Origin of the sequence: Limnochorda sp. (genome assembly GCF_047459355.1) — a bacterium.
GTDB lineage: Bacteria > Bacillota > Limnochordia > Limnochordales > Limnochordaceae > Limnochorda.
Genome location: NZ_VSCV01000002.1, coordinates 56,543 through 112,900, shown reverse-complemented (window position 1 = coordinate 112,900; position 56,358 = coordinate 56,543). Strand labels below are relative to the sequence as shown.

At 70.4% G+C, this 56,358-nt stretch carries 58 protein-coding genes and 1 tRNA gene (2 of these 59 only partly in view); 50 read left to right on the top strand and 9 right to left on the bottom strand.

The features are described from left to right. The 5 genes from FWJ67_RS01755 to FWJ67_RS01735 form a co-directional block, all read left to right on the top strand. Positions 1-44, top strand: the 3' portion of a protein-coding gene (locus FWJ67_RS01755; RefSeq protein WP_414481759.1) for a ParA family protein. It extends 721 nt beyond the left edge of the window; the window shows 44 of its 765 coding nt (coding positions 722-765); its start codon lies beyond the left edge, outside the window; the stop codon is at positions 42-44. Next, a complete protein-coding gene (locus tag FWJ67_RS01750; protein ID WP_414481758.1) occupies positions 41-883 on the top strand; it encodes a ParB/RepB/Spo0J family partition protein in 843 nt (280 codons plus the stop codon). Before FWJ67_RS01755 ends, FWJ67_RS01750 begins: the two co-directional genes overlap by 4 nt. 83 nt (positions 884-966) lie before the next feature. Beyond that, positions 967-2,100 carry a P-loop NTPase gene (locus FWJ67_RS01745; RefSeq protein WP_304174836.1) on the top strand — a complete coding sequence of 378 codons (1,134 nt, stop codon included), beginning with the start codon at positions 967-969 and terminating at the stop codon, positions 2,098-2,100. Positions 2,101-2,174: 74 nt separating this feature from the next. Continuing rightward, a complete protein-coding gene (locus FWJ67_RS01740) occupies positions 2,175-3,167 on the top strand; it encodes a M23 family metallopeptidase (protein WP_414481757.1) in 993 nt (330 codons plus the stop codon). A gap of 109 nt (positions 3,168-3,276) precedes the next feature. Next, entirely contained in the window at positions 3,277-3,666 is a 390-nt protein-coding gene (locus tag FWJ67_RS01735; protein WP_414481756.1) for a bactofilin family protein, read from the top strand. A gap of 9 nt (positions 3,667-3,675) precedes the next feature. Here the strand turns inward: FWJ67_RS01735 and yyaC are convergent, their stop codons facing one another. After that, positions 3,676-4,416: a spore protease YyaC gene (yyaC, locus tag FWJ67_RS01730; protein WP_414481755.1), complete on the bottom strand. Its 741-nt coding sequence runs from the start codon at positions 4,414-4,416 to the stop codon at positions 3,676-3,678. A 284-nt stretch (positions 4,417-4,700) separates the two neighbouring features. Here yyaC and FWJ67_RS01725 point away from each other — a divergent pair, with 284 nt between their 5' ends. The 9 genes from FWJ67_RS01725 to pheA all read left to right on the top strand — a co-directional run bounded on the left by FWJ67_RS01725 (position 4,701) and on the right by pheA (position 14,933). Further along, positions 4,701-5,252 carry a tetratricopeptide repeat protein gene (locus FWJ67_RS01725; RefSeq protein ID WP_304174827.1) on the top strand — a complete coding sequence of 184 codons (552 nt, stop codon included), beginning with the start codon at positions 4,701-4,703 and terminating at the stop codon, positions 5,250-5,252. Positions 5,253-5,349: 97 nt separating this feature from the next. Further along, on the top strand, positions 5,350-6,501 hold the full coding sequence (gene sucC, locus FWJ67_RS01720) for an ADP-forming succinate--CoA ligase subunit beta (protein ID WP_304174824.1): 1,152 nt from the start codon (positions 5,350-5,352) through the stop codon (positions 6,499-6,501). After that, positions 6,498-7,361 carry a succinate--CoA ligase subunit alpha gene (gene sucD, locus FWJ67_RS01715; protein ID WP_304174823.1) on the top strand — a complete coding sequence of 288 codons (864 nt, stop codon included), beginning with the start codon at positions 6,498-6,500 and terminating at the stop codon, positions 7,359-7,361. Before sucC ends, sucD begins: the two co-directional genes overlap by 4 nt. A 269-nt stretch (positions 7,362-7,630) precedes the next feature. After that, the gene (gene gcvT, locus FWJ67_RS01710; protein ID WP_414481754.1) at positions 7,631-8,758 is read left to right on the top strand and encodes a glycine cleavage system aminomethyltransferase GcvT; all 1,128 of its coding nucleotides are present in this window, start codon (positions 7,631-7,633) and stop codon (positions 8,756-8,758) included. 17 nt (positions 8,759-8,775) lie between these two features. Next, positions 8,776-9,159, top strand: a complete 384-nt coding sequence (gcvH, locus tag FWJ67_RS01705) for a glycine cleavage system protein GcvH (RefSeq protein WP_304174819.1) — start codon at positions 8,776-8,778, stop codon at positions 9,157-9,159. Positions 9,160-9,185: 26 nt separating this feature from the next. Further along, a complete protein-coding gene (gene gcvPA, locus FWJ67_RS01700; protein WP_414481753.1) occupies positions 9,186-10,532 on the top strand; it encodes an aminomethyl-transferring glycine dehydrogenase subunit GcvPA in 1,347 nt (448 codons plus the stop codon). Positions 10,533-10,547: 15 nt separating this feature from the next. Continuing rightward, entirely contained in the window at positions 10,548-12,065 is a 1,518-nt protein-coding gene (gene gcvPB / locus FWJ67_RS01695) for an aminomethyl-transferring glycine dehydrogenase subunit GcvPB (protein ID WP_304174814.1), read from the top strand. After that, positions 12,062-12,940 (top strand): biotin/lipoate A/B protein ligase family protein, encoded by an 879-nt coding sequence (locus FWJ67_RS01690; RefSeq protein ID WP_304174812.1) that lies wholly within the window; start codon positions 12,062-12,064, stop codon positions 12,938-12,940. The genes gcvPB and FWJ67_RS01690 overlap by 4 nt, the downstream gene beginning before the upstream one ends. After that, positions 12,933-14,933 (top strand): prephenate dehydratase, encoded by a 2,001-nt coding sequence (gene pheA, locus FWJ67_RS01685; RefSeq protein ID WP_414481752.1) that lies wholly within the window; start codon positions 12,933-12,935, stop codon positions 14,931-14,933. Before FWJ67_RS01690 ends, pheA begins: the two co-directional genes overlap by 8 nt. On the opposite strand, the gene FWJ67_RS01680 is transcribed toward pheA, so the two are convergent. The 3 genes from FWJ67_RS01680 to FWJ67_RS01670 all read right to left on the bottom strand — a co-directional run bounded on the left by FWJ67_RS01680 (position 14,930) and on the right by FWJ67_RS01670 (position 19,891). Then, complete coding sequence (locus tag FWJ67_RS01680) at positions 14,930-16,603, bottom strand: formate--tetrahydrofolate ligase (RefSeq protein WP_304174808.1); 1,674 nt, start codon at positions 16,601-16,603, stop codon at positions 14,930-14,932. The genes pheA and FWJ67_RS01680 overlap by 4 nt on opposite strands. A 53-nt stretch (positions 16,604-16,656) precedes the next feature. Further along, complete coding sequence (locus FWJ67_RS01675; protein WP_414481751.1) at positions 16,657-18,768, bottom strand: hypothetical protein; 2,112 nt, start codon at positions 18,766-18,768, stop codon at positions 16,657-16,659. A gap of 85 nt (positions 18,769-18,853) precedes the next feature. Then, a complete protein-coding gene (locus FWJ67_RS01670; RefSeq protein WP_304174804.1) occupies positions 18,854-19,891 on the bottom strand; it encodes a peptidyl-prolyl cis-trans isomerase in 1,038 nt (345 codons plus the stop codon). A 209-nt stretch (positions 19,892-20,100) separates the two neighbouring features. Between FWJ67_RS01670 and FWJ67_RS01665 the strand changes: the two genes are divergently transcribed. The 17 genes from FWJ67_RS01665 to FWJ67_RS01585 all read left to right on the top strand — a co-directional run bounded on the left by FWJ67_RS01665 (position 20,101) and on the right by FWJ67_RS01585 (position 32,816). Continuing rightward, on the top strand, positions 20,101-20,319 hold the full coding sequence (locus FWJ67_RS01665; RefSeq protein ID WP_304174802.1) for a DUF951 domain-containing protein: 219 nt from the start codon (positions 20,101-20,103) through the stop codon (positions 20,317-20,319). A gap of 135 nt (positions 20,320-20,454) precedes the next feature. Continuing rightward, positions 20,455-20,787, top strand: coding sequence for a 30S ribosomal protein S6 (gene rpsF, locus FWJ67_RS01660; protein ID WP_304174800.1), 333 nt, complete (start codon positions 20,455-20,457; stop codon positions 20,785-20,787). Positions 20,788-20,862: 75 nt separating this feature from the next. Then, positions 20,863-21,258, top strand: a complete 396-nt coding sequence (locus FWJ67_RS01655) for a single-stranded DNA-binding protein (RefSeq protein WP_304174798.1) — start codon at positions 20,863-20,865, stop codon at positions 21,256-21,258. Positions 21,259-21,303: 45 nt separating this feature from the next. Beyond that, a complete protein-coding gene (gene rpsR, locus FWJ67_RS01650) occupies positions 21,304-21,528 on the top strand; it encodes a 30S ribosomal protein S18 (RefSeq protein WP_304174796.1) in 225 nt (74 codons plus the stop codon). 154 nt (positions 21,529-21,682) lie between these two features. Then, on the top strand, positions 21,683-21,964 hold the full coding sequence (locus FWJ67_RS01645; protein WP_304174794.1) for a MazG-like family protein: 282 nt from the start codon (positions 21,683-21,685) through the stop codon (positions 21,962-21,964). Next, entirely contained in the window at positions 21,961-22,968 is a 1,008-nt protein-coding gene (locus FWJ67_RS01640; protein WP_304174792.1) for a DUF2232 domain-containing protein, read from the top strand. Before FWJ67_RS01645 ends, FWJ67_RS01640 begins: the two co-directional genes overlap by 4 nt. 28 nt (positions 22,969-22,996) lie before the next feature. Further along, positions 22,997-23,545 carry a 50S ribosomal protein L9 gene (gene rplI, locus FWJ67_RS01635; RefSeq protein ID WP_414481749.1) on the top strand — a complete coding sequence of 183 codons (549 nt, stop codon included), beginning with the start codon at positions 22,997-22,999 and terminating at the stop codon, positions 23,543-23,545. Between the two features lie 3 nt (positions 23,546-23,548). Continuing rightward, positions 23,549-24,463 carry a shikimate dehydrogenase gene (gene aroE, locus FWJ67_RS01630; protein WP_304174787.1) on the top strand — a complete coding sequence of 305 codons (915 nt, stop codon included), beginning with the start codon at positions 23,549-23,551 and terminating at the stop codon, positions 24,461-24,463. Positions 24,464-24,592: 129 nt separating this feature from the next. Beyond that, positions 24,593-26,233: a tetratricopeptide repeat protein gene (locus FWJ67_RS01625; protein ID WP_304174785.1), complete on the top strand. Its 1,641-nt coding sequence runs from the start codon at positions 24,593-24,595 to the stop codon at positions 26,231-26,233. After that, entirely contained in the window at positions 26,233-27,381 is a 1,149-nt protein-coding gene (locus tag FWJ67_RS01620) for a sensor domain-containing diguanylate cyclase (protein ID WP_304174964.1), read from the top strand. Before FWJ67_RS01625 ends, FWJ67_RS01620 begins: the two co-directional genes overlap by 1 nt. A gap of 50 nt (positions 27,382-27,431) precedes the next feature. After that, entirely contained in the window at positions 27,432-28,235 is an 804-nt protein-coding gene (locus FWJ67_RS01615; RefSeq protein WP_304174783.1) for a DnaD domain protein, read from the top strand. Continuing rightward, complete coding sequence (locus FWJ67_RS01610) at positions 28,225-29,631, top strand: replicative DNA helicase (RefSeq protein ID WP_304174780.1); 1,407 nt, start codon at positions 28,225-28,227, stop codon at positions 29,629-29,631. Before FWJ67_RS01615 ends, FWJ67_RS01610 begins: the two co-directional genes overlap by 11 nt. Further along, positions 29,628-29,840, top strand: coding sequence for a hypothetical protein (locus FWJ67_RS01605; protein ID WP_414481747.1), 213 nt, complete (start codon positions 29,628-29,630; stop codon positions 29,838-29,840). The genes FWJ67_RS01610 and FWJ67_RS01605 overlap by 4 nt, the downstream gene beginning before the upstream one ends. After that, positions 29,837-30,883, top strand: a complete 1,047-nt coding sequence (locus tag FWJ67_RS01600) for a ubiquitin-like domain-containing protein (protein WP_414481746.1) — start codon at positions 29,837-29,839, stop codon at positions 30,881-30,883. The genes FWJ67_RS01605 and FWJ67_RS01600 overlap by 4 nt, the downstream gene beginning before the upstream one ends. A gap of 23 nt (positions 30,884-30,906) precedes the next feature. After that, positions 30,907-31,818, top strand: a complete 912-nt coding sequence (rsmA, locus tag FWJ67_RS01595; RefSeq protein ID WP_414482544.1) for a 16S rRNA (adenine(1518)-N(6)/adenine(1519)-N(6))-dimethyltransferase RsmA — start codon at positions 30,907-30,909, stop codon at positions 31,816-31,818. A gap of 97 nt (positions 31,819-31,915) precedes the next feature. Then, positions 31,916-32,389, top strand: coding sequence for a ribonuclease H-like YkuK family protein (locus FWJ67_RS01590; RefSeq protein WP_369686598.1), 474 nt, complete (start codon positions 31,916-31,918; stop codon positions 32,387-32,389). 157 nt (positions 32,390-32,546) lie between these two features. Beyond that, positions 32,547-32,816 (top strand): Veg family protein, encoded by a 270-nt coding sequence (locus tag FWJ67_RS01585; RefSeq protein WP_304174769.1) that lies wholly within the window; start codon positions 32,547-32,549, stop codon positions 32,814-32,816. Between the two features lie 90 nt (positions 32,817-32,906). Here the strand turns inward: FWJ67_RS01585 and FWJ67_RS01580 are convergent, their stop codons facing one another. From FWJ67_RS01580 to FWJ67_RS01570, 3 genes are read right to left on the bottom strand one after another with little or no spacing between them, the layout of a single operon-like run. After that, positions 32,907-33,515 carry a hypothetical protein gene (locus FWJ67_RS01580; RefSeq protein ID WP_414482543.1) on the bottom strand — a complete coding sequence of 203 codons (609 nt, stop codon included), beginning with the start codon at positions 33,513-33,515 and terminating at the stop codon, positions 32,907-32,909. 18 nt (positions 33,516-33,533) lie between these two features. Continuing rightward, entirely contained in the window at positions 33,534-34,544 is a 1,011-nt protein-coding gene (locus FWJ67_RS01575; protein WP_414481743.1) for a hypothetical protein, read from the bottom strand. Further along, complete coding sequence (locus FWJ67_RS01570; RefSeq protein WP_304174762.1) at positions 34,537-34,941, bottom strand: LysM peptidoglycan-binding domain-containing protein; 405 nt, start codon at positions 34,939-34,941, stop codon at positions 34,537-34,539. The genes FWJ67_RS01575 and FWJ67_RS01570 overlap by 8 nt, the downstream gene beginning before the upstream one ends. A gap of 143 nt (positions 34,942-35,084) precedes the next feature. Between FWJ67_RS01570 and FWJ67_RS01565 the strand changes: the two genes are divergently transcribed. From FWJ67_RS01565 to spoVT, 16 genes are all read left to right on the top strand, one after another. Then, complete coding sequence (locus FWJ67_RS01565) at positions 35,085-36,038, top strand: hypothetical protein (RefSeq protein ID WP_414482550.1); 954 nt, start codon at positions 35,085-35,087, stop codon at positions 36,036-36,038. Between the two features lie 65 nt (positions 36,039-36,103). Next, positions 36,104-37,417: a peptidoglycan-binding protein gene (locus tag FWJ67_RS01560; RefSeq protein WP_414481742.1), complete on the top strand. Its 1,314-nt coding sequence runs from the start codon at positions 36,104-36,106 to the stop codon at positions 37,415-37,417. Positions 37,418-37,496: 79 nt separating this feature from the next. Beyond that, positions 37,497-39,170 (top strand): DUF3794 and LysM peptidoglycan-binding domain-containing protein, encoded by a 1,674-nt coding sequence (locus tag FWJ67_RS01555; RefSeq protein WP_304174755.1) that lies wholly within the window; start codon positions 37,497-37,499, stop codon positions 39,168-39,170. A gap of 109 nt (positions 39,171-39,279) precedes the next feature. Next, positions 39,280-40,458, top strand: coding sequence for a pyridoxal-phosphate-dependent aminotransferase family protein (locus tag FWJ67_RS01550; RefSeq protein ID WP_304174753.1), 1,179 nt, complete (start codon positions 39,280-39,282; stop codon positions 40,456-40,458). After that, positions 40,455-41,693 (top strand): D-alanyl-D-alanine carboxypeptidase family protein, encoded by a 1,239-nt coding sequence (locus tag FWJ67_RS01545; protein WP_304174751.1) that lies wholly within the window; start codon positions 40,455-40,457, stop codon positions 41,691-41,693. The genes FWJ67_RS01550 and FWJ67_RS01545 overlap by 4 nt, the downstream gene beginning before the upstream one ends. Before the next feature lie 5 nt (positions 41,694-41,698). After that, the gene (ispE, locus tag FWJ67_RS01540) at positions 41,699-42,595 is read left to right on the top strand and encodes a 4-(cytidine 5'-diphospho)-2-C-methyl-D-erythritol kinase (RefSeq protein WP_414481741.1); all 897 of its coding nucleotides are present in this window, start codon (positions 41,699-41,701) and stop codon (positions 42,593-42,595) included. Between the two features lie 61 nt (positions 42,596-42,656). Then, positions 42,657-43,388 carry a GntR family transcriptional regulator gene (locus FWJ67_RS01535; protein ID WP_304174747.1) on the top strand — a complete coding sequence of 244 codons (732 nt, stop codon included), beginning with the start codon at positions 42,657-42,659 and terminating at the stop codon, positions 43,386-43,388. Positions 43,389-43,415: 27 nt separating this feature from the next. Continuing rightward, positions 43,416-44,201, top strand: coding sequence for a nucleotidyltransferase family protein (locus tag FWJ67_RS01530; protein ID WP_304174962.1), 786 nt, complete (start codon positions 43,416-43,418; stop codon positions 44,199-44,201). Positions 44,202-44,203: 2 nt separating this feature from the next. Then, a complete protein-coding gene (purR, locus tag FWJ67_RS01525) occupies positions 44,204-45,082 on the top strand; it encodes a pur operon repressor (protein ID WP_304174745.1) in 879 nt (292 codons plus the stop codon). 37 nt (positions 45,083-45,119) lie between these two features. Continuing rightward, a tRNA-Gln gene (locus FWJ67_RS01520) sits at positions 45,120-45,194 on the top strand. A 297-nt stretch (positions 45,195-45,491) separates the two neighbouring features. Then, on the top strand, positions 45,492-46,901 hold the full coding sequence (glmU, locus tag FWJ67_RS01515) for a bifunctional UDP-N-acetylglucosamine diphosphorylase/glucosamine-1-phosphate N-acetyltransferase GlmU (RefSeq protein ID WP_414481740.1): 1,410 nt from the start codon (positions 45,492-45,494) through the stop codon (positions 46,899-46,901). Continuing rightward, on the top strand, positions 46,898-47,851 hold the full coding sequence (locus tag FWJ67_RS01510) for a ribose-phosphate diphosphokinase (RefSeq protein ID WP_369686597.1): 954 nt from the start codon (positions 46,898-46,900) through the stop codon (positions 47,849-47,851). The genes glmU and FWJ67_RS01510 overlap by 4 nt, the downstream gene beginning before the upstream one ends. Before the next feature lie 112 nt (positions 47,852-47,963). Continuing rightward, the gene (locus FWJ67_RS01505) at positions 47,964-48,596 is read left to right on the top strand and encodes a 50S ribosomal protein L25 (RefSeq protein WP_414481739.1); all 633 of its coding nucleotides are present in this window, start codon (positions 47,964-47,966) and stop codon (positions 48,594-48,596) included. 15 nt (positions 48,597-48,611) lie between these two features. Further along, positions 48,612-49,199 (top strand): aminoacyl-tRNA hydrolase, encoded by a 588-nt coding sequence (gene pth / locus FWJ67_RS01500; RefSeq protein WP_414481738.1) that lies wholly within the window; start codon positions 48,612-48,614, stop codon positions 49,197-49,199. A 233-nt stretch (positions 49,200-49,432) separates the two neighbouring features. Beyond that, complete coding sequence (gene mfd, locus FWJ67_RS01495) at positions 49,433-52,939, top strand: transcription-repair coupling factor (RefSeq protein ID WP_414481737.1); 3,507 nt, start codon at positions 49,433-49,435, stop codon at positions 52,937-52,939. A 31-nt stretch (positions 52,940-52,970) separates the two neighbouring features. After that, positions 52,971-53,513: a stage V sporulation protein T gene (gene spoVT / locus FWJ67_RS01490; RefSeq protein ID WP_304174735.1), complete on the top strand. Its 543-nt coding sequence runs from the start codon at positions 52,971-52,973 to the stop codon at positions 53,511-53,513. 8 nt (positions 53,514-53,521) lie between these two features. Here the strand turns inward: spoVT and mazG are convergent, their stop codons facing one another. Both mazG and FWJ67_RS01480 read right to left on the bottom strand, forming a co-directional pair. Then, positions 53,522-54,310 (bottom strand): nucleoside triphosphate pyrophosphohydrolase, encoded by a 789-nt coding sequence (mazG, locus tag FWJ67_RS01485; RefSeq protein ID WP_414482542.1) that lies wholly within the window; start codon positions 54,308-54,310, stop codon positions 53,522-53,524. A 147-nt stretch (positions 54,311-54,457) separates the two neighbouring features. Next, a complete protein-coding gene (locus tag FWJ67_RS01480; protein ID WP_304174731.1) occupies positions 54,458-54,736 on the bottom strand; it encodes an HU family DNA-binding protein in 279 nt (92 codons plus the stop codon). A gap of 186 nt (positions 54,737-54,922) precedes the next feature. On the opposite strand from FWJ67_RS01480, the gene FWJ67_RS01475 reads away from it, so the two are divergent. The 3 genes from FWJ67_RS01475 to yabQ all read left to right on the top strand — a co-directional run. Beyond that, entirely contained in the window at positions 54,923-55,867 is a 945-nt protein-coding gene (locus tag FWJ67_RS01475; RefSeq protein ID WP_414481735.1) for a SpoIID/LytB domain-containing protein, read from the top strand. A 59-nt stretch (positions 55,868-55,926) separates the two neighbouring features. Further along, a complete protein-coding gene (gene yabP / locus FWJ67_RS01470; protein WP_304174727.1) occupies positions 55,927-56,220 on the top strand; it encodes a sporulation protein YabP in 294 nt (97 codons plus the stop codon). A 122-nt stretch (positions 56,221-56,342) separates the two neighbouring features. Beyond that, positions 56,343-56,358: the 5' portion of a spore cortex biosynthesis protein YabQ gene (gene yabQ / locus FWJ67_RS01465; RefSeq protein ID WP_304174725.1), read on the top strand. The gene runs 440 nt beyond the window's last position; the window shows 16 of its 456 coding nt (coding positions 1-16); it begins with the start codon at positions 56,343-56,345; its stop codon lies beyond the right edge, outside the window.

Below are 56,358 nucleotides of genomic sequence, written 5' to 3'. Positions count from 1 at the left end.
CCGTCGCCTATCGGAATCTCGCGCAGGAGGTGATGGCTGGGTGACGCGGCAGGCGCTGGGGCGGGGTTTGCGGGCGCTGATCCCCGAGGCCGGCGAGGGGACCATGGAGATCCGGGAGCTTCCCGTGGACCGGATCCAGGTGAACCCGTACCAGCCCCGGCAACAGATGGATCCTGAAGGGCTGGAGGAGCTGGCCGAGTCCATCCGGACCCAAGGGGTGATCCAGCCGCTGGTGGTCCGTCCCGTCGGGGACGGGTACCAGCTGGTGGTGGGGGAGCGGCGCTGGCGGGCCGCTCAGATGGCAGGGCTGGAGAAGGTCCCCGTCGTGGTCCGGTCCCTCAGCGACCGGGAGGCGGCCGCGCTCGCCCTGGTGGAGAACCTGCAGCGGGAAGGGTTGAACCCCATCGAGGAGGCCATGGGGTACCGCCGGCTGATGCTGGAGTTCGGGTGGACCCAGGAAGAGGTGGCCTCCCAGGTGGGGCGAAGCCGGTCTGGCGTCGCCAACGCCTTGCGGCTCCTGCAACTGGCCCCGGAGGTCCAAGACCTGATCATGAGCGGCCAGCTTTCGGCGGGGCACGGCAAGGTCCTGGCGGCGGTTGAGAAGGTGCCTGAGCAGCTTCGGCTGGCCCAGCAGGCGGTGAAAGAAGGCTGGAGTGTCCGCCATCTGGAGCAGGTGGTGGCGGCTTTGAAGCGGCCCCGGACGCGCCAGCGGCAGCGGCAGCCGCTGACCCCGGAGGCGGCGGAACTCCAGTCCCATCTCGCGGAACGGTTGGGGACCCGGGTGACCGTCCGGTCCAGCGGTAAGCGGGGTAAGATCGAGATCGAGTTCTTCGGGTTGGAGGATCTGGAGCGGATCGTCCGGCTTCTGTTGGGTGAGGAGTAGTCTCGAGCCGCTTCGAAAAATGTTCCACGTGGAACATCAGCGTGCCGGCGCGGCGAGGGGGCGCGGGAGGAGGGACGCCAGAGATGCCGCGCATGGCACCGCCCCTGCGGGGGCGACGGGGTGGGCTGAGGCCAGGGGATGAAGTGCTCCTACGGACGGACGTGCCCGTCCGGGCCGGCGTCTACCGGTGCCGGGTCCTGGATGTGGGGAGCGCTCAGATCCGCCTCTCCATGCCTATGTTGGACGGGCGGGTGGTCTTGGTGCCCATCGGCGCCGCTGCCGAGCTGGAGACGGCCGACGGGGCCCGTCTCCGCTCCCGGGTGGTCGACCGGGTGACCGGGCCCGGCCGGTCCTTGGTCCTTGAACAGCCGGTCCCGCTTGCCGGCGGCGGGAGCGGACGGGCGTGCCCCTTGGTGGTCATCAGCAGCGGCAAGGGTGGGGTGGGCAAGAGCTGCCTGGCCGTCAACCTGGCCATCTTGCACGCCCGTGCGGGCTCCCACGTGCTCCTGATGGATCTGGATTTCGGGGCTGGGAATGTCGATCTGTTGCTGGGGATGGGGAGCGCTCCGGATCTGAGCCGGGTGGTCCGGGGTGAGCGGGCGTTGCGGGAGGTCGTGGTCGAACCGATCCCATCCCTCCGCGTCCTCCTCGCGGGATCGGGGACCCGGGAAGTCGTCGAGATGACCGGCCTCCAGTACGAGTGGCTGGCCAGTGAGCTTCAGGAGCTGGGCCGAGAGGCCGATCTGATGATAGGAGACGTGAGCAGCGGGGTGAGCCAGCGTGTGACGTCGACGCTGGCCGCCGCCAGCCACCCGGTGGTGGTGACGACGCCCGAACCCCACGCCATCACCGATGCCTACGCGCTGCTCAAAGTCTTCCGGGAGCGCCACGGAACCCGGCCCTTCCATCTGGTGGTCAACATGGCCCGGAATCGACGGGAAGGGGAACGGGTGGCGGCCAAAATGCAGTTCGCAGCCGAGCGGTTCTTGGGTCTGGAGCTCCAGCTGGCTGGGGTCCTCCCGTGGGATCCGGCCATGGCCGAAGCGGTCCGGCGCCAGCAGCCCCTGGCGGCTTGGCGGCCCCACGCTCCGGTGGTCCACGCTCTGGACCAGGTGGCGCGGACCCTCCTGGGGGGCCGAGCCGAGACCGCTCCCAGCCCTCGCTGGTCGGAGCGGATCGCGGCGTTCATGACCAGGAGGCCCCAGCGGAGCCTCTAGCCGGCCCTTGACCGGGAGGACGGCCGCTCACCAGGGCGCCCCGCGGAACTGGCCATGAGCAGGGGGAGACTTCGATGCAACCGGCCCATACCATACCTCCCTTACCTCAACCCTCCCGAGCCCGACGGCCCCGGGGTTACCAGATCCTCATCCTGAGCGATCCCGCCCGTCCGGCCCGCCGGCGCTATCTCTCCACCACCTTCGTCTACGCCCTCCTCTTTGGCGGCCTTCTTCTCCTGACGGCCCTGGGTGGCTTGGGCCTGGCCGTCACCTACCAGAGCCACCGGGCGACCGCCTGGCAGGCCGAGGTCCTTGCCCTGCAAGACGAGCGGGACCAGCTCACGGAGCTTCTGGCCCGGCAGGAAGAGACGGTGAAGGAGCTGGCCCTGGAGGCCCGGACCCTGGCCGAGCGCCTTGAGGCGCTGGAGCGCTTTGCGTCCCAGATGGAGGCCATCGTGGCGGCCAACCCCGAGGTTCTGCCCGAGGGCTGGTCGGCGGTCGTGGCCCTGGCCCGCCCCGAGCTGGAGGCGGCCGGCGCGGCCGGCGGCGCCCTGCCCACCCACGAGCTCCTGGATTGGACGGCCTCCACCCTGAGCCAGGCCCGGGAGACGGCCACCCTTCAGGATCGGAAGCTCTCCCACCTGCGGTCGAGCTTGGACAAGAAGGTCCACCGCCTGCAGCACACCCCCTCCATCTGGCCCGTGGAGGGGTGGGTCAGTTCGGGGTTCGGGTACCGCCTTCACCCGATTACGGGCCGGCGGGACCATCACGATGGCATCGACATTGCCGCGCCCCGCGGCAGCACTGTGGTGGCGACGGCGGCGGGCACCGTCATCCGGGCGGGTTGGGTCCAAGGGTACGGGTACATGGTGGAGATCGATCACGGCTACGGACTGCGAACCCTCTACGCCCATGGCGACCGGGTTCTGGTCAAGCGGGGCCAGAAGGTGACCCGGGGTGAGCCCATCCTCTTGGTCGGGAGCACGGGGACCAGCACCGGCCCCCACCTGCACTACGAGGTCCGGCTGAACGGCCAGCCGGTCTCCCCCTGGTCGTACTTGCCGTAACCGATGACCATGCCGGGGCGGGTGGCCGGCGGAGGCCGACCCTGCCCCAGACCGAAGACAGGGGAGAGTCGGGATGTTCAACAGCGGTGGTTCAAAGGAGCGGAGCGGCGTGGCAGTGGAGACGCTGATCGGGGCGAGCACCCATGTGGAAGGGAGCCTGCGGGTTCAGGGCAGCCTCCGGGTGGACGGCCGGGTGACGGGCCAGCTGTCCGTCGACGGCCGCTGCGAGGTTGGGGCCGACGGCTACGTGGAGGCGACGGTCTCGGCCACGGAGTTGATCGTCGCCGGCCGGATCGCGGGCGACGTGGAGGTGACGGGGAGGCTCCACATCCTCTCCACGGGCTCCATCGTCGGCGATGTCCGGACCCGGGTGCTGGTGGTGGAAGAGGGCGGCACCCTCGATGGACGCTGCTTGATGGCCAAAGAGGGGGGCTCCGCCCGCCAGGAGAAGGAGAAAAACGCCGCACCCAAGGATGCGGCGGCCTCCCAGCCAGCGTGACGGGGTTTGTCAGGGGTGTTGGGGCTCCCGGGACCGCCGGGACCGGGGAGGTGGGGGTGGCCCGCCGTCCGCGACCCGGGTGACCGCCGCGCCACTCAAGGACTCGGGAAGGACGGGGTTTGAGCGGCGGTCCCTGGGGCTGCGGAAGGGAAGGGGCCAGGCGCCCAGCAGGCCTGGCGGCCGCTGCAAGGTGAACCCCTCTTCGGCCGCCAGCCAGCTGATGGCGTGCCAGGTGGCGACGCTGACCACTTCCACCATCCGCATCACGGCGCTCAAGCGGGTGTTCTGCAGGACGAAGTACTCCATGAAGCCGCCCACGTTGACCACGCCCAGCACCTGCAGATCGCCGACGGGCGGGAGGGTCTTGTTCACCCCCGTGCCGGGGAGCAGGGGGCCCGGTCGCACCGTAAGGCAGCCGACGTTCTCCGCCCGGCCCAAACAGGCGTCAATGGCCACCACATAGGGCCGCTTGGGAGCCTCCCGAAGGGTCCGGACCACCTCGTGGAGATTGGAGGCGTGGACCGGGGCGTCGAGGGTGCCCTGAACCCGGACGCGGCCCCCGGTGGCCCCCTCCAAGGCGGCCAGCTGGCTTCCCGCGAGCGGGCCCAGAGCGTCGCCGGTGGACCGGTCGGTACCGATGCAGAGGAAGAGAATCTCCTGCTTCTGGCGCCAGGGCTCGGCCAAGCAGTCACGGAGCACCCGCCCCAGCCGGAGCTCGGCCTCCTCCTCATCGACGTGGATCCGCGGCACGGGACCTTGGCCCCTGGAGCCTTCCCATCCCACCAGCGAGCGCAGTGGGGACCACACTCGGACATTCCTCCGTTTCCCGGCAAAGTGGAGCGCTCGTGACCGGAGGGCTTCTGGCCCGAGTCTTCAGCAGTGGAGTATATGTCCCCGGACGAGAGGCTTATACCGTTGGAGGCTGAGCGGGGACCAGCGCCTAACGCTCGAGAAGACACCCCGTCGGGTCCGGTGCTATAATACTCCCCAGCCTGGGCGGGGTGCATCCAGCGGGTCTTGGGAGGCATGAACGGGTGAACCACGAGACGGAAAAGCCCCATCAGTCGCCGGGAGGGGCCGACAGCCAGGCCCTCCACGAAGAAGGGGAGCGATGGCTGGCCAGCGGCCACCTGGACGAGGCGGTGCGGGCCTTTGAGCTGGCCCTCCAGCAGGAGGAGCGGGCCGCCACCCACAACCGCTTGGGCGTGGCCCTGGCCCGCTTGGGGCGGACGGAAGAGGCCCTCGCGGCCTTCCAACGGGCCGTGGCGTTGGACGCCAACCAACCCTCCGCCTGGACCAACCTGGGGAACGCCTACCAGGAGCTGGGCCGCCTGGATGAGGCTCGGGAGGCCTATGAGCGGGCGTTGGCCCTCGATCCAGACCATCCCTTGGCCCACCACAACCTGGGCGCCCTCCTGCGGAAGCTGGGCCGCTATGACCAGGCGGTCCGCCACCTGAAGCAGGCGCACCGGCTGGAACGCCTCCGCCTCCGGGAAGAGGCCCGCCGGCAGGGGGCGGGGCGGAATTGGAGCTTGCTCCTGATCCTCCTCATCCTGCTCCTGCTCATCCTCCTCCGGCCCAACTGACCCCCTGGTTTGGGACGGCAAGGAATCTCATTACCGAGGGCGAAGAACAGGGACGCACAGGCCCTTGGGACCACCACGGGGGGTGGGATGGAGCACCATGCGGTTCTACGAGTATCAGGCGAAGGCGCTCTTTCGCGCGGCGGGGATCCCCGTCCCTGAGGGCCGACTGGTCCGCACACCCGAGGAGGCCCGGGAAGCGGCCACGGCCTTAGGCGGCAAGGTGGCGGTGAAGGTCCAGATCCCCATTGGCGGCCGGGGGAAGGCCGGGGGCGTCAGGCTGGCCCCCTCACCCGAAGGGGCCGAGGCCGCCGCCCGCGAGCTTTTGGCCAAGGAGATTCGAGGGTATCGGGTAGACCGGCTCCTGGTGGAGGAGGCGGTCCCCATCCGCCAAGAGTTCTACCTCAGCCTCACCCTGGACCGGGCGCGCCAGACCTCCGTGCTCATCGCCTCGGCTGAGGGCGGAGTGGACATCGAGGAGTTGGCGGCCACCAGGCCCGATCGGATCGGCCGGGTGTGGATCGATCCCCTCCTGGGCCTGCGTTCTTTCCACGCGGCCGATGTCGCGGCCCAGGCGGGCATCCCGTCGGAACTTCTGGGCCCCTTCGTGGAGCGAGTTCTCCAGATCGGCCAGATCCAGGCCCAGCACGACGCGCTCCTGGTGGAGATCAATCCCCTGGCCCTCCTGGAGGATGGCCGCCTCATCGCCCTGGACGCCAAGCTGGAAACCGACGACAACGCTGCCTTCCGGCATCCGGAGTGGGAGGCGGAGGAGTCCGCCGCCGGCGAACACCCCTTGGAGCGGCGGGCCCGGGAGGAAGGGCTGGCCTACGTCAAGCTCTCGGGGAACGTGGGCGTCATCGGCAATGGGGCAGGCCTGGTGATGACCACCCTGGACATGATCCAGCGCCAGGGCGGCCGCCCGGCCAACTTCCTCGACATCGGCGGCGGTGCCCAAGCTGACGTGGTCCGGCGGGCCCTGCGCCTGGTCTTGGATGATCCCGACGTGACTGCGGTGCTGATCAACGTCTTTGGCGGCATCACCCGGTGTGACGAGGTGGCCCGGGGCCTCCTCCAGGCCCTGGACGGCGTGGAGGTCCGGGTGCCTCTGGTGGTCCGGCTGGCTGGGACGCGGGAGGCGGAGGGCCGGGCCCTGCTGGAGGGAACGCCTCTGGAGCCGGCCGCCACCTTCCTGGAAGCGGCCCGGCTCGTGGTCCAGCGGGCCTCGGAGGGAAGGGGGGACCGTCCATGAGCATCCTTGTCAACCGGGAGACCAGGGTTCTGGTCCAGGGGATCACCGGGCGGGAAGGCCGGTTCCACACGGCCCAGATGAAAGCCTACGGCACCCAGGTGGTGGGCGGGGTCCGGGCGGGGAAGGGCGGGCAGGAAGTGGAAGGCGTCCCCGTCTTCGATTCGGTTCGCCAAGCCCGGGCCGAAACGGGGGCCAACGCTTCGGTCATCTTCGTGCCTCCCGCGGGGGCGGCCGACGCCATCTGCGAGGCGGCCGACGCGGGCATCGAGCTCATCGTCTGCATCACCGAAGGGATCCCGGTGCGGGAGATGGTGCAGGCGGCCGCCTACGTCCGGGCCCGGGGCAGCCGCCTGATCGGGCCCAACTGCCCGGGACTGATCACCCCGGGGGAGGCCCTGCTGGGGATCCTGCCGGGCGCCATCTTCCGGCGCGGCCCGGTGGGGGTCGTCTCCAGGAGCGGCACCCTCACCTACCAGGTGGTGGCCGAGCTGGGCGAGCGGGGCCTGGGGCAGTCGACCTGCATCGGCGTCGGGGGGGACCCCATCATCGGCACCCGCTTCGTCGATGTCCTCGCTCTCTTTGAAGAGGACCCCGAGACGGAGATCGTGGTCCTCATTGGTGAGATCGGCGGCTCGGATGAAGAGGACGCGGCCCGCTTCATCACCCAGATGACCAAGCCCGTCGTCAGCTTCATCTCCGGCCGCAGCGCGCCCGAGGGGAAGCGGATGGGCCACGCGGGGGCCATCATCTCCGGTGGAACTGGCACGGCTCAATCCAAGATCGAGGCCCTCACTGCGGCCGGGGTTCCCGTGGCCGAAACCATCACGGAGATCGTCGACCTGGTGGCGGCGCGCCTTTAGGCGTGAGGGCGGCCGGGGGTGGGGTTCACCGCCCCTGGCCGCCCCGCTTCCGGCTCCAGACGACCAGGACCGTCTTCTTCCTGCGGCGCAGGATCGGGCTCAGGACCCGCTCCAACCAGGTGGTCCACACGGAGCTAGCCTCCTTCCCGCCCTCGCCCGAGGCGATCGGTGCATTATATCAATGGTCCAGCAGGGGTGTGCGACCTGGTGGCGGCGGCAGGATTCAACCGCAACGCCGGTAACTTACTCAGAAGAGGGAGGCGACCCGGATGGTGGCCGGGCTGAAGAGCACGCCCCTGCGCGCGGCGCACGAGCTTCTCGGTGCCCGCCTGATCGACTTCGCGGGTTGGGCCATGCCGGTCCAGTACGCCAACGGCATCTTGGCGGAGGCCGCCCACGTGCGGCGCGAGGCCGGTCTCTTCGATCTCTGCCACATGGGCGAGATCTGGGTGACCGGGCCCCAGGCCGAGGCGTTCCTGCAAGGGATGCTGACCAATGACCTGACCCGGCTGCCGGTGGGCCGGGCCCAGTACACCCTCCTCCTCAACCCGGCCGGGGGGATCCTGGACGATCTGGTGGTCTACCGCCTGGCCGGCGGGTTCCTGCTGGTGGTCAACGCGGCGACCCGGGCCAAGGACCTGGCCTGGCTGGAGGAGCACCGCCCCGCCGGCGTGACGGTGGAGGACCGGTCCCAAGCCACGGGCCTCATCGCCCTCCAGGGCCCGGCGGCCGAGGCGATTCTGGCCCGCCTCGCCCAGCCCTCACCGGCCAGCCTCCCCTTCTACGGTGCCCAGGAGGCACGGATCGCGGGGCGGCAGGTGCTGGTCAGCCGGACGGGCTACACGGGGGAGGACGGCTTCGAGCTCTTTGTCGCCTGGGAGGAGACGCCGGCGGTCTGGGAAGCGCTTCTGGCCGAGGGAGGGGTCCAGCCCGCGGGCCTGGGTGCCCGGGACCTGCTCCGGTTGGAGATGGGCTACCCCCTCTACGGCGCGGACATCCACGAGGGGACCTCGCCCCTGGAGGCGGGCCTGGGTTGGGTGGTCAAGCCGGACAAAGGGCCTTTTGTGGGGCGGGAGGCCTTCCTCCAGCAGAAGGAGGCGGGGCCGGAGCGCCGGCGGGTCACCTTCACCCAGGAGAGCGGCCCTGTGCCCCGGGCCGGGTATCCGCTGATCGATGAGGCGGGGCAGGTGGTGGGCCAGGTGACCAGCGGCGGCTTCTCCCCTCACGTGGAGGCGCCCATCGGTATGGGGTACGTCCAGGCGGCCCTGGCCAGGGCAGGTCAGGCCCTGGCCGTGGAGGCCAGGGGGCGGCGGCTGGGCATCCGGCTGGCCCGCGGGGCTCTGGTCCTCGCGCGGACCAAGGGGACTACCCCCGGCGGATCAACCAAGGTGCGGTAGGGAAGGGAGGCCCTCGGGTGAACGTCCCTGAGGATTTGAAGTACACGGTGGAACACGAGTGGATCCGGCTGGAAGGGAACCGGGCGACCATCGGGATCACCGACTACGCCCAGGACCAGCTGGGTGACGTGGTCTTCGTCGACCTGCCGGCCGTCGGCCAAGAGGTCCAGGCGGGTGGGAACCTGGCGGTGGTGGAGTCGGTCAAGTCCGTCTCCGACGTCTACGCGCCCCTCTCGGGCCGGGTGGTGGCGGTCAACGAGCTCCTGAAGGACGCGCCCGAGACCCTGAACCAAGATCCTTACGGTGAGGGCTGGATCGCGGTGCTGGAGCTGACCCAACCCGACGAGGTCCAGGGCCTGCTCGATGCGGCGGCCTACATCCAGCACCTCAGCGGGGCCTAGGCGTCCGGGAAAGGAGGCGAGCCGGGGTGCGCTACCTGCCCCTGACCGACGGCGACCGCCGGAAGATGATGGACCGGATCGGGATCTCGTCCATCGACGAGCTCTTCCAAGCCATCCCTCCGGCGGCCCGCCTCCACCGGCCCCTGAACCTGCCGGGCCCCCTCTCCGAGCTCGAGCTGACGGCCCACATGCGCCGTCTGGCCGCCGCCAACCGGCACGTGGACGAGCTGGTCTCCTTCCTGGGCGGGGGCGCCTACGACCGGTTCGTCCCCGCGGTGGTCCGGCACGTGGTGGCCCGGTCGGAGTTCTACACGGCGTACACGCCCTACCAGCCTGAAGTGAGCCAGGGCGTCCTCCAGGTGATCTACGAGTTCCAGACCATGATCTGCCGCCTCACGGGGATGGAGGCGGCCAACGCCTCCATGTACGACGCGTCCACCGCCCTGGCGGAGGCGGCCGCCATGAGCTGTGGGGCCACCGGCCGCTCCCGGGTGCTGGTGGCCGGTTCGGTCCATCCCGAGTACCGGCGGGTGACGGCCACCTACCTGGCCCATCAGGACCGGGAGGTGGTGACCGTTCCCCTTCGGGACGGGCGGCTGGATCGGGAGCGCCTGGAGGCGCTCTTGGACGAGAAGGTGGCGGCCGTCCTCATCCAACAGCCCAACTTCTTCGGCATCCTCGAGGAGGTGGACGGCCTCGCCGACAGGGTCCACCAAGCCGGGGCCCTCTTGGTGGTGGCGGCCGATCCCGTCTCCCTGGGGATCCTCAAGCCCCCGGCCGCCTACGGGGCCGACGTGGCCGTGGGGGACGTCCAGCCCCTGGGCAACGCCCTCAGCTTTGGCGGGCCCTACGCCGGCTACTTCGCCGTGCGGCAGACCCTTCTCCGGCGCATGCCCGGCCGCCTGGCCGGGATGACCACCGACCGGGACGGCCGGCGGGGCTTCGTTCTCACCCTTCAGGCCCGGGAGCAGCACATCCGCCGGGAGCGGGCCACCTCCAACATCTGCACCAACAACGCCCTCAACGCCCTGGCGGCCACCGTCTACCTGGCCACCGCTGGTCCCCATGGCCTGGCCGAGGTGGCGACCCGCTCCACCCAGCTGGCGCATGTGGCCCAAGAGCGGCTCTGCCAAATCCCGGGCGTGCGCCTGGCCTGGGAGCAGCCCTTCCTCTTCGAGTTTGCCCTGGAGCTGCCCAAGCCGGCCCACGCTGTGGTCCGGGCCTTGCTGGACGACGGGTTCCTGGCTGGGCTCCCATTGGGCCGGTTCGCGCCCCAATGGGAGCGGTTGCTCCTGGTGGCCGTCACCGAGACCCGAACCCTGGCCGAGATCGAGCAGTTGGCCCACGCTTTGGAACGGGCCTTGCAGGCCTGAAGGAGGAGGCTCGCCATGGACGGGAAGACCCAGTCTCCCCCAGCCATCCCCCATCGCCCCGAACCCCTGATCTTCGAGCGGGGAGCGCCGGGCCGGCGAGCCCTCGATCTTCCCGCTCCGGACGGTCCCCTGCCCGAGTTGGACCGCCTGGTGCCCGCCTCCCTCCGGCGGGAAGCACCCCCTGCCTTGCCCGAAGTCTCGGAGCCCGAGGTGGTCCGCCACTACACCCGTCTCTCCCAGCGGAACTTCTCGGTGGACACGGGCTTCTACCCCCTGGGCTCCTGCACCATGAAGTACAACCCCAAGGTCCACGAGGAGTTCGTCAGCCTGCCGGGCTTCAGCCGCCTCCACCCCTACCAGCCGGCGGAGACGGTCCAGGGGGCCTTGCGCCTCATGTGGGAGCTGGAGCAGTGGCTCTGTGAGATCTCCGGCCTCCACCGGGCCACCTTCCAACCGGCCGCGGGCGCCCACGGCGAGCTGACGGGTCTGATGCTCATCAAGGCGTACCACGCCGCCCATGCCCAGCCAGGGGCGCCGCCCCGGGACGAGATCCTCATCCCGGACTCGGCCCACGGAACCAACCCGGCCAGCGCCAGCATGGCCGGCTACCGGGTGGTGGAGATCCCCTCCGATGCGCGAGGGGGTATGGACCTGGACGTCCTCCGCCGCTCGGTGGGCCCCCGCACCGCCGGGCTCATGTTGACCAACCCCAACACCCTGGGCCTCTACGACGAGAACATCCTGGAGATCGCCGCCCTGGTCCACGAGGCGGGGGGCCTTCTCTATTACGACGGGGCCAACGCCAACGCCATTCTGGGCATCTCCCGCCCGGGCGACATGGGCTTTGACATTGTCCACTTCAACCTGCACAAGACCTTCTCCACCCCCCACGGCGGGGGCGGCCCGGGGGCGGGCCCCATCGTGGTCACGGAGAAGCTGGCGCCGTTTCTACCCGTTCCCCTGGTCGAGAAGGAGGGCGACCGCTTCCGCCTGGTCTACGACCGGCCCCAGAGCATCGGGCAGGTGCGGGCCTTCTACGGGCACTTCGGGGTTCTGGTCCGGGCCTACGCCTACATTCTGGCCATGGGGCCCGAAGGTTTGCGCCAAGTGTCGGAAGATGCGGTGCTGAACGCCAACTACCTCCTCAGCCGGCTGCGGGAGCACTTTGCCGTGCCCTACGATCGCCCGTGCATGCACGAGTTCGTGGTGTCGGCCGCCCCTTGGCGGCGCCTGGGGGTGCGGGGGCTGGACATCGCCAAGCGCCTCCTCGACTACGGCTTCCACCCGCCCACGGTCTCCTTCCCCCTGGTGGTGGAGGAGGCCCTCATGGTGGAGCCGACGGAGACGGAGACCCTGGAGACCCTCGACGCCTTCGCCGACGCGGTGGCCGCCATCCGGCAGGAGGCCGAGACCGACCCGGACCTCCTCCGGGAGGCACCCCACCGGACGGTGGTTCGCCGGCTCGACGAGGCGGGCGCGGCCCGGCGCCCCAACCTCTGCTGGCCTCTGGCCGGGGGTGAGCTCACCCCGTGAGGTCAGCGCCCCAAGCCCTTCCCCAGGAGACGGGGATGGAGGGGTTGCGGGTCCGCCTCCTCCCCCCGATGACCGGATCGCCGGCCTGGAACATGGCCGTGGACGAGGCCCTCTTGCGGACCGTCGGCCAGGGGCGGGCCCGGCCCACCTTGCGCTTCTACCGGTGGCAGCCGCCCGCCCTGTCCGTCGGCCGGTTCCAGTCCCTGGGGGGGCAGGTCCGCCTGGAAATCCTCCAGGCCGAGGGGATCGGCCTGGTCCGCCGGCCCACCGGTGGCCGGGCCGTCCTCCACGGGGACGAGGTGACCTACGCGGTGATCCTTCCGGAAGCCGTAGGCCTGCCCCGGAGCGTCACAGCCGCCTACCGGATCCTCAGCCGGGGCCTGGCCGAAGGCTTGCGGCTCTTGGGAATCACCCCCGAGTTCCTCCAACCCACGGCCAAGCCCGCCTCCTCGGGAGCGGGCGCCAGCAGCCTCTGCTTTGAGGCCCCCAGCTGGTACGAGCTGGCCGCCCAAGGGAAGAAGCTGGTGGGGAGCGCCCAGCTCCGCCGCTTTGGCGGTCTCCTCCAGCACGGGAGCCTCCCCCTGCGGATCGACCGGGCCCAAGTCGCCCGCCTGGTGGCGGGGACCCATCAAGGCGTGCTCCAGGCGGCCACCAGCCTGGAGGAGGTCCTGGGCCGCCCCGTCCCCTTCGAGGAAGGGGCCGCCGCGCTTCAGGAGGGCTTCGCCCGGGCCCTGGGGTGGCGCCTCGAACCGGGGAACCTGACCGGGGAGGAGGCTCAGCTGGCCCGGCGGCTGGAGGTGGCGAAGTACGCCACCCCGGCCTGGACCTGGGACGGGATGGAGCCGGCCGAGGAGGAGGCCGCCGGTCATGGGTGAGTTCCGGGTGGGGTACCTGGGTCCCGAGGGGAGCCACAGTGAGGCGGCGGCCGAAGCCCTGCGGAGCCTGTGGCCCCATCTCCGGTCCCAGCCCCAGCCCACCTTGGACCGGCTGGTGCTGGCTCTGGTGGCTGGGGAGCTCCATGCTGCCGTGGTTCCGGTGGAGAACTCCATTGAGGGGAGCGTCGACCGGGTGCTGGATCTCCTGGCGGAAACACCCCAGGTGGCCGTCCGGGCCGAATGGGTGCTCCCCGTGGAGCACCACCTCTTGGGCCGGCCGGGCCAGCGCCTGACGGGGAAGGGGGCTCCCCTCCGGGTCCTCTCCCACCCCCAGGCCCTGGGCCAGTGCCGCAACACCTTGGCCCACCTCCTCCCCGAGGCGGAGCCCGTCCCGGTGGCCAGCACCGCCGAGGCCGCCCGGCGGGTCGCCTTGGGCTCGGGCCCCGAGGTCTGTGTGGCCGGCTCCCGGGCCGCCCAGCGGTACGGCCTGGTGGTCCTCCACCCCCACGTTCAGGACCGGCCCAGCAACCGGACCCGGTTCTGGCTCCTGGCCCCGGCGGCCTCCCCGGGGCTGCCCGGCGCCCCGCGCAAGACCGCCATCGTCTTCGGTTTTGAGCACGATCGCCCAGGCAACCTGTACCGCGCCCTGGCGGGCTTTGCCCGGTGGGGCGTCAACCTGACCCGCTTGGAATCCCGGCCCGTGGGTGACCGGTTGGGGCTCTACCGGTTCTTCACCGAGGTGGACGGCGCCTTGGGGGAGCCCCGGGTCATCCAGGGCCTTGAGGCATTACGCTCCGTCGCGGGGGCGGTCCGCGTCTTGGGCGAGTACCCCGTGTGGGAGCTTCAGGAGGGACGGATCGTGACCACCGAACGGGCAACGGCCGGCCTCCCCGGGGAGGTCCGGGAGAAGCTGAACCGCATCGAACGATGGCTCGACGAGAAGGGGTATGATGCCCTCCTCCTTCAACGCCGGGACAACTTCGCCTGGCTGACTGGCGGGGCCCGCAGCCACATCCCCAAGGCGACCGATCTCGGCGAGAGCTGGATCGTGGTCCGTAAGGGGAGCTGCACCGTCGTCACCAACAACATCGAGGCGGGGCGGATGCTCCAGGAGGAGCTGCCCGGCCACGGCTGGCAGGTGGAGGCCTTCAACTGGTGGGAGCCCGAGAGCGACCCCACCCCGGCCCTTCTTACGGGAAAGGCTGTCTCCGACGGGGGCGGCTACGGCACGCCCGTGGTCCATCAGGAGCTGCAGCGGCTCCGGGTGCCCCTGACCGTTGAGGAGCAGGCCCGCTACCGCCAGCTGGGCTTGGAGGCCTCGGAGGTGCTGGAGATGGTGGCCCGCCGGATCCTGCCGGGCCAGACCGAGTGGGAGATCGCCGCCCAGATGGAGGAGGCCTTCTGGGCCCGAGGCATCGAGCCGACGGTCATCCTGGTGGCGGGCGACGAGCGCCTCCAGCAGCACCGGCACCCCCTGCCGACGGCCAACCGGGTCCACCAGCGGGTGATGCTGGTGGCCTGCGCCCGGCGGCACGGCCTCATCGCCAACCTGACCCGCCTGGTCTCCTTCGCGCCCCTGGACGAGGAACTCCGCCGGCGGCACCGGGCCTGCTGCACCGTGGATGCCGCCCTCTTCCTCGCGACCCGGGTGGGCACGCCCTACGCGCACCTCTGGGAGACCATGACCCGGGCCTATGCCGCCGGAGGTTTCCCCGGAGAGTGGCAGCGCCACCACCAGGGCGGGCCCACGGGCTACGAGGGGCGGGATTGGCTCCTGATGCCAGGCCGGGAGGGGGAGGTGGAGGCCTACCAGGCCTACGCCTGGAACCCGTCCATCACCGGGACCAAGTCGGAGGACACCATGCTGGCCACCCCCGACGGGCCCCAGTGGCTGACGGAGCCCCAGGACTGGCCCACCATCGAGGTGGAGTGGGAGGGCCAGCGCCTCCGCCGGCCGGACATTCTGGTCCGGGCCGCGGCCCGAGCGGTTTAGAAGAGCCCCGAGATCCGGCCGGACCGGTCCACGTCCACCTTTTCTGCCGCCGGGTGGGCGGGGAGCCCGGGCATGGTCAGGATCTCCCCGGCCAAGCAGACCAGGAACCCAGCCCCCAGGGAGGGGCGGATCTCCCGCACCCGGAGCCGCCACCCGCTGGGGGCTCCTTTCAAGCTGGGATCGTCCGAGAGGGAGTGCTGGGTCTTGGCCACGCAGAGGGGGAGCCGGTCCCAGCCGCGGCGCTCCGCCTCCCGGATCTGGCGACGGGCGGTGGGACTGAGCTCCACCCCGTCGGCACCGTAGATCTGGGTGGCCAGCCGCTCCAGCTTGGCCTCTATGGGCAGGGACCAATCGTACAGAGGCTGGAACCGGGCCGGCTGCTGGTCCAGGGTCTGGAGGACGGCCTCGGCCAAGGCCACGCCCCCAGCGCCCCCGTGGGCCACCACCTCTGAGACGGCCGCGGCCACGCCCCGCTCCCGGCAGGCGGCCACAATGACCGCCACCTCCTCGGGCGTGTCGGTGGGGAACCGGTTGATGGCCACCACCACCGGCAGCCCGAACCGGTGAAGGTTTTCGATGTGGCGGATCAGGTTGGGCAGGCCTCGCTCCACCGCCGCGGGGTTGGGCCGGCCCAGGTCTTCCTTGGAGACACCACCGTGCATCTGGAGGGCCCGGACCGAGGCAACCAGGACGGCCACCTCCGGGGTGAGGCCCGAGAAGCCGTGCACGATGTTGAAGAACTTCTCCGCGCCTAGGTCGGCGCCGAAGCCTCCTTCGGTCACCACCAGGTCGGAGAGGCGCAGGGCCAGCTCCGTCGCCAGGATGGAGTTGTTCCCGTGGGCGATGTTGGCGAAGGGGCCCCCGTGGATGAACGCGGGCTGCCCTTCCAGGGTCTGGACCAGGTTGGGGCGAAGGGCGTCCCGCAAGAGCGCGGCCATGGCCCCGTGGACCCCCAGATCCCGGGCATAGACGGGCTCGCCGTCCATGGTGTAGGCGACCAACATCCGTCCCAGCCGCTCTTTCAGATCCTCCAGATCCCGGGCCAGGCAGAGGATGGCCATCACTTCCGAGGCGACGGTGATGTCGAAGCCGCTCTCCCGGACCGCGCCGTTGGCCGGGCCACCCAGCCCAATCACCACCTGCCGGAGAGCCCGGTCATTCATGTCCACCACCCGCCGCCACAGGATCCGGTTGGGATCGAGGCGGAGGGTGTTCCCCTGGCTGAGGTGGTTGTCGATGACGGCAGCCAGCAGGTTGTGGGCGCTCCCCACCGCGTGAATGTCCCCGGTGAAGTGGAGGTTGATCTCCTCCATGGGCACCACCTGGGCGTAGCCGCCGCCCGCGGCTCCGCCCTTGATGCCAAAGGTGGGCCCCAGGGACGGCTCCCGCAGGCAGACCGAGACCCGGTGGCCCAACCGTCCCAGGGCCTGGGTGAGCCCGATGGCGGTGCAGGTCTTCCCCTCGCCCGCAGGTGTGGCGGTGATGGCCGTGACGTAGATGAGCCGGCCCCGCCGGGGCTGGGCGAGGCGCCGCTCCAGCCCGCTCCAGGTGATCTTCGCCTTGTACCAGCCAAAGGGTTCCCACTCATCGGGCTCCAGGCCCAACGCCTCGGCGATGGCTCCGATGGGGCGCAGGCGCGCCTTTTGGGCGATTTCGATGTCCGTCGGCACGTGAGCCGCCTCCCCTCCCCTTCCTGTATACGGCAGGCGGCCAGATCGCCCCTTCAGGCCCCCGCCGATGTCCGGACCGACCGGAGGGCCATGAGCAGGGTGGTCATGGTGGGGATCATGGCCGTGGCCGCGGCCAGCACCCCCGAGTCGTTGGCCACCAGGGCCACCAGGGCCCCGACCAGGGCCGCCTCGATCCCCCGGCCCAGGTAGGGCTTCTGGGCGGTGAGCTGGCGGAAGAGGCCCACGGGCCGGTAGAGGAGGATGACGAAGGCGATCAGGGTGGCGATGAGCACCCGGCTCCAGATGGTGTACTGGACCAGCTTCAGGTTGGTCGCCGCCTTCCGGAGCGCGACCTCGCCCAGGGGCCGCCAGCCCTCCTGGAGGATCCGGGCCACCAGCTGACCCAAGTGGGACCGGCTGCCGGCCTCCACCAGCAGGGCCTCCACCAGGCCCACCAGCCCCACCGCCGCCAAGGTGCCGGTGGCCAGGAGGAGCAGGTGGGACCAACGGGGAGGCCGCCGGCCCAGGCGGAGGAGAAGGTAGGCGGCGCCGAAGAGGGAGGCGATGGTGCCGCCCACGTTGGCCCCCCAGCGGGGCGAGCCGAGGACCACCACCAGGCCTGCCAGGACCGCCAACCCGGCCAGGCGCGCCAGGACCGTCGGGCGCCACTCCCAGAAGGCGCCCGCCACCACCAGGCCGCTGCCCAGGAGAATCCCCATGTACTCGTTGCCGACCCCGTAGTAGCGGGCGCCGCCCAGGGGGTCATTGCCCAGGAAGGCGTGCTGCTGCAAGGGGGCCCCTGCGACGGTGTCGGCCAGCAGGGCGAGGAAGGTGGCCCCCGCCAGCACCGGAAAACGCCAGGCGGCCGGGACCCCGGCGCCCAGAAGGCCGGCGATGAGGAGGCTCAGCAAGATGACCAGCGCCAGGTGGACCCGCCCGTCGGTGGTCACCAGGGGCGGGGCCAGCATGGCCAGGGGGGCCGCTGCCGCCACCAGGAGGCCGAAGTCCAGGACGCGGCGGGCAGGGTGGGGCGGGGGCACATCGGGCGCCAGGGCCAGGAGAAGGGAGGCGGCCAGGACCAGGCTGCCTACGATGATGATGTAGGTATGGAGGACGGGACGCCGGAGCTGGGAGACCCCCACCGCGGTCCGGTAGAAGCGGTCCAGGGTCCCGTACGGGTGGGGGTCGGCCTGGGTGACCAGGGCCCGGCCCTCGCCCGGCCACGAAGTTCCGGCTTCCAGCAAGGCCAGGATGGAAGGGGCCAGATCCCCCGGGTCCAGCACCCCGGGGCGCCGGGTGCTGCCGGAGGTGACCAGCGCCGGTGGGTCGTGGGGGTAGAGGATCAGGGGCGCCGGCGAGCGGGAGGGCAGGGAGCGGGGTGGGGCGGTGGCCAGGAGCATGACCTTCCCCCCGGCGCTGGCCACCCGGGAGGCCGCCGCCTCCAGCCACCCGAGGAGGCCGGCCAGGGCCTCCTCCCGCAAGGCCCGGTAGCGCTCGGGCGGGACCAGGCTCTCCCACACCTGAAGCCGGCCCAGGTCCGACCACTGGATCACCAGGAGCCGGGCGTCGGCCGCCCCCCGGACCAGCTGGTCCAGCCGTTTCCAGTCGGTCCGGAGGCCACCGGGCCACGCTGGGTCGGCCGCCACCGGCTCGGGCACGACGGCCCCCAGCACCAAGCCGTCGGAGCCGGTGAGGAGCGCCCCTGCTGCGGGCGCTTCCTCAGATGTTCCCCCGCCTCCGATAAGGACGGTGCTGACGCCCGCCGAGCGCAAGTGATCGCCCAGGGTGCTCCCCTGGGGGAGGAGGGTGGGGGGCAAGAAGAGGAGGAGGCCAGCCCGGTCGGGCACGGCGCGGCCCGTGAAGCCGGTCCACACCGCCCGGGCCTCTTCACCGCCAGGAAGCTCCGCCTCGGGCAAGGCCGCCGGCGGCAGGGGGGTGCGAGGGAAGGGCGTCCGGCGCCCCACCCCCAGGGAGAGCAGGCGGGTCCACGGGTCGGCTGGATCCCCCGGGGCGACGGTCACCACCCCCACCGCGGCCCGGGTCCCCCAATCCCCCAGGGCCGAGCCGGGGGGATCCCCCAAGTCCTCCCAGCCGAACGCCTCAGCCAGGACGAGCAGGAGGCGGCCCCCCGGGTCCGTCCCCTGGGCGCCGGCCGGCGGCAGCACGCCTGCCAGGCTCCAGAGCGTGACCAGGAGGGCCGCCATGAGACGCTGGAAACCGTCGCTCAGAGGCCCCCACCCCCAGGCGGGGTTAGTCTTCCCCCTGCTTCGCCTGGGACTCGGGGCGTCTGTCCGCCGGCGCACCGCCCGAGTCTTGGGCGGCGGCCTCCTGGGCCTCATCCTGGGCAGGCTGCTCAGCTCCCGCAGCCTCACCGGCGGGCTGAAGGGCCCGGTAGCGGTCCCAGTGGATGACCACCTCAGCCTGCTCCAGGAGCTGGTTCAAGACCTCGGAGACGGGGGTCGCCTTCTCCCGGACCAGCCGCTCCCGGATCCCTGGGGCCTCCTCCTCGAGGGTGGCAGGTCGGGCCTCCTCCCGCTCGGTCACCTGGATCACGTGGTACCCGTAGGGGCTCTTGACGGGCGGGCTCACCTCGCCCACCTCCAGGGCGAAGGCCGCCTCTTTGAACGCATCCACCAGGTTGTCCGCCTGGCTGAAGAAGCCCACGTCCCCGCCCGTCGCCCGGGTGGCCTGGTCCAGGGAGTGCTGGGCGGCCAGCTCCTCGAAAGGCTCCCCCTTCTCCAGCCGTTCGATGATGGCCTCCGCCTCCTCCTCCGTCTCGACCAGGATGTGGCGGGCGCGGACCCGCTCGGGGTGGGCCAGCGCCTCGGCATGCTCTTCGAAGTAGGCCGCCACCTCGTCGTCGGTCACGACCACGTCCCGGGTGGCCAGCCGCTCCAAGATGAGGCTGAGGCGGAGCTGGTGGGCGAGCTGAGCCTCGTCCAGCCCGTAGGCGGCCAGGGTCGCCTGGTAGATGGCCTCACTGGGATAGGCGCTCCGCAGGGAGGCCAGGGCTTCGGCGACCACCTCGTCGGTGACCGGTTCGGGCAGCTCCGCCCCCGCCTGGAGGACCACCGCCTCGGTGATCAGCTGGTCCAAGACCTGGGCGCCCACCGCCGCCTCCAGCGCTTGGTAGAAGGCATCCCGGGTGATGGGCTGGCCGTTCACTTCAGCCACCACGTCGCCCCCGGCCGCCCGGACCCACGGCTCGACCAGCACCGCCGACGCGGCCAGGACCAGGACCACGGCGCCCAGAAGCCAACTCTTCCGATGGCGCAACCAATCAATCATCCGCTCGAACCCTTCCTCTCTCGGGCGCCTGAGCCACTGCACGCCCCGTCCGGTTCTTCCGGGGCCAGGAGGGGAATCCTTTCGGCACTTCCCAACACCCCGGGGAGGGGCTGGATCACCTCCCAGACCCTTCCTGGCCCTGGTGGAAGAGGGCCCGCCGGGCGGGCGGCGAAGGGTGAAGCGGCGAAGGGTGAAGAGGGTGAGACCTGATGGGACTACCGACCAAGTTCTACCTCGGTGACATCGTCCGCTTGCGCAAGAAGCACCCCTGCGGGGCCGACACCTGGGAAGTGATGCGGGTGGGGATGGACATCCGCGCCCGCTGCCAGGGGTGCGGCCGGGTGGTCCTGGTCCCCCGTGCCCGGTTCGAACGGAGCGTGAAGGAGTTCGTCAAGCGGGGGATCGAAGAACCGGGACCCTTCCTCTGATCCCTCTCCGGGGGACCGCCCTCACCCCGGTCACCCCTTCCGTCCTCTAGGCCCCGGTGGTATAATGCACCTGTCTGCCCCGCTCCAGGTCTGCGCACCTGGAGCCATTATGTCCAGGGGGAAGGAGGTGCCAGGGTGGTGCGTCCCTACGAGCTGATGCTCCTCTTGGAGCCCACCTTGGACGAGGAGACCCAGATCGATCCTCTCCTCGAACGGCTCAAGCAGGTGATCGCGGCCCACAAGGGTGAGGTGGACCATCTGGACAAGTGGGGCCGCCGGAGGCTGGCCTACGAGATCAACAAGCTCCACGAAGGTTTCTACGTGGTCGTGCAGTTCCGGGCGGAGAGCGAGGCCACCCGCGAGATCGACCGGCTGCTCAAGCTGACCGAAGGGGTGGTCCGGCACCTGATCATCCGGGATGAGGCGAAGGAGCGGGAGCTGAAGAAGCAGGCCGCCCTGCCGTCCTAGCCTGGAGCCGTCGGTCCCTCCTGGGCCGCGCTTTCCCCCGACCTTGCGGGCGAGCCCAGGAAAGGAAGGGATAGGGTGCTCAACCGGATCATCCTGATCGGCCGTCTGGTGGCCGATCCAGACCTGCGCTACACCCAGAGCGGCATTGCGGTCACCAACTTCACCCTGGCCGTCGATCGGCCCTTCACCAACCAGCAGGGTGAGCGGGAGACCGACTTCATCGACGTGGTCGCCTGGCGTCGGCTGGCTGAGACCGTGGCCAACAACCTGAGCAAGGGACGCTTGGTGGCGGTGGAAGGCCGGCTGCAGATCCGCTCCTACGACGCGTCCGATGGGACCCGTCGGAAAGCCGCGGAGGTTGTGGCGGACACGGTCCGCTTCCTCGACTCGCCCCGCCGGAGCGTGGATGGGGCCGAGGCGATGGATCCGGCCGGTGATGACCTGCTGACGGAGGACGACGTGCCGTTCTAAGCCGTTGGGCGGCGGTGAGGCCGCTGGGAAGGAGGAGAGGAGACCATGGCACGGAACCGGAGACGGCGCAAGAAGGTTTGCGCCTTCTGCGTGGACAAGATTCCGTACGTTGACTACAAAGAGGCTGGGCGTCTGCGCCGGTATCTGACGGAGCGGGGGAAGATCCTGCCCCGGCGGATCAACGGCAACTGCGCGCGGCATCAGCGTCAGATGACCCGGGCCATCAAGCGGGCCCGGATTATGGCGCTCTTGCCCTTCACCATCGACTGAGCCGGACGGTTCCCAGGCCAGCCTGCAGGCCCTCCCTGGCCCAGCCGGGGCCGGGAGGGGGTCGTCCACTCCAGACCGCGGCGGGGGGAGACGCGCTTTCGAGGAGGTGGCGCGTCTGTCCTTCCCCGGTCCGCAGGGAAGTCTGGCACGGCATGTGAAGACGGTTGAGTGGCTCAAGGCGGAGCTGGTGGCCAGTGTGGCCGCGCTCCTCCGGGCGAGCCTGGAGGGCGACGGGGAGCGGATGGCCGAATCGATGGCGACGGTCATCATCGTCACCGCGGTCCTGGCCCGCCGCCTGGGAACCGACTTTGACCAGCTGGAGCGAAGGGTGGTCGCCCAAGTCCGGGCCAACCTGGAGGAGGAGCACCAGTTGGAACGGTGGTACGGCGACTTCTCCGCCCTGGAGCGATACCTGTGGGAGTCACGCCGCCGATGAGTGCTAAGCCGTCTCTGGAGCCGCCGCACACGCCCCTGTGGCGTGTGGGCCTGCTCGCGCCAGCCCTGGCCTTTCTCGGCCAGTTCCTCCCCTTGGTCCTCTTCTTCGTGCCGGTGCCCATCGCCGTCGTCACCGACCTGCGCGGGTGGCGAGCCGGGGTGGGCTGGGGGGCGGCGGCGGTGGCCGCGGCCGTGGCCGGGGTGTGGGTCCTCGGGATGGACGTGAGCCGCCATGGGGCGGTCCTGGCGAGCGTGACGCTGCTGGCGCTCCTCCCGGTGGCCATGGGGCTGGTGGGGGGCCTTCTCTACCGGTCCGACCGGCACCAGGGGGTGACCCTCCTCGCCCCCGGCGGCCTGGTGATCGCCATGGTCCTGACGGCCTGGCTCAGCGGGCGGTGGCTCTTCCAGGTGGACCTCCTCCAAGCGGCGGTGGAGGGCTGGCGGGCCACCGTGGAGGAGGGGCTCCGGCGGGCGGCGGAGGTGGCCGGCGGGCCGCCGGGCCAGCTGGAGAACTGGGAAGCCTTGGTGGAGAGCATGGCCCAGGGGATCCAGCTCCTCTTTCCCGCGGGCCTGGTGGTGACCACCGGCCTCTGGTCGGTGGGGGTCCAGTGGCTGACGGGGCGGTGGCTCCAGGCCCTGGGACGGCCCCTCCGGCCGGGGAAGCCTTTTATCCGGTGGCGCTTCCCCTGGGTCCTGGCCTGGGGGTACATTCTGGGCCAGCTGCTCCTGATGGGAACCCGGTCCGGGCGCCTCGCCGACCCTGAGGGCCGGCTGGCCGCCATCGGCGTCAATCTGGTCTTGATCTTTACCTACGTCTTCTTCGTGGAAGGGTTGGCCGTTCTCTGGTTTTATCTGGCCAAGTGGGGCGTCGGCAAGGGGGGGCGTTTGCTGATCACGGTGCTGCTCCTCACCCCCTTCCTGCCCCTGATGGAACCGGTGGCCTGGCTGGGCATGCTCGACGCCTGGCTGGACTTCCGGAAGTTGCAGCGGGAGGGTGGGTCGTGAGGCCCGCCGCTCTGGGAGGGGTGACGCGGTGAAGGTCATTTTGAAGGAGACCGTGCAGGACCTGGGCGAGAAGGGCGACATCGTTGATGTGAAGCCTGGGTACGCCCGGAACTACCTTTTCCCCCGGGGTCTCGCCATGGAGGCCACCAAGGGGAACCTGAAGCAGGTGGAGCATCTGCGTCGGGTGCGGGCCCGGGAGCGGGCCCGGGAGGAGGCCCAGATGCGGGAGCTGGCCCAGCGGATCGCGGGCCTGGAGCTGCTCATCACCGCCAAGGTGGGGGAGAGCGGCAAGCTCTTCGGGTCGGTGACGGCTCAGGACGTGGCTGACGCCATCCAGGCCGCCATTGGCCAGGAGATTGACCGGCGGAAGATTCAGCTGGACGAGCCCATCAAGAGCGTGGGGCGCCGGGAGGTCACCGTCCGCTTCGCGCCCGAGATTGAGGCGACGGTCACCGTGGTCGTCCAGGCCGAGGGCGGTGAAGAGGCGCCGGCGGAGGAGCCGGCCGCCAGCGAGCCCGCCGCCGAGGCCGAGGCGGAGGCGCCGGGCGACGGGCGCGAGGCTGAGACCGAGGGCTGAACCGTGGCTGGCCCCTGGCAGCCCCGGCTGCTGGCTCTCCTGGGGGATCCGGTGGCCCACAGCCTCTCACCGGTCATGCAGAACGCGGCGTTCCAGGCGACGGGCCTCCCCTACGTCTACATCGCCGCGCGGGTGGAGGCAAGCCGCTTCCCAGAGGCGGTGGAAGCCCTCCGTCTTTTGGGGGCCCGGGGGGCCAACGTCACCGCGCCCCACAAGGAGCAGGCCGCCCGCACGGCCCACTGGCTAGCGCCTGAAGCCGCCCGCGCCGGTACGGTCAACACCCTGGTCTTCGAAGGGGATCGCATTCTGGGTTACAACACCGATGGCCCCGCTTTCTGCCGGGCAGTGGCCGAGGGGGCCCACACTGAGCTGGCGGGCCGTCGGGTCCTCCTCCTGGGGGCGGGCGGGGCGGCCCGGGCGGTGGCCATGGCCGTGGCGGAGCGGGGGGTGGCTGCCATGACCGTGGCCAACCGGACCCTGCCCCGGGGCCAGGAGCTGGCCCGGCACGTGGCGATGGCGGCTGGCGTGCCAGTGAGGGCCCACGCCTGGCCCGAGGATCGGTCCCAGTGGGCCGACCTCCTGGCGGGCCACGACCTGGTGGTCCAGGCGACCAGCGCCGGGGCCGCGGGGCCCTGGGAACGGCTCCCCTACCAGGTCCTGCCCCCGGAGGCGCTGGTCGCCGATCTGGCCTACGCCCCCGGGGGAACCCCCTTCTTGCGGGCGGCGGCCCGGGCGGGGTACCGGGTCCTCCCGGGGGAGTGGATGCTCCTCTACCAGGGAGCCGAAGCGTTCCGGCTTTGGACGGGCGTGGAGGCGCCCTTAGAGACGATGAAAGCGGCCCTCGCCGGGGCCGGCCTCTTTCTGGGGAACGGGGACGGCCGCTCCCCGGGAGGGGGCGGCCCCGCCGGCTCAAGATAGGCTCCATCCCGCCGAAACCTTGTATAAGGACGGGGCAACGGGTGGGAGGAGGGGATGGGGGCTCTTCGCAGTGGGGTCGGGGGAGGCCTTCGGGGCCTCCTGCGGGGGAATCGGGTTGGGAGAACCCTCATGGGCGTCGTCCCATGGGAGCATCTCGTTGCGTGGCTGGCTGCGGTCGACCTGGAGCGCGCGCTGAAACTGGTCCATGGCTGGGTGCAGCACGCCCCTGATTGGGCCCTGGGTCAGGCCCTCTGGGGCGATCTTCTCTTCCGGAGTGGCCGCTTGGCCGAGGCCCTGGAGGCCTACCGGGCCTACCTGCTGGCCCACCCCCACGACCGGCGCCGGTACCGGGCGGTGGTCGGGGGCGCCCTGCGGGGCGGTCTGGTCGCGGAGGCTCGGGAGCTTCTCCAGGCGGTGGCCGCCCGCCATCCAACCAACCTCGAAGCCCGGAACTACCTGGCCGTTCTCCACCTGCTCCAAGGCGAACTCGACCAGGCTGAGGCCCTCTGGCATCAGCTCTTGAGCGAAGATCCCCGCTACGGTGCGGCCCGGGCCAACTTGGGCATTGTCTACCATTTCCGCGGGCGCTTCGCCCAGGCGATCCTGGAGTTCAAGCTGGCCATGGAGCTGGATCCCGACTATGGGTACATCGCCCAGGGGAATCTGGGCCACACCTACTTTCTCCTGGGACGTTACGACGAGGCCCGGGCTGTTCTCGAGGACCTGGTCCGCCGCCACCCCCGCTACCAGGAGGCCCGGGCCCTGCTGGCCCGGATCCTCGCGGCCCAAGGCCAGGTCAAGGAGGCCATCGGCCTCCTGGAGCGTGTTCGCCGTCGGGTGCCGGGTGGGTACGAGCTGACCGTCGACGCCTCCTTGGCCGAGGACCTGGCCCTCCTGGCCCGCCTCTACCTCCAGCAGGGGGCCCTGGATCGGGCGGAGGCCGCTTGCCGGGAGAGTCTGAAGCTCCAGCCCCATCTCCTCGAGTCCCTGGTCCTTCTGGGGGAGATCTGCCTCATCCGCGAGCGGCCCCAGGAGGCGCTGGAACCGTTGGAGCGGGCGGCGGCCCTGGCTGGGGAGGGGCCGCAGGGCGAGCTGATCCACCGCCACCTGGCCCTTGCCTACTACCAGGCGGGCCGGGTGGCCGAAGCGTCGGAGGCCTTCCGGAAGGCGGGCAACAGCCCGCTGGCTCAGGCCGCGGAAGAAGGGGCCGATCAGGAGGCGATCGCGGCCCGGCTCCACGAGCTCTACCAGCGGCTGGACCGGGAGGGGGAGGAGCCGGGCCTCCTCCTGGAGATCGGCCGGCTCCGGATCGCCCAGGGAAGGTTGCGGGAGGCCCAAGACCTTTTCAGCCGGGCCGTCGCCTTGGCCCCTGACCGGGCCGAGGCCAACTACGAGCTGGGGATGGCCGCGTACCTGGCTTTGGAGTACGATCGGGCCGTGGTCGCCTTCACCCGGGCCCTCGAGGCGGATCCCACCCTGGCTGCCGCCCACACCGGTCTGGGCTTGGTGGCCATGAGCCGCGGGCGGCCGGCGGACGCGGCGGCCCAGTTCCGGCTGGCCATGGCGCTGGCCCCTGAAGAGCCCGTCCACCGGCTCAACCTGGCCCGGCTGGCCCGGTGGACGGGACAACTGGATGAGGCTGAGAGGCTGTTGGTCCAGGTGCTGGCGGAAGCGCCCGACTGGGAACCGGCCCGTCGGGAGTGGGAAGCGCTCAAGGCGCGGGCCGGACCGGGGCGGGACGGAAGGTTGGAGGAAGCGGGGAACGGGTGATGAGGCGGTTGTTGGGGCGCTGGCGGGGGGTGGCGGGAGGCTCCCGGCGGAGCTCCGGCAGGGGCGGCAAGGCCCGGGTCGACCGGGGGCTCTTGGACCTTCTGGCCGTCCACGAGTTCACCGAGGTGCTGGCCCAGGCGACGGAGGTGGGCGACATCCTGGGGATGCTGGCCGACTCCATCCTCCGGGTGGCCCCCTACGACGCCTGTGCCATCGTGCTCCGTTCCGACGAAGGCTCCCATGCGGTGCCCATGCTGGTGCGGGGGCTGCGGCCCGAGCTCCTGGAGGACGGCCAGCCCCTGGGCGCGTCCGACCACCCCCTGGGCCTGGTCCTCCGGACGGGCCACCCCCTCTTGGTCTCCGACTTGGAGGAGCAACCCCGCTGGGCCTGGCCCGCCTGGGCCCACCTCCGCTCTCTGCTGGTCCTGCCCCTGATGATCCAAGGGGAGGTTCTGGGCGTCGTCTCCCTCCACCACCGGGAACCGGGCGCTTTCCATCCAGGCCAGTACCGGGTCCTCTTGATCCTCACCCGCCTCGCGGCCTTGGCCGTCAAGACGACCCGGCTCTACCAGCAGACAGCCCGCCTGGCCGTCACCGATGGCCTCACCGAGCTGTACAACTACCGGCACTTCCAGGAGTCCTTGACCGCCCATATTCGGGAGGCCCAGGCCTGTGGCTCGCCCATCAGCCTGCTCATGGTGGATGCCGACGCCTTCAAGCGGATCAACGACCGGTTCGGTCACCTCCTGGGCGACCAGATCCTCAGGGAGCTGGGGGAGGTGCTCCGGGAGAGCGTCCGGGCGGGCGACCTGGTCTTCCGCTACGGCGGGGAAGAGTTTGCCATCGTGCTGCCGGGGACGGACACCCCGGAGGCGGCTCGGGTGGCTGAAACCATCTGCCACCGGGTGCGGACCACCCCCTTCAGCCACGGGATTCGCCTGACGGTCAGCATCGGGGTGGCCTCCTACCCCAGCCAGGCGGCCAGCAAGGAGCAGCTCATCCGCCTGGCCGACGCCATGGCCTACGCGGCCAAGCGCTCGGGCAAGGACCGGGTGATGGTCGCCTCGGTGCGGAGCCCTTCTCCCCCCCTCTTTCCCCCACCGGCCCCAGGGCAGGATTCGCCCGGCCCGGAAGCGAACCAGCCTTGAGGCGACCGCTCTTCACGTTCCCCTTGTTCAACGATCGCGGAGGCATCCAGATGATTCGCTCCAGTGGTTCGTCCGGGGTCCACCTGTGGGACGAGGCCGACGCAGCGCTCCTCGTGCCCGAGCGCCTCATCGTGGAAACGCAGCGCCAGGTGGGCCCGGTGGCCATCGCCCTCTGGGTCTCCCTGCGGTACCTGGCCCTCCGGGAGACGCCCGTCACCGATCCCGTGCGGCGCTTGGCCGAGTTGACGGGACTGGCCGAGGCCGAGGTGCGGCGGGGGCTGGACACCTTGGAGGCGGCCGGGCTCTTGGAACGGACCGCCCGGGGCTGGCGGCTGCGCAGCGGGCCCAGCCAGCGGCGGGCAGCAGGCACCGGGCCCTTCGATGGGCGGGGCACCGGCGCGCCCGGGACGGGCCCGGCCCCCTCGCCCGGGGAGGTGGCCGCCGCCCGGGAGGAGGCGGCCGACCTCCAGGCGGTGGTGGCCATCTATCACAAGTGGATCGGGCTTCTGGGCGAGGCCCAGTACGAGCGTCTCCGGTATTGGCTGGAGACCATGGGGATGAGCGCCGATGTGATCGCCGTCGCCATCCGCCAGGCGGCCCTCCAGGCGCCCCGTCCCCGGATGAGCTACATCGAGGGTATCTTGCGGAACTGGTACAACGATGGGATCCGCACCCTGGAGGATTTGGCCGAGCAGGGCCAGCTCGCGGAGGTGATGGGCGCCGCCGGCCGGGGCCGCTCGGAGCGGGGCAGCAGCGACCCCATCCCCGAGGGGTCGGCCAACGCCGCGGCCTACCGTCCCGTCGATCCCGATCAGGTTGCTCGATGGAAGGAGCTCTACCCTGATGAGTACTGAAGTTGTCCCCGTCGGAGAGGCCTGGCCCCCCCAGCGGGGGAGGCTGAGCGATCCCGAGGCGGAACGCCGGGTCTTGGGCATTCTCATTCAGTACCCCGAGCTGATCGACTCGGTCATCGACCGGTTGCGGCCCCACCACTTCCAAGACCGGACCACCCGGAAGGTCTTCGACGCCATCCTCAGCCTCTACACCAGCCACGGCCGCATCTCCTACAGCCGGGTTTATGATCAGCTCCGCAAGGAGCGGGCCTTCCCGGACATCGAGCGGGTCCTCCTGGAGCTGACCGAGAGCTTCACGAGCCCCGGGGAGCTGGAGCCCAGCACCGAACTCTTGATGGCCGCCTACGCGCGCCGCCGCCTCTGGGAGGCGGCCCAGGCCATCCAGCAGATGGTCTTGGAAGAGACGGAGACCAGCGTGGCCGAGTACCAGGCCCGGGCCCAGGAGATCATCTTCGAAGCCTCCCAGGAAGCGACGGGTCTGGAGGATGAGGTGAAGGATCTGGTCGACATCCTGGGCCGGTGCTACGTCCGCCTCACCGAGCGGCGGGAGGGGAAGCAGTCCTACGGCCTCCTGGTCCGCTTCCCCGCCATCGACTACCTGACGACGGGCTTCAAGCCCAAGGACCTCATCATCCTGGCCGCCCGGCCCTCCATGGGGAAGACCGCCCTGGCCCTCAACTTCGCCGTCAATGTGGCCAAGCGGAAGATCCCTGTGTTGATCTTCTCCTTGGAGATGGATGACGAGCAGATCGGGGACCGCATCGTCCTGAGCGAGCTTTTCCGGCTCCAGCAGACGGACACCCCCGTCTCCTCCATGGAGTACGCCACGCGCATGGACGATGCCAAGTTCGCCGCCACCCAGAGCATCTTCAACGAGCTGTACCACCTGCCCATCATGGTGGTCGACCGGCGGGGGCTGACCACCGCCGAGATCCGGGCCAAGGCCCGGAAAGTGAAGGCCCAGTATCCCGACCTGGGGCTGATCATCATCGACTACCTCCAGCTGATCCGCCCGCCCCGGGAGTCCTCGACGAAGAACTGGGCCCTGGTGGTGGGCGACATGGTCCGGGAGATCCGGGACCTGGCGGGCGAGCTGGATCTGCCCATCATTCTCCTCTCCCAGCTCAACCGAGGGGTGGAGGCCCGGGAGAACAAACGGCCCGTCATGTCGGACCTGCGCGACTCGGGAAACATCGAGGAGTTCGCCGATGTGGTCATGTTCCTCTATCGGGATGACTACTACTACCCCGAACGGGCCAAGCAGGAGGGGACCGAGGGCGAGGTCGAGGTGATCATCGCCAAGCAGCGCAAGGGACCGACGGGCTCGGCCAAGCTCCGCTTCATCCGGGAGTTCACCCGCTTCATCGAGCTGGCCCCCGAGGAGGCGGCCCGATGACCCCCGACCTCGAGGTGGAGCGGCTGAAGATCCGCTTCATCGCCGCGTACGAACGGCTCCAGCAGCGGGGCCTGATTACCGAGGAAGAGTTTGAGGCGATCATCGACCTCCTGGACCGGCTCGATGAGGTGGACGAGGCCGAGCTGAAGGCGACGCTCGGCCGGTTCCAGGCCCTGAAGAAGCAGCTGGGAAAGGACGAGACGACATGAAGCCAGTGGTCGGCCCCAACCTCAACCTGGGCTCCCCTCGGGGCCGGGGGCCCCTGGGCATCCTGAAGGGAGCCGTCTTTCTCGCCCTGGTGGTGCTCCTGGCCGCGGCCGCGCCCCGCTGGGCGGTGAAGGAGGTGACCATCACCGTCGACGGGACCTCCCAAACGGTGACCACCCTTCGGCCGAGCGTCGCCGGCGTGCTGGCCCAGGCGGCCATCGACCTGGAGGCCCAGGACCGGGTGGTCCCCGCCCCGGAGACCCGGGTGGTGGACGGGATGACCATCCAGATCCGGAAGGCCTTCCCTATTGTGCTCAAAGTGGACGGCCAGGAGCTGGCGCTCTGGACGGCGGCCATGACCGTCCAAGAGTTTCTGGACGAGGCCGGGGTTGCCTTGGGCCCCCTGGATGAGGTCACCCCTGGGTTGGAGACCCCCCTGCCGGGACCGGCGGAGGTGCAGGTGGTCCGGGTGGAGATCGAGACCTTCTGGGAGGAGGAGCGGGTCCCCTACCAGGAGCTCCGCTGGGCGGAGCCCACCATGACCGTCGGCACCACCCGGGTGATCCGCCAGGGCCGGGAGGGCTTGGATCGGGTCCACGTTCAGCTCCGCTACGAGGACGGCGTGCTGGTGGAGCGGCGGGAGCTGGCCCGAGAACGGGTGGCCGATCCCGTCCACCGGATCATCGGGGTGGGCCAGCGGCGGCCGACGAGCACCCAGGTGGTCCAGACCCCCCAAGGACCCAAGCGGTACCGCCGGGTGCTGGAGGTGCTGGCGACCGCTTACACCCCGGGGCCTGAGAGCACCTGGCCCTTCACCGACGGCCTCACGGCCACGGGGGTCGTCGCCCGCCGGGGCGTGGTGGCCGTCGACCCGACGGTCATCCCCCTGGGGAGCCACCTCTACATCCCCGGCTACGGCCTGGGCATTGCCGCCGACGTGGGGGCGGCCATCAAGGGGAACCGGATCGACGTGCTTTACGAAGACCTGGACGACGCGCTCCGCTGGGGGCGGAAGTGGGTCAAGGTCTACATCCTCGACGAGTAAGGGGGCAGGCCCAAGAACGGGGTATGGGGGATCTGGCACACCCGAGCAAGGTCCGAGCCCTGGCCCAGGCCCACGACCTCCGGCCCAGCCGGCATCTGGGCCAGAACTTCCTGGTCGATGAGAACATCGTCCGGAAGATCATCGCCGCGGCCCACCTCAACGGCACCGAGACGGTGGTGGAGGTGGGGCCGGGCTTTGGCGCGCTCACCCAGGAGCTCCTCCGGGCCGCGGGCCGGGTGGTGGCGGTGGAGCGGGACCCCCGGCTGGTCCAGATTCTTCGCCAGGAGCTGGGCTCGCCCCCCCACCTGCTCTTGGTGGAAGGGGATGCCCGGTGGGCTGACTGGCCTCGGCTCCTGGAAGAGGCCCACGCCCTGCCGCCGCGCCAGCCTGGTTCAGGCGCCGGGGGCGTCCCTGAAGCGGGGGAGCCCCGGGCCAAGGTGGTGGCCAACCTCCCCTACGCGGTGACGGCCCCGGTGCTCGCCAGCCTCCTGGAAAGCGGCGTGGCCTGGGAGCGGGGCGTGATCATGGTCCAGCGGGAGGTGGCCGAGCGCCTGACGGCCCCTCCGGGCAGCCGGGTCTACGGGGCTTTGACCTGCCTGGTCACCTACCATGCCGACGCCCAGATCGTCGCCCGGGTTCCCCCCACGGTCTTCTGGCCGCCCCCCCAGGTGGAGTCGGCCGTGGTCGCCTTGACCTTCCGCCCCTATCCGGGGGCCGAAGACGTCCCCCGGGAGCAGCTCTTCACCGTCATCCGTCTGGCCTTCCAGCAGCGGCGGAAGAGCCTCCGCCAGGCCCTCAAGACCCGGGGCGCGCCCTGGTCCAGGGACGGGGTGGACCACGCCCTGGCCCAGGCGGGCCTCGATCCCCTGAGCCGCGCGGAAGACCTGGGGCTGGACCAGTTCCTCCGGTTGACGGAGGCCCTCTTCGCTTTCTAACCGGCCGGCTGCTGGGCAGGCCTTTCCACCGGGTTCCTTGCGATTCTGCCTTCTTCGAAGTATAATGACCGGAGAGCGCTTGGGAGCCGGTGATCCCATGGTCTTTGTCAGCCCCAGCAAGGGGCGTATGAGCTTTGATGAGGCGTTCGCGGATCTGATCGCCTACATTCAAGAGCAGCCCGACGCCCAATACAAGATCATCGTCGGCACGGATTCGCAGGTCACCGATGGGGTGACCTGTTTCGTCACCGCGCTCATCGTCCATCGGCTGGGCAAGGGGGCCCGGTACTACTACACCCGGGAGCGGGAGACCATGGGGCGGTCCCTTCGCCAGCGCATCTACTATGAGACCTCCCGCAGCCTGGGGTTGGCCAGCCAACTCACCGAGAAGTTGGCGGAGAACGGCTACGCCGACCTGAACGTGGAGATCCACCTGGACGTGGGGGAGCGGGGCGAGACCCGGGACCTGATCCGGGAAGTGGTGGGCATGGTCTCGGGCAGCGGCTTCGACGCCCGGATCAAGCCCGATTCGTACGGGGCCAGCACCGTGGCCGACAAGTACACCAAGTAGGGCGAAGGCCGGGTCCAGCCCGGCCTTTCTTTTTCTCCATTCGGGAACTTCCTTGACACCAATTCAGCGGCTCTGCTATAATACGAGTTTCCTTTGACAAAGGGCGTCACCTGTGGTAGAATAAGGCCAGCCGCAGTCTATCAGGAAGGTGATGCCCTTGGCGGTCGACCGAACCAACGCCCTGGATGAGATCAGGGCCCGGGTCGAAGCCTGCGTCGGCAAGCGCGTCAAGGTCAGGGCCAACCGCGGGCGTCGGAAGGTGCTGGAGACCGAAGGGATCATCGAGAGTACCTACCCGAAGCTTTTCGTGATCAAGCTCGATGGTTCGGAACCGGTCCGTCGACTTTCGTACACCTATGCGGATCTCCTGACGTCCACCGTCGAACTCACCCTCGACGAAGACCCGGCAGGCGTGGTCAACCTGTAACCTGTGGAGCACAAGACGTCTCTTTCCACCGGGGTGGCAAGAGACGTCTTGGTCCTTTGGGCCCCGGCCGGGGCCTGAGGGACCCGGAACTCACCGAACTCCGCCCGAGTCCCCCAGCCGGTCCAGGAGCTGCGACGCCTTGGCCCGGACCTCTGCCTTCTGCTCGCTGCTGAGACTGCGGGCCAGCCGGCGGAGCGCTGAGGTCATCTCCTCCCCTTCCCGGGCTTCCAGCCCCAACGACCGCAGGAAGGCGACCGTCTCCCGGTCCAGCCGTTGTCCCTGGGCCATCCGGAGGGCCTCGCCCCGGTCCCCGTGCCGAAGCAGGCAGGCCAGATCAGCCGGGTCCGACGGTGCCGAACCCCTTCCCTGGATCCCCCGTGCCATCGTCTCCACCCCTTTCCACTGCTGCAGGAAGGCCAGCAGCTTCGCGAGGGAGGCGTCGCCCCCACCCAGGGCCTCCAGGAGGGGCACCACCCGGGCCACCCAGGCCAGCCCCCCGCCCGCCGGGGACCGCTCTGGCTCGGGCAGGTCGAGTCCCGCCGCCTGCGCCCGGGCCCACTGCTGAGCGGCCAGCCCGTCGAGGCGGCGAACTTCTTCCCGGCGCCAGGCTTCCTCCTCGCGGGCCAGCGCCCGCCGTTCGTCCAGCAGCTCCAGCTCCCGGCCCAGGCGCTGGGCCGCGAGGGCGTCCCAACCGTCCACCGGCCATCCCCCTCCAAGCTATCTCCCCTCGCTCGCCTCGGTGCGGGGAGTCCGTTCCTCTCCGGGGGGCGAGGGCGCTTCCGCCCCCGGCACGTCCGGGGCCTTCCCTGCCTCCCCTGCCGTCTCGCCCGCCCCGTCTTCCCGTGGAAGCAGGCCGTCTCGACCCGACCCGCCATCCTCCCGCCAGCCGGCCATGACCACCGCCGCCGTCGAGGGGTAGCCCCGGGGGACGGTGGCGGCCGAGGGCAGCTCCCGGGTGACCACCACCCGCTGGAAGGTGAGGGGGCTCAAGAAGAGCCCGGGGCGCCCCACCACGTCGGGATACCCCAGGAGGCCGTCCCCGTCCGAATCCAAGGGGGCGATCCGCTCCGCCATGAGGGCCAGCAGTCTGGGCCCCGGCTCCAGGGGCCCCTCGGGCAGGACCGTCCCGCGCCGGATGAAGAGGTCCGTCAGGATCTCGAAGGCCAGGCCCGAGGGGAGCCCCCGCACCGCGTGGGTGCCCGCGGCATCGGGGTCCCGCAAGCCCTCCGCCGCCTCCACCAGAGGTGGGGGGCTTCCGCCCCAGCCTTCGGGCAGCCAGAAGGTCCAGTTGCTGAAGTCGTTCAAAAACCACCGGGCCCCCGGCTGACGTCCCGTCTCGTCGGTGCCCCACGCCCCGGCCCGCACCGCCAGCCACACGGTGTTGGGCCGCTCGGAGGCCGATGGCCCCAGGACGCGGGGCGGCTGGCCATCCAGGGTGAAGAGGCCGCCCGGCTGATTGGCCTGAGGGTCGGCCCGGGGGAGCCTCTCCCGGTCCAGCGGATCGAGGCGACGGGGCACCCGGAGGTCGGCCACCAGCCAGGTTTGGTAGAAGCCGCCTTCGTTGTTGGCCAGGCGCAGCCCCTCGGCCCGAGTGAGGAGGGCGCCCGTCCCGTCGGGCCATACCCGGAGCCGGACCTCCCCCCGGGCCCGGTGGGCAGGCCCTCCGGGGCCGGTGAAGGGGTGGCCGGGGGGAGGGGCCAGCGGGAAGCGGAAGAGGCGGCTAGTCATGGGGAGCCTCACCCTCCTCGGGCAGGGGGAGCTCCCAGACAGGCCTGGCCAGGCGGCAGGGTACACAGACCCAGTCCCCGGGGAGGAGATCCCGGGGCTCGGTCAGACCGTTGGCGGCCAGCAGCGCCTGGGGCTCGGCAATGTTGTACCGGGCCACCAGACCGGCCCAATCCTCCGAGGGTTGTACCTGGTGCCAGAGGACGGGGCCCCCGCCGGGCTCCGGGGTCCCGTCCGGCCGGGGGGCCCCACCGGCCGACGGGGGCGGTCCCGCCGACTCGTCCCGCCGGGTCTCGGGGCCATCCCCTGGGGCCGTCGGTGGTGGAGGCCCACCCCCCAGCTGCCAGAGGCGCCAGGACTCTGGGAAGAGAGTCTCCACGCCGTCGCTCTTCCAGGCCACCGCGCTCATCTCCCGCTCTGGTCGTTCCGTCCCCTACGGTATGCGCCAGCGCTCCCGGTGGCCGCCCGGGGGAACCCCTGTGGAGACCAGGGGCGGGCCCGCCTCATAGGCTGTCGGTGGAAAGGAGGGCGAGACGATTGGACATGCTGGCCATTCTCCACCAGAATCGCCGCCAGCTCCTCCGGAAGCCCAATGTGGTCGGCTGCGGGGTGGGGTGGAAGCAGAGGCAGGGCCGAAGCACGGGGGAGCAAGCCCTCTGCGTCTACGTGGAGCAGAAGGTGCCCCCTTCCCAGTTGGGTGCCCAGGCCATCATTCCCCGGCAGGTGGGCCCGGTCCCCACGGATGTGATCGAGGTGGGGCGGATGCGGACCTTGGCCCTCCGAACCCACCGGCTCCGGCCCGCCCCCGGGGGAGTGAGCATCGGCCACTACCGGGTGACCGCGGGCACCTTAGGGGCGGTGGTGAAGGACCGGAAGACGAGCGAGTGGCTGGTCCTCTCCAACAACCATGTCCTGGCCAACGGCACCGACGGGCGGGACGGCCGGGCCCAGGTAGGCGACCCCATCCTCCAACCCGGGCCCCACGACGGGGGTGATCTGGAACGGGATCGCTTCGGCAGCCTGGCCCGCTTCATCCCCCTTCGCCGGCCCCCGAGGCGGACGCCCTGGTGGCGCTGGCTCCTGGGCGGCGGGCCCGGCGATGCACCGCCTCAGGAGGCCAACCGGGTCGATGCGGCCCTGGCCAAACCCGACGACCCCGCCGATCTCTCCCCGGAGATCATGGGGGTCGGCCGGCTCCAGGGGGTGGCCCGGGCGGAGCCGGGCTTGCAGGTGATGAAATCAGGCCGGACGACGGCCCTAACATCAGGGGAGGTCCAGGCGGTCCACGTGACCATGGTGGTCTACCTGAGCGATGCGGAGCCCGTCTGGTTTGAGGAGCAGATCCTGACCACCCCCATGGTCGAAGGAGGGGATTCGGGCGCGCTCCTCCTCAGCGACCGACGGGCCGTCGGCCTCCTCTTTGCCGGATCGGACCGGGCCTCCCTGGCCAATCCCATCGGGGCTGTCTTGGACGGGCTGGGGGTGGACCTGGTCTGAGGCCGGTCGGGCATGGCCCGCCCCTCCGCCTCATAAGGTGGGTTGGTACGGAAGGGGGTGCGGGCGTGGTCTGGCGGTGGCGGCCGGGGCGGGTCCTGGCCTTGGGCGCTCGGGGGGAGCGGGTCCGCACCCTGCAAGAGACCCTGGCCGCCTTGGGGTTCGATCCAGGGCCCATCGACGGGGTGTACGGCCTCCTCACCCGCCAGGCGGTCCGGGAGTGCCAGCGCCGCTACGGCCTCGTGGCCGACGGCGTCGCCGGCCCCCAACTGCACCGCCTCTTCCGGGAGCCAGCCCTCCGGCTGGGCCCCTCCCAAGCCCTTTTGGGCCTCCTGCCCCCAGGCGAGGCCGGCCCGTGGGCCCGGTGGGCGGGCGCCTACCCCGCCCTGAGTGCCTTTGTCTGGTCCAGCCGCCTGGCCAGCTGGGAACCGGCGCGGATCGAGCTGGCCGCGAAGGCGTGGTCGCACCAGCTGGCGGAGGCGGGGGCCGGGACGCCCGCAGCCCCTCCGTGGATCTGGCGCCTCACCTTCGGGCCACCCCAAGGGGCGGAGGCCCCCGCCGGGAACGGTCGCGAGGGGACCGAAGCCGGCCGGCGGCCCGAGGAGTTCCCCCTCCCCTGGTCCGGGCCCGGTCGCCGGGCCCGCCGCGCGCTGGTGGCCGCCATCACCTCCGTGGTAGACCGCTTCCGGCCTCTCGGGGTCGATCTGGACCTGGAACCCGTCTGGCCCGGGGAAGGGCGGCGGTGGGTCCACCTCCTGGCCGCCCTCCGGCCACTTCTGGAGCGCCGGGGGCGCCTCCTGATGGCCACCCGCGACCTGAGCCGCCGGCCCCGGATCCGTCCGGCCTGGGCTGACGATCTCCCCACGGGCCTCCTCCTCCAGCAGGTCCACCTTCTGATCCTGGCCCGCCGGGCGGTGGCGGGGCTCTCCCCACCGGGACCCCTGGGCACCGCCGCTCTCGCCGGGCTGCTGGCAGGCCTTGGGAGGGCGCACGCCTACAAGGTGCTGGTCGAACTCCCTTTGGAAGCCCTCCGCTGGACCCAGGGGGAGGATCAGCCCCTGACAGGACCCGATCCCGTTCCCTACCGGGAGGCTAAGGTGGCCGCGATCACCCATGGGCGGCGGATTGAGTGGGATGACGAGGTGGGGGCAGCCTCCTTCCGGCTCCGGCGGGGGTCGCGGGTGGAGCAGTACTGGCTCCCCTCGGTGCGGAGCGTGGAGCGGCTGCTGGAGCAGGTGCGGGCCCGCCGTCTGGCCGGCGTGGTCCTCGCGCCCCTGGGGGCGGAGGATCCTCGGCTGAGCCGATTTCTTCCCGGGCCTCTCCACCCGTGGCGGCCCACCCAGGCGGGCCCAGGGGACATACCCCCGGCGGCGGGTGCATAGGGGTTGACGGAAGAGAGTCCGGGGGGCGGGCCAAGGGGCCCGCGGCCTCCGAGCACCTGCCTGTGGAGGGGGAGAGCCCGTGAAGCTGCGCTTCCATGAACGACTCCTCACCGTGCGTGAGCGCAAGGGCGAGGGCAGCGCCCGGACGGTGGTGGAGGGTTCGGTCAACCTGCCGGGCCACCTGCCGCCCGCCCACCGGATGGTCCTGGTGGAGGTCCAGGTTGACCGGTATCGAGCCCACCCCGAGGGCGACCGGATTCTGATTGAAGGGGCTTGCAGCGTCCGGGCGGTCTACGCGGCGGCTCCCGACGAGGGTCGGGACCGGTTGGGGGAGGCCGAGCGGGAGGGGGCCAGGCTGCGGGGTCAGGCGGAGGCGCTCTTCAGCGCCTCGTGGCCCGGGGGGATCCCCTTCACCCTGCTGGTCGATGCGGAAGGGGTAGGTCCCGAAGACGCCGTCCGGGTGGATGTGGCCGTCCGGGAGGTGGAGTGGGATCTGACGGCGGGCGGCCGCCAGCTGGACGTGGACGCGGTGCTCGAGGCCCGGGCCGCCGCCTACGCGTACGAGACCAGCCGGGTTCCCCTGGCGGAAGGGGCCCTGCCTCCCGGGGCCCTGGTGGATCCCATCCAGGTCCGGGCCGTCAGCCTCACCCCGGAGTTGACGGTGGAGGGCCACACGGCCGGGGAGCTGGCTCTGAGTCCCGCCTATCCCGCCGCGGAGCGCATCCTCCGGGTGGAGGCGGTGCCCCGGGTGGGGCGGGTGGACGTGGGGGCAGGGCGCCTCACGGCCCAGGTGGACATGGGCTACCGGATCCTCTACGCCCCCCTGGATCCCGGTGAGGGTCAGGCGATTCTGGCCCGGTTCCAGGCCGAAACGCCCTTCGAGTTGGAGGCGAGCGTCAACACCCTCCAGGAGGGGATGGAGCTCCAGCTGGAGCCCCTGGCGGTGCCGGTGGAGGCCAGCCTCCGGGACCAGGGCCGCCGCCTCTGGGTGGAGGCCCACCCCCGGTTCCGCTGCCGGCCCTACCAGCGGCTCCCCCTCACCCTGGCCGAACGGGTCCAGGCGGAGGGAGCCGAGGTGGCGGAGCGGCAGGTGACGCCGGTCCTGGTGGAGTTGGTGGCCGACCTAGAACGGCACCAGGAGACGACGGCGGTCCTGGAGCTGCCCCGGGGGAAGCCGCTGATCGAGCAGGTGCTGGATGTGACGGCCCAGCCCCTGATCGAGAGCGTTCACGTGGGGGCCGACCGGGTGACGGCCAAGGTGGTCCTGGCGTGCAGCCTCCTCTACGCGGCTCGGGTGGACGATGACTCCCGGCCCCTCTTCCACCACCACTGGCCCCAGGCCCTCACGGTGGAGGTGGAGCTGCCCGTCCCCGGGGCGGAACCCGACATGGAGGCGGAGCTCTGGGCCACCGTCGAACAGCCCGTGGCCGACCTGATCAACCGGGAGACGACGGAGCTCCACGGGCAGCTGGTCGTGCGGGGGCGGCTCACCCGCCGGATCACCCCTGAGGTGGTGGCCGAGGCGGTCAGCCTGCCTGCCGAGGAGCGACCGGAGGCCACCTTCATCTTCGTCCGGGTGGAACCCGACGACACCCTCTGGGGGCTGGCCCAACGGTACGGGGTGAGCGAGGAGGAGGTCCGGGCCTGCAACCCAGGCCTGGCCGACGCCGCGGACCCGGAGGCGGCCCTTCACCAGCTGAGGAAGATCTGCCTGCCTGGCACCCGGAGTCTGGCCCGGGAAACCCAGAGCTGAAGCGGGTCTCCCCAGGCCACCTGGCGGGAGCGCCACCGGGCCCCCGCCAGGAATTCCCGGAAGGGCAGCCAATAATGGAAGGAGGCTCGAGCGAGGAGGACAGGACCAGGTGAAACGGGAGCACCGGCGCTTGGTGATGACCCCGGGGCCGACGGAGGTGGAGGAGCCCGTCCGGCGGGCCCTTGCCCAGCCCATGACCAACCCCGACGTGGACGGGGACTTTGTCCGGTTCTACGAGGGGCTGGCCGCCAAGCTGGGGCGCCTCATGGGCACCGCCCATCCCGTACTGATCCTGACGGGAGAGGGCATGCTGGGTTTGGAGGCGGCCGTGGCCAGCCTGGTCGAGCCCGGGGAGCCTGTCCTGGTGGTGAGCAATGGCATCTTCGGGCGGGGCTTCGGTGACCTGGTGGCCCGCTACGGCGGGCGTCCTGTCATGGTCGAGGTCCCCTTCGACCGCCCGCCGGCCCCGGAGGAGCTGGAGGCGGCCCTGGCCGCCCATCCCCAGATCCGGGTGGCGACCCTCGTCCACTGCGAGACGCCGACAGGCTTTTTGAACCCGGTGGAGGAGCTGCTGCCGGTCTTGCGGGCCCACGACGTGATCACCATAGTCGATGGGGTCTCCTCGCTGGGAGCCGATCCGGTGGCGACGGACGCGTGGGGGGTGGACCTCCTCCTGGGCGCTTCCCAGAAGGCCTTGTCGGCCCCAACGGGGCTTGCCTTTCTGTCGGTCTCCGACCGGGCCTGGGAGAAGATGGAGCGTCGCCGGCAGCCCATCCCTGGCTTCTACACCAACCTCTTGGAGTGGAAGCGCACCTGGCTCGATCCGGCTGACCGCTCCTTTCCCTACACCCCGGCCGCCGCGCTCCTGGCCGCCCTCGATGCCGCCTGTGACGCGGTTCTGGCCGAGGGTTTGGAGCAGGTTCTGGCCCGGCACCGCCGGCTGGCCCAAGCGGTGCGCACCGCCCTGCGGGGAGCGGGCTTCCGTCTCTTTGCCCCTGACGCCCACGCGGCCTCGGGGGTGACCGCCTTCTGGGTGCCGGAAGGGGTGGACGAGCGGGGGTTCCGCCAGCGCCTCTGGGAGGAGCAGGGGGTGTTGATGGGGGGCTCGGTGGGCGAGATGGCGGGCCGCCTGTGGCGGGTGGGGCACATGGGCGCTGGGGCCCGGGAGGAACGCCTCTTCCGCTTCATGGTCGCCCTGGAGGCCCAGTGCCGGGCCGAGGGGATCGGTTTACAGGGGTCGCCTGCGGCGCTTTTCGTTGAAGCGCTCCAGGAGGAGGTTGGGGAATGATGGTGCGTCGTGCCGGAGCGATGAGGGGGACAGGCTTCCTTGTCGCCTTGATCCTTCTTCTGAGTCTTGGGGGGCCGAGGGCAGCCGCGCAAGGGTTTGAGGTGGAGGCGCCCGCGGCCGTCTTGATGGTGGCCGACACCGGCCAGATTCTGTACGAAAAGAACGCGGACGAGCCCCATCCGCCGGCCAGCCTGGCCAAGATCATGACCCTCTTCCTCGTCTTGGACGCGGTGGACGCGGGCCGGGTCTCCCTCGATGAGCCCGTCGTCACCAGCCGCCACGCGGCCTCCATGGGCGGCTCCCAGGTCTACCTGGCCGAGGGCGAGCGCCAGAGCGTGGAGAAGCTCATCGAGGCGGTGGCCATCGCCTCCGGGAACGACGCGGCGGTGGCCCTGGCGGAGCACCTCTACGGCACCGAAGCCGCCTTTGTGGCGCAGATGAACCGCCGGGCTGAAGAGCTGGGCCTCAAGGGGACCTACTTCGCGGACGCCACCGGCTTGCCCGTCCCCGAAGGCCAGCGGCCCGCGGTGATTACCGCCCGGGATGTGGCCGTCCTTAGCCGGGCCCTCATCTTGGAGCACCCGCAGATCTTGGAGTGGACCTCCATCCGGACCAAAGAGTTTCGCGCCCAGCCCCGGTTCGTCCTGTACAACACCAACCGGCTCTTGGGCCGGTACCCCGGCCTGGACGGCCTGAAGACGGGCCATACCAGCGAGGCGGGCTACCACCTGGCGGCGACCGCGGAGCAGAACGGCGTCCGGCTCATTGCCGTCGTCCTCGGAACCAAGTCCGATGAGGACCGGAACGAGCAGGTGACCCAGCTGCTCAACTACGGGTTCCGGGCTTTCGAACGGGTGATCGCCGCCCGCCAGGGCGAGCCGGTGGGCGAGCGGCGCCTCCGCAGCGGGAACCCCGAACGCTTCACCGTCGAGGCGGCCGCCGACCTGCCGGTGCTCATCCCCCGGGGCCGGCAGGGCGACCTCCGGCGGGCCGTCCAGTGGCTGGAGGATGTGGACGCGCCCCTGGAGCGGGGCGAGCGGGTAGGGATCCTGGTCGCCTATCTGGGGGACGAGCCCCTGGCTCAGGTGGACGTGATCGCCGCCCAGGACGTGGGGCGGGCAGGCTTCTTCACCCGCCTGTGGCGGACGGTCTGGGGCGGCCTGGCGGGGGCCATCGGAGGGGCGCTCCAGTGGCTGTGGAGTGGGATCCGCTCCCTGCTCGGTCTGGCCGGATGAGCTCCGTGCCCCAACCCCTCCGCCTGAGCGCGCCGGCCAAGGTGAACCTCTGCTTGGCCGTCGGGGACCCTCGTCCCGACGGGTACCACCCCCTGGTCAGCCTGGCGGCGGCCATCACCTTGGAGGATCGGGTGACCATCGAGGCAGCGCCCCGCCTCCAGGTCCTCTGCTCGGCTGCGGGGGTGCCTGAGGGGGAGGCCAACCTGGCCTACCGGGCCGCCCGGCTTCTGGCCGCGGCCGCCGGGCGGGAACCCGCGGTCCGCATCCGCATCGAGAAGCGGATCCCCGTGGCCGCCGGCCTGGCGGGGGGCTCCACCGACGCCGCCGCCGTCCTGCTCGGTCTCAACCGGTTCTGGGCCCTCAACTGGAGCCTGCCCCGCCTGGCGGAGCTGGCCCTCCGTCTTGGGGCCGACGTCCCCTTCTGCCTTCAGGGCGGGGTGGCCCTCATGGAGGGGGTGGGGGAGCGCCTGACGCCTCTTCAGGGGTTGTCCCCCCTCCACCTGGTCCTGGCCGTCCCCCCGGAGGCCCCCATCTCCACCGCGGCCGCTTACCGGGAGCTGGACCGGCAGCGGGTCCGGGGGACCGATCTGGACCAGGCCCGGGTCCGGGTGGGGGCGGCGGTGGAGGCTTGGCGGGCCGGTGACCTGGCCGCGCTGGGCCGAGCCTTCTTCAACGACCTGGAGCCCGTGGCCCGGCGGGCCCAGCCCGTCCTCAACGGGCTCATCGGCCGGATGCACGGGGCCGGAGCCTTGGGGGTGGTGGTGAGCGGGAGCGGGCCGGCGACGGTGGCCCTCTGTCCCGAGCCGACCCGGGCTCAGGACCTGGCCCGGGAGCTGGCGGCCGCCGGTTTCTGGGCCGAGGCCGTCCAGATCCGGTCCCTGCCGCCGGGGAGGTTCGATTGACCGAGCCTCGAACCCACTGCTATAGTGGGATGCACGCGTCAGCGTTCGGGGGGATCGAGCCGTGGGCAAGAGGCGTGGAAGGCTCGCTCCGATCAAGCTCGATCAGTACAAGCCGCTGCGGGAGCTGGTCTTTGAGCGGTTGCGGTCGGCGATCATCGCCGGCGAGCTCCATCCCGGGGAGCGCCTCATGGAGATCCAGCTCGCGGAGGAGCTGGGGGTGAGCCGGACCCCGGTGCGGGAGGCCATCCGGAAGCTGGAGCTGGAAGGCTTCGTCGTCATGATCCCGCGCAAGGGGGCCTATGTGGCCGACATCACCCTGAAGGACGTGGCCGACGTCTTCGAGATCCGGGCGGCGCTGGAGGCCCTGGCTGCTGAACTCGCATCCCAGCGAGCGACCGATGAGGAGCTGGATGAGCTGGAGCGGGCGCTGATCGCCATCGGCGAGGTCATCGACGGGGATGACATGGACGAACTGGTGGCCCGGGACACCCATTTTCACGAGCTCATCTACCGGGCCAGCCGGAACAGCCGGCTCGCCCAGATGACCAGTCTCTTGAGCGAGCAGATCCAGCGCTTCCGGGCCCGGACCTTGGCCCATCCCAAGCGCCGGCGGATCTCTCTTAAGGAGCACTACGCGTTGGTCGAGGCCCTGCGGGCCCGGGATCCTGAGCTGGCCCGCCGGACGGCCAAGGCCCACATTGAGAGTGCCGAGCAGGCGCTGATGAGCCTGGTGGCCGACGATGAAGAGCGGGCCCGCCGCTCCCGGGAGGAGGTTGCCGGCGACGCTCCGTGATCCCGGCAGGAGGAGGAGGCGCGGGTGATGGTTGATGCGGTGGTGCTGGCGGGGGCGCCCAACACCGGCAGGCTCCACGAGGTGAGCCCGGAGCCCTATGAAGCTCTGATCGAGATCGGCGGCCGGCCCATGCTGGCCTATGTGCTGGAGGCCCTGCAGGCCAGCGCTCAGGTGGGCCGGCTGGTGGTGGTGGGCCCGCCCGCTCTGGATGTGGTGGTCACCGTCACCGGGGCGGAGCGGGTCGACCCCGGCCCGGATGTGCTCGCCAACCTCCTGGCCGGGGTGGACGCCCTGGGGGCGCGAGGCAGTTCCCGCCACATTCTTGTGAGCACCGCCGACATCCCCCTGCTCACCCCGGAGGCGGTTGATGACTTCCTCAACCGGTGCTGGGCCATGGGGGACCTGGACGTCTACTACCCTGTCGTCTTGCGGGAGCGGAGCGAAGAGGTCTTCCCCGGGGTGGAGCGGACCTACGTCCGGCTCAAGGACGGCTCCGTCACCGGTGGGAACCTCTTCCTGGTCCGGGCCGACGCGCTCCAGCGGTCCCAAGGGCTGCTGACGGAGATGATCAGCCTCCGCAAGCACCCCCTGCGCATGAGCAGGCTCCTGGGCCCGCGGGTCCTGGTCAAGGCGGCGGTCCGGACCTTGTCGGCCGACGACGTGGCCCGGCGCATCGAGAAGCTTCTGGGCCTGCGGGGCCGGGCTGTCTTCACCCCCTACCCCGAGATCGGCGTGGACGTCGACAAACCCAGTGATCTGGCCCTGGTCCGGGAGGTTCTCGAGGCCCGGGCCCTGTCGCCGGGGCGGTCGTGACCATGCGGCGGAGCCAGCGGGTGATCGCCCTGACCCACCGCCTGATCCAGGAGCCGGGCCGGTGGTGGACCCTGGACGAGCTGGCTGAGGAGCTGGGCGCGGCCAAGTCCTCCCTCAGCGAGGATGTGGCCCTGGTGCGGGAAGTGCTCGCGGCGGAAGGGATGGGCTGGGTGGAGAGCCGGGTGGGGGCAGGCGGGGGCATCCGCTTCCTCCCCGGCATGACCCGGGGGGAGGCGGCCGCGCTGGCCGAAGAGCTCTGCCGGCGCCTCATGGATCCCAAGCGGATCCTACCGGGCGGGTTCCTTGCCCTGGGGGATCTGGTGGCCGATCCCTTCCTGCTGGAGCGGATTGGGCGCCTCTTTGCCACCATCTTCCGCTCCCGCGCGCCCCAGGCGGTCCTGACCGTCGAGGCCCGGGGGATCCCCATCGCCCTCATGACGGCGCGCGCCCTGCGGGTGCCGCTGGTGATGGCCCGCCGTTCGGCCCGCCTCTCGGAGGGCCCCGTGCTCACCATGAACTACCTTTCCACCACGGGGGGCCGGGTGGAGACCATGACCCTCCCCAAGAATGCCCTGGATGGCATCGAGCGGGTCCTGGTCGTGGACGACTTCATGCGGAACGGGGGCAGTGCCCGGGGGCTGGTCGAGCTGGCCCGGGAGTTCGAGGCGGAGCCGGTGGGCGTCGGTGTCCTCATCGAGACCGCTGAGCCGGCCGAGAAGCGCTGGAACGAGTACGTTGCCATCGCCCGCCTGGAGCGGGTGGATGTGGAGACCCGGCAGGTCCAGGCCCGGGTGAGCCCGCGGCTCCCCCGGAACCTGCCGGACCCCGCCGACATGGCCGATCCGGCCACCTTTTTCGCCGACGGCACCCCTCCGCGTTGACACTGGGGTCGGGAGACTGCTAGAATGGTCGCGCCGATGGGGCGTGGTGTAACCGGTAACACACGAGACTTTGGATCTCGGATTGCAGGTTCGAGTCCTGCCGCCCCAGCCACTTCTTTTCCTCGCGTCTCCAACAGCATCAGCCTTGTCTGCCGTTGCCCATAAGAGGGCGGCCCTCCCTTCTTGAGGGCGCCACCTCGCTGCCGTGGGTGGTGAAGACCGACGGCTCGCCCCGCGCGGATTCCGCCCGGGACGGGGTCCGGAGGGGGACCCCACTCTTCCCCCACGCCGGGCCCATGGGGCGCAGGAACTCCCGGGTAGGTGGCGAAGGTGCCCATGGCGGCCCCGAACGGGGAAGGGTAAGACGGGGAACGCGTGGCGCTCCTGGGCAGGGAGGCGAGATGGTTCCATGGCAGAGGCCTGGGCGGTGATCCTGGCAGCCGGCTTGGGGACCCGCATGCGGTCCGAGCGGCCCAAAGTGCTCCATCCGGTGGGCGGTCGGCCGATGATCCAGAAGGTTCAGTCGGTTCTCCGGGAGGCCGGTTTTGACCAGCAAGTGGTGGTGGTGGGTCACCGGGGCGAGGAGGTGGCCCAAGCGGCCCAGGCCGTACCGGGGGTCACTGTCCGGATCGCCCACCAGCCCCAGCAGCGGGGGACAGCCGACGCGGTGGCCCACGGGCTGCAAGCCTTGGCGTCCCTCGCCGAGGGGCAGGTCCTCGTCGCGTACGGCGACACCCCTCTGCTCCGAGCCGGAACGGTGGCAGAACTCGCCCGCACGCACCGGCGGACCGGCGCGCTCTGCACCCTGCTGACCGCCCGGTTGACCGATCCCACCGGGTACGGCCGGATTTTGCGGGACCAGGCCGGACGGTGCATCGGGGTGGTGGAAGAGCCCGACGCCACCCCCGAACAGCGGGCCATCAACGAGATCAATGCCGGCCTGTACCTGTTCGATCTGGCCGGCCTACGCCAGGTCCTGCCTCAGCTTAGCCCCGCGAACCGTCAGCAGGAGTTCTACCTGACCGATGCCGTCGCGAGCCTGGCCGCCCGGGGCCTGGTCGCCACCGTCCCGGTGGCCGATCCCGAGGAGATCCTGGGGGTCAACGACCGGATTCAGCTGGCCCGGGCCGAGAAGATCCTCCGCCGGCGCATTCTGGAATACTGGATGGCGGAAGGCGTCACGGTGGTCGATCCCGACACCACCTTCGTGGGCGAGGAGGTCCGGCTGGGTCAGGACACGGTTTTGCTCCCCTTCACCTTCTTGGAAGGCCAGACCACCCTAGGCAGGGGGTGCCGGATCGGCCCCAACGCCCGCATCATCGGAAGCCGCCTGGGTGACGGGGTGGAGGTCCAGATGGCCGTCTTGGTCGAGGCCCATGTGGGGGACCGTTGCCAGATCGGGCCCTTTGCCTATCTTCGTCCAGGAGCCCGGCTGGCCGAGCGGGTGAAGGTGGGCGATTTCGTCGAGATCAAGAACAGTTCCATCGGCGCCGGGAGCAAGGTGCCCCACTTGAGCTACGTGGGCGACGCCACCGTGGGGGCGGGAGTCAACCTGGGGGCCGGCACCATCACCTGCAACTACGATGGCCGGCGGAAGCACCCGACCACCATCGGTGACGGCGCGTTCATCGGCAGCCACACGAGCCTGGTGGCCCCGGTGACGGTGGGCGATGGCGCCTACGTGGCCGCCGGCTCGGTGATCACCAAGAACGTGCCCCCCGACGCGCTGGCCATCGCCCGAGGGCGCCAGCGGAACGTGGAGCGGTGGGCCGCCCGCCGACGGGCAGAGGATGGGGAGAAGGGGAGTCGCGAGCGGTGAACTACGAGTATCGGAAGAAGATCCGGCTGTTTACGGGCAGGGCCAACCCCAAACTGGCGCACGACATCGCCGAGTACCTCAACCTGCCCATGGGCCAGGCTGAGATCGGCCACTTCCAGGATGGGGAGATCAATGTTCGCATCGGGGAGACGGTGCGCGGGGCCGAGTGCTTCGTCATCCAACCCACCTGCGCTCCTGCCGACAGCAACCTCATGGAGCTGCTCATCATGATCGATGGCCTCCGCCGGGCCTCGGCCAAGACCATCACCGCCGTGGTCCCCTACTACGGGTACGCCCGGCAGGACCGGAAGCTGGCCCCCCATGACCCCATCGTCGCCAAGCTGGTCGCCAACCTCTTGACCACCGCGGGGGCCGACCGGATTCTGACCATGGACCTCCACGCGGGCCAGATCCAGGGCTTCTTTGACGTGCCCGTGGACAACCTCAAGGCCTTGCCCATCCTGACCCGTTACTTCCTGGAGAAGCAGATGGGCGACCTGGTGGTGGTCTCGCCCGACGTGGGCGGCGTGGCCCGGGCCCGGGAGTTCTCCGAACGGCTCCACGCCCCCCTGGCCATCATGGACAAGCGGCGTCCCCGGCCCAATGAGGCGGAGATCATGCACGTCATCGGCGACGTCAAGGGCCGGGTGGCCATCCTGATTGACGACATCATCGATACGGGCGGGACCATCATCAAGGCGGCCGAAGCCCTCTTGGCCGAGGGGGCCCGGGAGGTCTACGCCGCCGCGACCCACGCCGTCTTCTCGGGGGACGCCTATGAGCGGCTGAACCAGTCGGTCCTGAAGGAGATCGTGGTGACCGACACCATCCCCCTGCCGCCGGAGCGGTCCAACGGGAAGGTCCGGGTCCTGACGGTGGCGCCTCTCTTCGCCCAAGCGATCCGGAACATCTTTGAAGAGGTCTCGGTCAGCCAGCTCTTCGAGCTGTGATCCCCGCTGGACGAGCCCCATGGGAGTCAGAAGTCGCCGCTCCTGCCAATTGACCCCGAGGTTGGGTCAGGGCTAGAATGGAGGGCGTTGAATGGACAAAGGAGGGGCGAACGTGGCTGAGTTCACCCTGACTGCCACGCCGCGCGCAACAGGCAAGGCTGCCGCCCGCCAACTGCGCCGCCAGGGCCAGGTCCCCGCGGTGCTCTACGGGCCTGGCATGGAATCGCAGACCCTGGCCATCGACCACCAGATGCTGGCCCGGGTCTATGAGCAGGCCGGCGCCTCCCAGCTGGTGGATGTGACCATCGCGGGCCGGGACGAGCGCTATACCGTCTTGATCAAGGATGTGAGCCGGCACCCCGTGCGGGGGACGTACGACCACGTGGACCTCTACCGGGTGCCCATGGACCGGCCCATCGTCGCCCGGGTGCCCATCCGCATCCAAGGCCGGGATCAGCGGCCCAACGACGGCGGCTTGGTGGCTGAGCGCCTCCACGAGGTGGAGGTCCGGTGCCTCCCCGCGCACCTGCCCGAGGCGATCGTGGTCGACGTGTCCGGCATGGCCGTGGGCGACACCCTCTACGTGAGCGATCTGCAGCCGGGAGAGGGCGTGGAGATCCTGGATGCGCCGGATGAGCCCGTGGTGGCCATTGTCGAGCCGGCGGCGCCGGCGGTAGAAGAGGCCGAGGAGACCGAGGCGGCCGCCGAGACTGGGGCTCCGGCTGCGGAGGAGACGGAAGCGTAAGGCGCGACCATGTGGATGGTCGTGGGGCTCGGGAATCCCGGCAGCCGCTATCGTCAGACCCGCCACAACGTCGGTTTTGAGGTGGCCGAACGCCTGGCGGCTCGGCTGGGTGCCCGGGCCTGGCGGGAGACGCCGCTGGCCAGCCTGGTCACCGTCAGGTTGGACGGCGGCGAGCTTCTTCTGGTCCGGCCCCTCACCTACATGAACGAGAGCGGTCGGGCGGTGGCGCGGCTGCGGCCGCCCCAGCTCCCCTTGGACCGCCTTCTGGTGGTGGTGGACGACATCCACCTGCCGGTGGGCACCCTGCGCCTCCGGGCGGGCGGGTCGGCCGGCGGGCACAACGGCCTCCGATCGGTGGAAGCCCACCTGCGGACCCAAGCCTATCCCCGCCTGCGGATCGGCGTGGGGGCACCGCCCGATCCCGCCGAGCAGGCGGCGTACGTCCTCGGCCGGTTCAGCGCCGCGGAGCGGCGGCTCTTGGAGCCGGCCCTGGAGCGGGCCGTCGATGCCATACTCTGCTGGGCCCGGGATGGGATCGACCGGGCCATGTCGCGGTACAATGGTCCGGCGGTCGCTCCCGATGAGGGGGCGGGGGGGCCGTAGGCGGCGGAAAGGCCGTCCCCAAGGGCTTTCCGCCGTGCAGCTTCCTTGACGCTGGCGCGAAGGGGTCGATATAATGGCCCTGTCGCGATGGCTTCTGCCGAGGCTCTCTCCCCCTGGGGAGCGTCCCGCGGCCTCGTCGCGCGCGGGCTGAAAACCGTGATGGAGAGGGCGGGTCGTGGTTGGCCATTCCGGGACTGTTGCATCTTTTGGAATCCTCGCGCTCGATTGAACGGTTGGCCGAAAGCCTCCAGGCAAGCCCCCTTCCCCTCTGGCTGCCGGGACTGTCGGAAGGCGAAAAGGCCGTCTTCCTCGCGGCCTTGTGGCAGCGGATCAGCTCCCGGGAACGGGGACTTTCGGCCCTCTGGATCACGCCCGGCGCCTACCAGGCGGAGCGCGTCTACCTGCAACTGAGCGGCCTCCTGCCCGAGGAGCAGGTGAAGCTCTTCCCCGCCCTGGACACCATGCCCAGCGAGGAGGCCCGGCCCAGCTTGGAGCTGACCGGGCGGCGGCTGGCGGCCCTCACCCGGCTCGCCCTGGGCCGGCCCACCATCGTGGTGGCCCCCGTCGACGCGGTGGCCGCCCGTCTCATCCCGGTCGAACGCTTCCGGGCCCTGCCCCTCCCCGTGCGGGTGGGGGCCTCCCTCTCCCTGGAAACCCTTCCCGAACGCCTGGTGGCCATGGGCTACCAGCGGGTCACCCGGGTGGACAGCCCAGGCCTCTTCGCCATCCGGGGCGATATCGTCGACGTCTTTCCAGTGGGCGTCCCGGACCCCATCCGCATTGAGCTCTTCGGCGACGAAGTGGACTCCATCCGCCGCTTCCACCCGACCCACCAGCGCTCTACAGACCATCTCCACGAGGTGATCATCCCGCCTGCCCTGGAGCACCCCCTTCCCGACGGTGACCGGACGGCTGGACTGGACCGCATCCGGGAGGCCTGGGCGGAGCAGGCTCAGCGGCTCGAGCGCTTGGGACGGCCGGACGCGGCCGAAGGAGCCCGCCGGCGGGCGGCTCTCCACGGGGACCGGCTGAGCCGGGGCGAGCTCTTCGACGGGATGGCCCAGTACCTGGCCTTTTTCTATCCCGAGCTGGGCACCCTCTTGGACTACGTGGGCCAGGGCCTGGTTATCCTTGACGAGCCCGATCACGTTAAGGATCGCCTCACCCAGTGGCACCAGGAGATGGGCGAGCAGCTCACCCAGAAGCTGGAAGCGGGCCGCGCCCTGCCCACGGAGATGGACCTCTTCCTGGAGTGGCCGGAGCTGTTGGACCGGGCCCGGCAGCATCACCTCCTCTGCCTCTCGGGGCTGAACAAGCGGCTCCGGGAGCTGGAGCCGAGCCGCTCCCACCGGATCGAGCTGCGCACCCCTGATCTGTACCACGGCCGGATGGAGCCCTTGGCCCGTCAGGTCCGGCGCTGGACTCGGGACGGGAACCGGGTGCTCCTGGTCTTGGCCACCGAAGAGCGGGCCCAGCGGGTGGTGGAGGGTCTGCGGGAGCAGGAGGTGCCCGCGGTCTATGCGTCCACGGTCGTGGACGAGCTGAAGGCGGGCAACGCGGTGGTCACCCTGGGCACCCTCCACTCAGGCTTCATCTACGGGGATCTCAAGCTGGTGGTCCTGAGCGATCTGGAGGTGATCGGCCAGACCAAGCGCCGCCGGCGGCGGGCCACCTTCCACACCGATGACGAAGGGGCCCACCTGGACAGCCTGGCCGACCTCCGCCCCGGCGACTACGTGGTCCATGTCAACCACGGCATCGGGCGGTACCTGGGGTTGGAGACCCTGGAGGTGGGTGGGATCCACAAGGATTACCTGGTGGTGGAGTACGCGGGCAACGACAAGCTCTACGTGCCCACCGACCAGCTGGATCTCCTCCAGAAGTACATCGGCGCCGACGGCCAGCCCCCCCGCATCTACAAGCTGGGCGGCAACGAGTGGGCCCGGGTGAAGAAGCGGGTGAAGGAGTCGGTCCGGGAGATGGCCGAGGGGCTCCTCAAGCTCTACGCGGCCCGGGAGTCGGTGAAGGGCTTCCAGTTCAGCCCGGACACCGTCTGGCAGGCCGAGTTTGAGGATGCCTTCCCCTACGAGGAGACGCCCGACCAGCTCCGGGCCATCGAAGAGGTGAAGCGGGACATGGAGCGGGACCGGCCCATGGACCGCCTCCTCTGCGGGGATGTGGGTTTCGGGAAGACGGAGGTGGCCATCCGCTCCGCCTTCAAGGCGGTGATGGACGGGAAGCAGGTGGCCGTCTTGGTCCCCACCACCATCCTGGCCCAGCAGCACCTGCGGACTTTCCGTGAGCGCTTCGAGCGGTACCCGGTGAAGATCGAGATGCTCTCCCGCTTCCAGACCGCGGCCGAGCAGAAGCAGGTCTTGGAAGGCCTCAAGACGGGAGCCGTCGACATCGTCATCGGCACCCACCGGTTGCTTTCCAACGACGTGGTCTTCAAGGACCTGGGGCTGGTGGTGGTGGATGAGGAGCAGCGCTTCGGCGTGGCCCAAAAGGAGCGGCTGAAGGAGCTTCGCACCGAGGTGGACGTCCTCACCCTCTCGGCCACCCCCATCCCCCGGACCCTTCACATGGCCCTGGTGGGCGTGCGGGACATGAGCGTCATCGAAACCCCACCCGAGGATCGGACCCCGGTGCGGACCTACGTCATCGAGTACGACCCCGAAACCATCCGGGAGGCCATCCTGCGGGAGCTGGCCCGGGAGGGGCAGGTCTATTTCGTCTACAACCACGTCCAGTCCATCGAGCGGAAGGCCAAGGAGCTCCAGGAGCTGGTCCCCGAAGCCCGCATCGCCGTGGCCCACGGCCAGATGGACGAACACCGCCTGGAACGGGTGATGTTGGACTTCCTCGAGCGGGAGTACGACGTCCTGGTCTGCACCACCATCATCGAGACGGGCATGGACATCGCCAACGTCAACACCCTGATCGTCTGGGATGCGGACCGGATGGGCCTGGCCCAGCTCTACCAGCTGCGGGGGCGGGTGGGGCGGAGCAACCGGGTGGCCTACGCGTATTTTACGTACCGCCCGGAGAAGATACTGTCCGAGGACGCTGAGAAGCGCCTTCAAGCCTTGCGGGAGTTCACCGACCTGGGTTCCGGCTTTAAGATCGCCATGCGCGACCTGGAGATCCGGGGAGCGGGGAACCTCCTGGGCCCGGAGCAACACGGCTTCATCGCCTCGGTGGGCTTCGAGCTCTACACACGGCTTCTGGCCGAGTCGATCCGTGAGCTCAAGGGGACGACGGAAGCCCAGCCACCCGAACCGGTGCTGGATCTCAACGTGGACGCGTACGTCACCGACACCTACGTGTCCGACGCCCAGCAGAAGGTGGAGATCTACAAGAAGGTGGTGGGGATCCGGAGCCTCCAAGAGGCGGACGAGCTGGCAGACGAGCTGGTCGACCGGTTCGGCGACCCGCCCGAACCGGTGCTCAACCTCTTGGCGGTGGCTCGGGTGAAGGTGCTGGCGCGGGAGCTGGGGATCGCCTCGGTCAACGCCCAAGGGGATCGGGTGGCCGTCCGGTGGCACGAAGGCCTCCGGCTCCCCTACGAGCGGCTCCTCCCGGTGACCCGGAAGCACCGGGGTCGGGTGACGGTCCTGCCGGGCCGCTCCAGCCAGATCGTGATCCGCCGCCAAGGGTTGAGCGACAGGGATCTCCTCCGCTTGCTGGAGGACCTCCTGGGGGATCTCCGGGAGAGCTGGCCGCTGGCCAGCGGCCAGTGACGACGGTGACGGACCGCAAGGAGGGGTGGGGATGAAGGCTACGGGCATCGTCCGTCGGATCGATGACCTCGGCCGGGTGGTCATTCCCAAGGAGATTCGCAGGACGCTCCGCATCCGGGAAGGGGACCCTCTGGAGATCTTCGTCGATCGGGGCGGCGAGGTGATTCTCAAGAAGTACTCGGCCCTGGAGGAGCTGGCCGACTTCGCCCAGGAGTATGCCGACTCCCTCCACGAGTCGACGGGCCACATCGCCCTGATCACCGACCGGGATGTGGTGGTGGCCGTCGCCGGCGCGCCCAAGAAGGAGTGGTTGCGGAAGCCCGTGCCGCCCATCATCGAGCACGCCTGTCAAGAGCGCCGGAGCCTGCTCCTTCCCGGTTCAGGGACGCTCTCGGCCAACCTGCCGGAGGCGTGGCCCTTCCAGAGTCAGGCCATCGCCCCCATCGTCGCCGAAGGAGATCCCATCGGCTCGGTGCTCTTGGCCAGCGACCAGCCCGGGACGGTGATGGGCGAGCTGGAGCGGAAGCTGGTCGAGACCGCGGCGGCCTTCCTGGGTAAGCAGATGGAGCAGTAGGGCAGGGCTCACCCTTGAGCCTCTTCCGCCTTGGCCTCCTCCCAGAGTTCGTCCATCTCAGCCAGATCCATATCCTCCAGGGAGCGTCCTTGGCCGGCGGCCAGGGCTTCCATCCGCCGGAAGCGGCGCTCAAAGCGGCGGACCGCTGACCGGAGAGCCCCCTCCGCGTCGATGCCCTCCTTCCGGGCCAGGTTGACCACCGCAAAGAGGAGGTCGCCCAGCTCCCGGCGGGCTGCCTCCCGATCCCCCTGGGCCAGAGCCTGGTCCAGCTCCTGGAGCTCCTCCCGCACCTTGGCCCTGGGGCCCGCGCTGTCTTCCCAGTCGAAGCCCACCCGGGCCGCCCGGCGCTGGATGGCTTCGGCCCGGGCGAGGGCCGGCAGGTGGATGGGGATGCCGTCCATGAGGGAGGCTTCCGCCTCCTCCGAGGCCTGGCGCTCCCGGTCCTTGATGGCCTGCCAGGCGGTCTCCACCTCCCGGGCGTTCTCCACCGTCGCCTCGCCGAAGACATGGGGGTGGCGCCGGATCAGCTTCTCCGTGAGGGTCCGGGCGATGGTCTCCAGGTCGTAGGTGCCCTCCTCCCGGCCGATCTGCGCGTGGAAGACCACCTGCAGGAGCACATCCCCCAGCTCCTCAATGGCCCCTTGGGTGTCGTCCCGTTCGAGAGCCTCGGCCGCTTCATAAGCCTCTTCAATCAGGTAGCGGACCAGAGACTGATGGGTCTGCTCCCGGTCCCAGGGGCACCCCCCAGGCCCCCGCAGCCGCGCCATCACCGCCACCAGCTGGTCGATCGCTTCCACACGAACCACCCCCAACGGAGCACGCCCACCCTTATGCCAGGGAGCCCCATGCCAGGGAGACGAAGAGCCCACCGGGGAGACCGACGGGCTCTTCCAAGAACGGAAAGACTGCGCTTACCTAGCTTGTCTCAACCTGGCCGTACTGCACTACTTCCGCGCAACGGCTTCCTTGAGCTGCTTGCCCGCCTTGAAGGCCGGAACACGGGTTGCGGGAATCTCGATGGTCATGCCGGTGGCAGGGTTGACACCCTTGCGGGCCGCCCGATCGCGGACTTCGAAGGTTCCAAAGCCCACCAAAGTCACCTTGTCGCCCTGGGCGAGCGCGTCGGCGATGGTCGAGAGAACAATCTCAACCGTTTCGCCAGCCACCTTCTTGGTCAGGCCGGCCTTCTCGGCCACCTTCGCGATCAGCTCGCTTTTGTTCACGCCGTACCCTCCTCCAAGCTGGAGTTCGTGGCTCCTTTTCTCCCCCCACTGGTAATCTCCTTCCAATGGGCGGCCGTCATTCCCCAAACTTAGCCCGTGCTAACGCCATTTTCCAGACTCGGGCCGGGGAATACCCTTGAAAGGCCCTGTGAACACTCTTGGGAAGACGACGGAGGAGGGGTGGCGGTGGACGGCGAGCGGCGTCGGCCCTGGGTCTGGCTCCTGGGTGCCGGGGCGGTCTTGGTGCTCTTGGGGCTCCTCTTCTGGCCCGGGCGGGAACCCGGTGGAGAAGGGGCCGCGCTGGGAGAGGAGCCTCAGGTCGAGGTGGTCCTGGCGGATGGCGATGTGGAGACCATGGGGATTGAGACCTACGTGGCCGGCGTGGTGGCCGGCGAGATGCTGGACGGCTGGCCCAAGGCCGCTTACGAGGCCCAGGCCATGGTCGCCCGCACCTTCGCCTTGCAATACCTGGAGCGTCACGGCGGCCGGCGGATCTCCACCGACTTTGAAGAAGCCCAAGCCTACCAACCACATAAGGTGACCGACCTGATCCGGGAGGCGGTGGACGCGACCCGAGGCCGAGTGATCACCTACGAGGGCGAGCCCATCCATGCCTGGTTTCACGCCTACGCCGGAGGCGAGACGGCCTCGGCCCGGGAAGGCCTGGCCTTTGAGGAGGAGGAGCCCCCCTACATCCACTCCATCACCCTCGAGCCCAACCCCCTGGTGCCCGAGGAGTACCAGCACTGGAGCCTCAGCCTGCCCCTGGCCCAGGTGGCCCAGGCCCTGGAGGAGGCGGGAACCCCCGTGGGATCCATCCAGGAGATCACCGCCGAGTACGGCCCCACCGGGCGGATCACCCAGGTCCGGATCACCTCGGCCGACGGCCGGGTGACCACCCTCTCGGGCCCTGAGTTCCGGGCCGCGTTGGATCCCGAGCGGATGAAGTCCAACAAGGTGAGCCGGTTCGCCGTGGACGGGGGCCAGCTCCATATCGAGGGGACGGGGTACGGGCACGGCGTGGGATTGAGCCAGTGGGATGCCCTGGCCATGGCCCGGGAGGGGAAGACGGCCGAGGAGATCGTCCAAACCTTCTACAAAGGAGTGACCATCGAACGGCGCTGGCGGTGAGGCATGGCCCGCAAGGGGGGCGCGTATCGATGGAAAGGAGGTAGAGAGGAGGGCGGCCCGTGGCTCCGGACCGGCCCGACGAGAGCCTGCGGCGACGCCATGAGGTGCACCTGATCCACCGGCAGCACCTCCAGGTGACCGGCGTGGCCCAAGTGGAGAGCTTCGATGAGAAGCAGATCGCTGTCCGCACCGAGATGGGGGGCCTGCTCATCGCCGGCCACGGCCTCCACATCTCCGAGCTGAACGTGGAGACGGGGATCCTGCAGGTGACGGGTGAGGTGGATCAGCTCCACTATCTGGGCGAGGGCTCTGGGCAGAAGGGGCGGAGCGTGCTGCGGCGGCTCTTCCGGTAAGGCACGGCCCCGAGCCCGGGGGCCATGCACCCCTCGAACAGGACGCCCCATACCATGTAGGGCTGACCAGGAGGCCTGGACCGTCGCCCTGGGGCCAGGCCGCAACGGTGGGGGTGCGTGCCGTGGAGAGCCTTGCCC

What these genes read in the sequence shown, in the direction of transcription:
- sucC (WP_304174824.1), top strand. Translation starts at nt 5,350, where the DNA reads ATGCGGTTCTACGAGTATCAGGCGAAGGCGCTCTTTCGCGCGGCGGGG.
- FWJ67_RS01740 (WP_414481757.1), top strand. Translation starts at nt 2,175, where the DNA reads ATGCAACCGGCCCATACCATACCTCCCTTACCTCAACCCTCCCGAGCC.
- FWJ67_RS01575 (WP_414481743.1), bottom strand. Translation starts at nt 34,544, where the DNA reads ATGACTAGCCGCCTCTTCCGCTTCCCGCTGGCCCCTCCCCCCGGCCAC.
- FWJ67_RS01745 (WP_304174836.1), top strand. Translation starts at nt 967, where the DNA reads ATGCCGCGCATGGCACCGCCCCTGCGGGGGCGACGGGGTGGGCTGAGG.
- gcvT (WP_414481754.1), top strand. Translation starts at nt 7,631, where the DNA reads ATGGTGGCCGGGCTGAAGAGCACGCCCCTGCGCGCGGCGCACGAGCTT.
- FWJ67_RS01565 (WP_414482550.1), top strand. Translation starts at nt 35,085, where the DNA reads ATGCTGGCCATTCTCCACCAGAATCGCCGCCAGCTCCTCCGGAAGCCC.
- FWJ67_RS01610 (WP_304174780.1), top strand. Translation starts at nt 28,225, where the DNA reads ATGAGTACTGAAGTTGTCCCCGTCGGAGAGGCCTGGCCCCCCCAGCGG.
- pheA (WP_414481752.1), top strand. Translation starts at nt 12,933, where the DNA reads ATGGGTGAGTTCCGGGTGGGGTACCTGGGTCCCGAGGGGAGCCACAGT.
- sucD (WP_304174823.1), top strand. Translation starts at nt 6,498, where the DNA reads ATGAGCATCCTTGTCAACCGGGAGACCAGGGTTCTGGTCCAGGGGATC.
- FWJ67_RS01605 (WP_414481747.1), top strand. Translation starts at nt 29,628, where the DNA reads ATGACCCCCGACCTCGAGGTGGAGCGGCTGAAGATCCGCTTCATCGCC.
- purR (WP_304174745.1), top strand. Translation starts at nt 44,204, where the DNA reads ATGCGGCGGAGCCAGCGGGTGATCGCCCTGACCCACCGCCTGATCCAG.
- glmU (WP_414481740.1), top strand. Translation starts at nt 45,492, where the DNA reads ATGGCAGAGGCCTGGGCGGTGATCCTGGCAGCCGGCTTGGGGACCCGC.
- gcvPB (WP_304174814.1), top strand. Translation starts at nt 10,548, where the DNA reads ATGGACGGGAAGACCCAGTCTCCCCCAGCCATCCCCCATCGCCCCGAA.
- FWJ67_RS01670 (WP_304174804.1), bottom strand. Translation starts at nt 19,891, where the DNA reads ATGATTGATTGGTTGCGCCATCGGAAGAGTTGGCTTCTGGGCGCCGTG.
- FWJ67_RS01640 (WP_304174792.1), top strand. Translation starts at nt 21,961, where the DNA reads ATGAGTGCTAAGCCGTCTCTGGAGCCGCCGCACACGCCCCTGTGGCGT.
- rsmA (WP_414482544.1), top strand. Translation starts at nt 30,907, where the DNA reads ATGGGGGATCTGGCACACCCGAGCAAGGTCCGAGCCCTGGCCCAGGCC.
- rpsR (WP_304174796.1), top strand. Translation starts at nt 21,304, where the DNA reads ATGGCACGGAACCGGAGACGGCGCAAGAAGGTTTGCGCCTTCTGCGTG.
- FWJ67_RS01625 (WP_304174785.1), top strand. Translation starts at nt 24,593, where the DNA reads ATGGGCGTCGTCCCATGGGAGCATCTCGTTGCGTGGCTGGCTGCGGTC.
- spoVT (WP_304174735.1), top strand. Translation starts at nt 52,971, where the DNA reads ATGAAGGCTACGGGCATCGTCCGTCGGATCGATGACCTCGGCCGGGTG.
- FWJ67_RS01620 (WP_304174964.1), top strand. Translation starts at nt 26,233, where the DNA reads ATGAGGCGGTTGTTGGGGCGCTGGCGGGGGGTGGCGGGAGGCTCCCGG.
- FWJ67_RS01600 (WP_414481746.1), top strand. Translation starts at nt 29,837, where the DNA reads ATGAAGCCAGTGGTCGGCCCCAACCTCAACCTGGGCTCCCCTCGGGGC.
- FWJ67_RS01590 (WP_369686598.1), top strand. Translation starts at nt 31,916, where the DNA reads ATGGTCTTTGTCAGCCCCAGCAAGGGGCGTATGAGCTTTGATGAGGCG.
- FWJ67_RS01665 (WP_304174802.1), top strand. Translation starts at nt 20,101, where the DNA reads ATGGGACTACCGACCAAGTTCTACCTCGGTGACATCGTCCGCTTGCGC.
- FWJ67_RS01530 (WP_304174962.1), top strand. Translation starts at nt 43,416, where the DNA reads ATGGTTGATGCGGTGGTGCTGGCGGGGGCGCCCAACACCGGCAGGCTC.
- FWJ67_RS01615 (WP_304174783.1), top strand. Translation starts at nt 27,432, where the DNA reads ATGATTCGCTCCAGTGGTTCGTCCGGGGTCCACCTGTGGGACGAGGCC.
- FWJ67_RS01545 (WP_304174751.1), top strand. Translation starts at nt 40,455, where the DNA reads ATGATGGTGCGTCGTGCCGGAGCGATGAGGGGGACAGGCTTCCTTGTC.
- pth (WP_414481738.1), top strand. Translation starts at nt 48,612, where the DNA reads ATGGTCGTGGGGCTCGGGAATCCCGGCAGCCGCTATCGTCAGACCCGC.